This is a genomic window from Sorangium sp. So ce295 (assembly GCF_051527405.1).
GTDB classification, from domain to species: domain Bacteria; phylum Myxococcota_A; class Polyangia; order Polyangiales; family Polyangiaceae; genus Sorangium; species Sorangium cellulosum_B.
Genome location: NZ_CP150324.1, coordinates 7504339 through 7562009, shown reverse-complemented (window position 1 = coordinate 7562009; position 57671 = coordinate 7504339). Strand labels below are relative to the sequence as shown.

Genomic DNA, 57671 nt, shown 5'->3' with positions numbered 1-57671 from the left:
GGTGGTGGCCGCCGACGTCGAGGTGCGCGCGCGCCCGCTCGCCGTACGCCGCGTGGTGGCGCGCGAGCGCCTCCTCCGCGATCTCGCGCAGCCCGACGCCGCGGACGCGCGACGCCGTGCCGGTGAAGTACGCGTCGATGACGAGCTGATCGATGCCGATCGCCTCGAAGATCTGCGCGCCCTGGTAGCTGGAGAGCGCGCTGATCCCCATCTTCGACATGATCTTCAGGATGCCCTTCTTGAGCCCCTTCACGTACCGCGAGCCCGCCGCGGTCGGCGAGAGGTCGGCGCCGAGGGTCTTGTCGCGGCACATCGCCGCGATCGACTCGAACGCGAGGTACGGGTTCACCGCGCCGGCGCCGTAGCCGATGAGCAGCGCCATGTGGCCGACCTCGCGCGCCTCGCCGGTCTCGACGATGATGCCCGCGCGCGTGCGCGCCCCCTCGTTGATGAGGTGGTGGTGCACGGCGCCCACCGCGAGCAGGCTCGGGATGGGGGCGAGCGTCTCGTCGATGCCGCGGTCGCTGAGGATGAGGATGCTCGCGCCGTCGGCGATCGCGCGGCTCGCGTCCTTGCAGAGCTTCGCGAGCGCGGCGCGCAGGTTGTCCTCCGGGTCGCCGTCGACCGGGAAGTACATGGGCAGCGTGGCCGCGCGGAAGTCGGGGAAGACGTTCTTCCGCAGCTTCGACAGGTCGTCCTGCGTGAGGATCGGGTGCGGCAGCTCGAGCATCCGGCACTGGCGGGGCGTCTCCTCGAGGAGGTTGCCCTCGCCGCCGACGCAGCTCACGAGCGACATCACGATCTCCTCGCGGAGCGGGTCGATCGGCGGGTTCGTGACCTGCGCGAACAGCTGCTTGAAGTAGCGGAAGAGCAGCTGGGGCTTCTCGGAGAGCACGGCGAGCGGGATGTCGATGCCCATCGAGCCCACCGGCTCCTCGCCGAGGGTGGCCATCGGCCCGAGGATCATCCGCAGGTCCTCCTCGGTGTAGCCGAACGCCTGCTGCAGGCCCCGGAGGTCCGCGTGCGGGATGGTGTAGAGGCTCGGCACGTCCTCGAGGGCGCGCAGATCGATCTTGTTCTCGGCGACCCACGCCGCGTAGGGCTTCTGCGTCGCGACGCGGCGCTTGATCTCGTCGTCGCTGACGACGCGACCCTCGGTCGTGTCGACGAGGAACATCTTGCCCGGCTGGAGGCGCCCCTTCTGGATCACGCGCGCCGGCTCGATGTCGAGGACGCCGAACTCGCTCGCGAGCACGACGAGCCCGTCGCTCGTCACGACGTACTTCGCGGGGCGCAGCCCGTTCCGGTCGAGCGTCGCGCCGATCAGCCGTCCGTCCGTGAAGCACAGCGCCGCGGGGCCGTCCCAGGGCTCGATCAGACAGCCGTGGTACTCGTAGAACGCCTTCTTCTCGGCCGACATGTCCGGGTCGAGCGCCCAGGCCTCGGGCACGAGCATCATCATCACGTGGGGCAGCGAGCGGCCGCTCGCGAGCAGGAAGTCGACCACGTTGTCGAGCGCGGACGAGTCGGAGCCGCCCGGGCGGATGATCGGCTTGAAGTCCTCGATCGCGTTCGCGAAGACATCGCTCTTCAGCAGCGCCTCGCGCGCCGACATCCACGCGGTGTTGCCGCGCACGGTGTTGATCTCGCCGTTGTGCGCGATGACCCGGTACGGGTGCGCGCGCTCCCACGTCGGGAAGGTGTTCGTGGAGAAGCGCGAGTGCACCATCGCGAGCCGCGACACGGTGCGCTTGTCGGACAGATCGGGGTAGAACGCCGCGACCTGCTCCGCGAGCATCAGGCCCTTGTAGACGACCGTCCGCGACGAGCACGACGTGATGTAGAAGTCGTCGGCGTTGGCGGCGCGGCCGGCGCGCTTGCGGATCGCATACAGGACCTGCTCGAAGGACTGGCGAGGCGCGACCCTGCCGATGAACAGCTGGCGGATCGCGGGGCGCGAGTCGCGCGCGATCGGGCCGAGCGCCGCGTCGTCGATGGGGACGTCACGCCAGCCGAGGACGCGCTGTCCGTGGTGCACGACCGCGGCCTCGAGGATCGCCTCGCACTGGCGGCGCCGCGACGGGAGCTGGGAGAAGAACGCCGTCGCGACGGCGTAGTCGCCGGGAGCAGGCAGCGCGATGCCAAGGGCGGCCAGGGACGTGGCGTACAGCTCGTGCGGGATCTGGAGGAGGACGCCCGCGCCATCGCCGGTGCAGGGGTCGCAGCCAGCGGCGCCGCGATGGGTTAGATTTTCGAGGATCTCGAGCGCTTGGCAGACGACCTCGTGCGTCGCTTCACGGCGGAGCGTGGCGACGAATCCGAGACCGCATGCGTCGTGTTCGAAAGCCGGATCGTAAAGACCTTGTCGTTGGGGCAGAGGCATGGTGCTGACTTCACACGCGCGTAGCACAGGTGGCACAAGGATTGGAGCCCTAGTTTAATGCGGCGCGCCAGGAGCCGCGGAACCGGGCGCAAAATGGGGAAGGGGTGTCGCCTTGCCCCGGGGGCCGCCGCGCTCGGCGGCGGCGCTCGGCAGTGGACGCCCGTCGTCGGCCGTGGTCTGGGTGGGGGGCGGCCGGCTCGCCGGTCCGGCCCCTGGCGGCGCGGTATTCGGATGAAGCTCTTCGCACTCAGCGATCTCCACGTCGGGTATGCGGAGAACCGGTGGGCCATCGAGCGCATCACGCCGCGGCCGAGCGACTGGCTCATCCTCGCGGGGGATCTCGGGGAGACGGAGCAGCACCTCATCTACGTCCTCGAGACCCTGGGTCCGCGGTTCAAGCGGCTCGTGTGGGCGCCGGGCAACCACGAGCTCTATACGATGCCGAGTGAGCGCGGCGGTCCGCGCGGCCAGGCCCGGTACGAGCGGCTGGTCGAGCTGTGTCGGAGCCGCGGCGTGGTCACGCCCGAAGACCCCTACGTGCTCTGGGACGGCGAGGGCGGCCCGCACGTGCTGGCGCCGATGTTCCTGCTCTACGACTACAGCTTCCGGCCGGACGGCGTGCCGGAGCGCGACGCGGTGGCGTGGGCCATGGAGAGCGGCGTCCTCTGCAGCGACGAGGAGCTGCTCGACCCGGCCCCCTACGCGAGCCGGCCCGCGTGGTGCCGGGCCCGCCTCGCCGCGACGGAGGCCCGCCTCGGCGCGATCGAGGGGCGCCCCACGGTGCTCATCAACCACTTCCCGCTGCGCGAAGAGCTCGTGCGGCTGCGGCACATCCCGCGTTTCTCGATCTGGTGCGGGACGCGGCGCACGCACGACTGGCACACGCGGTTCCGCGCGCGGGTGGTCGTGTCAGGGCACCTCCACATCCCCCGCACCGACTGGATCGACGGTGTTCGTTTCGAGGAGGTGTCGTTCGGATATCCGCGCCAGCGGCCCGTCGAGCGCAGCGCCGACAGCTGCCTTCGGGAGATCCTGCCGGGCCCTGCAGGCGCGGCGCCGCCGAGGATGTAGATGCTCACGATCGGCCCCGGCGCCGCGCACCTCTGGTACGTCTTCTGCGACTCGGCTCGCGACGAGGCGTTGCTCGAGGCGTACCACCGGCTGATGACGCCTGACGAGGCGGCGCAGCAGGCGCGCTTCCTGTTCGCCGAGAACCGGCACGAGTACCTGCTCACCCGCGCCCTCGTGCGCACGGTCCTCTCGAAGTACGCGAACGTCGCGCCCGAGGCGTGGTCGTTCGTCCGGAACGAGTTTGGCCGCCCGCAGATCGCCGGACCTCCGGGGGTGCCGCCGATCCGGTTCAACCTGTCGAACACGCGGGGGCTGATCGCCTGCCTGGTCGCGCTGGATCGCGACGTGGGCGTCGACGTCGAGGACACCGAGCGCGCGAGCAGCGCGGTGGACATCGCCGATCGCTTCTTCTCGCCGGGCGAGGTGACGGCGCTGCGCGCGCTGCCGCCGGAGAGGCAGCGCGCGCGCTTCTTCGAGTACTGGACGCTCAAGGAATCGTACATCAAGGCGCGCGGGATGGGGCTCGCGATCCCGCTCGATCAGTTCTCGTTCCACCTGGACGATGGACCGGCGATCGGCATCTCGTTCGATCCGCGGCTCGGCGACGACCGCTCGGCCTGGCAGTTCGCGCTCTACCAGCCCTCGGCGCGGCATACGATGGCCGCCGCGATCCGCAGCGGGGGCGGACCCCCGCTGTCGATCGAGCTGCGGGAGACGGTGCCGCTGCGCGACGGCGGATGAGCGACGGCTGGGGCCGCCCGCACGCGGCGCGCGAGGTCAGTCAGGCCGCGCGATCGAGAGCTCGACGTTGCGCCACGAGGGCTCTCCGCGGCCGTCGTCGCCGAAGCCGGAGGTGACGTCCACGACGGCCCGGCGGCGCCCTTCGGCGGCGATCGGGTCGTCGTCGACGGCGTAGTCGAGGGCGGCGCCCCGGATGGCGACGAAGCCGTTGTCCTCGTCCCAGATCTCGATGACGCGGACCTGATGGGGGTAGTCGGCGAGCGCGGAGGTCTCGAGCTCCCAGTACGCGTGCCCGCCGGCCGGAGAGACCCGGGTCACCCGGTGCACGTGGGTGTGTCCGGCGAGGTGGAGCAGGACGTTGTCGTAGCCGCCGACGAGCGACTGCCACGCATCGACGTCGATCGCGCCGGGCACGGCGGGGGTGCCCGTCGCGGCGAAGGAGCCGTCCCCGAGCGAGCGCGACGCGTGGTGCGACGTGAGGATGACCCACCTGCGCTCGCGCTTCGCGCGGTCGAGCGCGGGACGGATGAACCGATCGACATCGTCCTGGAGGATCACGCCGTTCGGCCCGCCCGTCTCGGCGGCCGTATCGAGCACGATGACGCGAAGGGGGGTGTCCTTCATGTCGAACTCGTAGAACGCTTTGCCGTACGCGCGCTCGTCGGGCCCGATCCCGTGCCCGTCGCCGGTCGCCGCGACCCGATCGAGCAGCGCGGGGCCGCTCAGCAGCGCTCTCCTCGGGTCGGGGACGACCTCGCCCGTGATCACCGGCGCGCCGGGGAGGGACCAGTCGCGCGTCCCGCCGTCCGACCAGCTCCCCGTCGCGAGCTCGGCGCGCGTGTGCACCGGGAAGTTCCCCTGGTGCAGGACATCGTGGTTGCCGGTCACCCATCGCCAGGGAACGAGCAGCCCCTCGGCGAAGAACGGATCCTTGGGATCGTTGTCGGGGCCTGGCACGGGGTCGTCGTCAGCGCCCGAGTCGCACTCGACGCGCTCGGCGCCGTCGAGGATGGCCGAGAACCACGCGATCTCGTTCGTCTGCGCGCTGTCGGCGTTGTCGCCGCCGAGCAGGACGAAGTCGATCGGCGCGCTGCGATGGAGCGCGTTGATCGTGCGGACGGCGGCGTTGAGGATCCGGCACTCGTGGCCTTCCTGCGGGCGGAACGCCGACGCGAACACGCCGGGCGAGTCGAAGATCGCCAGCCGAGCGGGCGACTCGTCGTCCGCGAGCTGGGTGTCGGCGAGGTGGACGAACCTCGTCAGGAGCGTCGGCCGCTCGCCGCGCGGCGGTGGAGGGGTGTCGTCGAGCGTCGCCGGAGCGAGCGGCTGCCCCGGCCCGCCCTCGAGCTCGCCGTAGCCCTCCGCGAGCATCTGCTCGATCTCCGCCGGGACAGCGGGGTTCCTGTCCGGTGGATCGGCCACCGCGGCGCGCGGCGCCCAGGTGCGAGCGGTCGTCAGCGACGGCGCGCCGCGGAGCGCTGGCAGCGGTACCGGCGCAGGAGCGATGGACTCCTCCCCGGCACACGCCGCGAGCGCAAGGGACGCAAGGAAGAAGCACGCCGCGGGGCGACCTGGGCGCGCTCGCGCGATCCGCCGCCGACCGAGCTCCCATGTTGTGATGCCCACCGCTCGTGTCTGGCTCATCGCTTCCTTACATGACAACACCACAGCGTCTGATCAAGAAATGTTCACTCGGGCGGTAGCGCTGCCGTTGGGGGCCGGCGCCGACCGAGGAAGAGAGAGCGCAGAACGCGCGTAGTACGTCCCACATCGCGCAGCGCGGCGGCGGACGTCGGCGGAGCGTCACGTCGAGGCGCACGAGCGGGCCGAGCCATGGTAGGGCGGAGCCGCGGCCGGCGCGCCGGCGGCTGCTAGGATGCGGCGCGTCCGAGCCAGAGGCGCTCGTCCCGAGGTCATCTATGGTCATTTCGCGATTCCTGGGTTGCGCGCTCGCGGCGGCGATGCTGGTGAGCTGCAGCGATCCCGAGCCCATCATCGAATACCGCTACAGGGCCTACGAAGGCGACGCGTATCCGGACCGACTCCCTGAGATCACGATTCCGGAGGGCGGGATGGGGTTGGTGAGCGATAGCCTCTCCGATACGATCTCTCTTGTCTCGCTCGCGACCGGGGAGCGGTTCGGCGTCCACCCCGTGGGCCGCGATCCCGTGACGATCGACGGGCCTCACCATGTGGCCGTGGACGCCGAGGGCGGCGCCGTCTACGTCGCGCTGTCGTACCCTGACATCGCCGGCGCGATCGGCCCCCACGCGGTGCACGGCGGGAGCGTGGTGGCGGGCTACGTCCAGAAGCTCGCGCTCGACGATCTGCGCATCCTCGGGCAGGTGCGCGTCGAGGCCAACCCGGGTGATATCGTGATCTCGGAGGACGGCAAGCGCGTGGTCGTCTCTCATTTCGATCTGAAACGCGTGCTCGACAACCCGGGCGACGTCGAGGCGGCGCGCTCGTCCCTCGCGGTGATCGATCCCGAGGAGGTCGTGCTCTCGGGATCGCCCGATCCGGTGTTCATCCCGGTCTGCATGGCCGCCCACGGAATCGCCCTCTCGCGCCCGGACGGCGCCCGCGCCTACGTCGCTTGTTACGGCGAGGACGTGCTCGCGATCGTCGACCTGACGGACCCTTCCGCCGAGGTGAAGCGCGTGCCGGTGGGGTCTACCTCCAGCCCGTCGCCCCATGCCAACAACTACGGACCCTACGCGGCCGTCATGTCGCCCGATGGAAAGACCATCGCCGTGAGCAGCACGGAGAGCAGGGACGTGCGCTTCTTCGATGTCGCGTCGGAGACGTTCGACGATTCCCGGAAGATCCTCACGATCGGCGCGCCCTACTTCCCCGCATGGACCCCCGACGGGAGCGCCATCTATGTGCCGACCCAGGTGCCCGACACCATCGTGCGGATCGGCGTGACCCCGGACGACGACGGCGTCGTCACCCGAAATATCGCCGATGAATGCATGCGGCCGCACCTCGCGCAGCTCGACGAGGCGCACGGGCTCTTCGTCGTCTGCGAGGGCGACAGGAGCGCGACGCCCGGCAGGGTGCTCCGGCTCGATCCAGAGACGCTGGAGACGCTCAGCGACACGGAGGTGGGCCTCTATCCCGACGGGCTCGTGCGCGTCGCGCCGGAGGCGCCGTGAGGGCGCCCTGCGGTCTTGCGGCCGCGCTCGCGTGCGCGGCGCTCCTCTGTGGCTGTCCGGGTGATCCCGAGACGAAGGTCGTCGACGCGACGGCCGTCGACCACGGCGCGGCGCTCTTCCGGGACCCGTCGATCGCGGAGACGCGCTTCAATCGCTATTCCTGCTCGACGTGCCATGAAGCTGTCGCCGGCGACGCGGGCGACGCCATGCTGCCGGGCGCCCCGCTGGCCGGCGCCGTCGAGCGCCCGCATTACTGGGGCGGGCAAGAGGTCGAGCTCCTCGGCGCGATCAACCATTGTCTCTATTACTTCATGACGAAGGACCTGCCCTGGACGGCGGACGACGACGCCGCGCAGGCCATCTATGCCTACCTGGAGTCGCTGCCCAGCGATGAAGGCGCGGCCGAGGCCGTCCCCTTCACGCCGGTCTACGAGCTGAGCCAGATCCCGGCCGGCGACGCGGCCGCGGGCGGGCGCATCCACGAGCGCGCCTGCGCCTCGTGTCACGGGCGCGCCCATTCGGGGGACGGCCGGCTCGTGGCGCGGGCGCCGGCGCTGCCCGACCAGACGCTGAAGGAGCACCCGCTCGGCGAGTACACGGAGGCCGACCGGCGACTTGTCTTCATCGAGAAGGTCCGGCACGGCGGGTTCGTCGGCTACGGCGGGCAGATGCCGCCGTTCTCCCGCGAGGTCCTCTCCGATGAGGAGCTCGGCGATCTGCTCTCGTTCTACGGGCTGCCCTGGCCTCCGTGAAGCGCGCCGAGAAAGCCGCGAGGATCGCCGAGATCCTCGACCGATTGTACCCGGCCCCGCCCATTCCGCTGGCCCACGACGATCCCTATTCGCTGCTCGTCGCGGTGATGCTCAGCGCCCAGACGACGGACAAGATGGTCAACGCGGTGATGCCGGCGCTCCTCGCGCGCGCCCGGACGCCCGCGGCCATGGCGGCAGTGCCCACCGAGGAGATCGCCCAGCTCATCCGGAGGATCGGTTTCGCTCCCACCAAGGCGCGGCACCTGAAGGCGCTGAGCGAGCGGATCGCGACCGAGCACGGCGGCGTCGTCCCCTCCTCGTTCGAGGCCCTCGAGGCCCTGCCGGGGGTCGGTCACAAGACGGCCTCGGTGGTCATGGCACAGGCCTTCGGTCACCCCGCCTTCCCGGTCGATACCCACATTCACCGGCTCGCGTTCCGCTGGGGGCTGTCGTCCGGAAGGGACGTCGTCGAGACGGAGCGCGACCTGAAGCGCACGTTCCCACCCGAGCAGTGGAACAAGCTCCACCTTCAGCTCATCTACTTCGGCCGCGAGCACTGCCCGGCGCTGCGCCACGACAGGACCGGCTGCCCCATCTGCAGCTGGGCCGCCCGTCGACGCTGATCGCGGCGCCCGGCGGCCGCCGAAGACGGGGGCGGGTACAACGCCGCAGCGCGGCTGGCAGGCTATCGAGGCGGCGCGTTTCCGTCAAGCTGGGTGCAACGTCCCGGCGATCTCATGAGCGCGAGCACCGCCCGCCGCGCTGCGGCGCGAGGCGGCCGGGCGCGGTCGTGTGCGGGTGTGCGGTTCCCGGTCGCCGCGGGCCTGCGGTTCGGGTAAGGCACTTCTGTGACAAAGATTGGATTTGAGATCATCGGGACGGGCCACTACGTGCCCGGAGAACCTGTCACCAACGACGACCTCGCGCGGGTGATCACGACCTCCGACGAGTGGATCTACCAGCGCTCCGGTATCCGCCAGCGCCATTACGCGCCGGACGGCGTGGGGGTGAGCGATCTCGCGTGCGAAGCGGCGAAGCGCGCGATCGCGTCGGCGCGCATCGCACCGTCGGAGATCGATTACATCCTCTTTGCCACGATGACGCCGGACTATATTTTCCCCGGTTCCGGGGCGCTTCTCGGCGCGAAGCTGGGCATTCCGGGCGTCCCCGCGCTCGACATCCGGCAGCAGTGTGCCGCGATGCTGTTCGGCCTCCAGACGATCGACGGGCTGATCCAGACCGGGGCCGCCAAGACCATCCTGTTCGTGGGCGCGGAGGCGCACGCCGGCTTCATGCCCTGGGAGGACTGGGGAGCGCTCGACCCGAAGAATGGCCGATCGGCGACGCCGGAGGCGCGGGCGCACGCCGACCGCCACCGGAACCTCGCCGTCCTGTTCGGGGACGGGTCGGGCGCGCTCGTCCTCCGCGCGACCGATCGCGACGCGGGCCTGCGCGCCAACAAGATCTGCTCCGATGGACGCTTCGCCGAGCTCCTCTTCGTGCCGGGCGGCGGCTTCCGCTCGCGCCCGTACTGGAAGCCGACGTCGTTCGACGAGGACCTGCATATCCCCCGCATGGATGGCCGCGAGCTCTTCAAGTTCGCGGTGACCAAGCTCCCGGCGACCGCGCGGGAGCTCTGCGCCTCTCAGGGCCTCGCGATCGAGCAGATCGACGTGTTCCTGGCGCACCAGGCGAACGGCCGGATCAACGAGCACATTCGCAAGGACCTCGGCGTGCCCGTCGAGAAGCTCCCGAGCAACATCGATCGATTCGGCAACACGAGCGGCGCCACCGTGCCCATCCTCATCGACGAGGAGATGCGCGCCGGAAGGGTGAAGAAAGGGCAACTCGCCATGGTGCTCGCGCTCGGGACCGGCGTCCACTGGGGCTGCGCGCTCTGGAAGCTCTGAGCGGCTGAGCGGCGGCGCCTCGCTCGCAGGCGTCACCGTCCTCCTCGTCATCGTCATCGTCATCGAGCCGCGGCGGTCGCGGCGGTTGCGCGCGGCGTATTGCGTCCGGCGCGGAACGCTGCAGAAAATTCGTGCGATCGTGTCGCGACGGATTGCACGTGGCGTACCCCTTGTTACGTTTCCATCAACGCCCGCAGCAGACCCCGTGTTTGCAATGCGATCGACCTTGCGCGGGCGCCACCGGGAAGGGAGTCACCTCAGGGCTCGGCGGCACGGCCCCTCCCCGGCCAGCGGCGAATTGCGCACGCAGCACCTCATGCGGAGCAGGTAGCGCGCAGCAGGCACAGCGCAGCGCGGGACCTACGCGCGGGGGTGCGGTGTTCGCGAGTGCGCGTGAATGCGCGTGAATGCGCGTGAATGCGCGTGAATGTGCGTGAACGCGCGCGAATGCGTGTGCGCGTGTGTTCGGATGTCGTCTCTTGCCGCTCTTGTTCGTACGATTGTAGGCCATTCACTTCATTGGAGCATGTTTTCCTTGATGGCGAGGACGCAAACTCTTCGCATTGACTCGGACGCGCAATTATCGGATTTTGCACACTGAGGTGAGTGTGATCGGAGAACACGGAGCGTCGATCTTGAGAGACACACCGACCCAGCTTGGGCTCGGCCGGTATCGTCCCATCGCGAAGCTCGGCCGCGGCGGGATGGCAGACGTCTTCCTCGCGATGGCTCACGGGCCCGCCTCGGTGAACAAGCTGGTCGTCGTCAAGCGTCTCCGCAGCTCCGGGGACGAGGAGGATCGCCAGGTCCTCATGTTCATGGATGAGGCCAAGCTCTCGGCTCGCATGAACCACCCGAATGTCGTCCAGACCTACGAGGTCGGCAGCGATCGGGACGGCTACTTCATTCTGATGGAGTACCTGGAGGGCCAGCCGCTGAAGCGCGTCATGAAGGCGGCTGTCGAGCGGGAGTCCGGCACGGGCGGGCTCGTCCGTGGTACGTGGATCCGGATCGTGGCCGAGGTGCTGCGCGGGCTCCATTACGCGCATGAGCTCTGCGATTTCGACGGTCGGCCTCTCGGCATCGTGCATCGCGACGTCTCGCCGCACAACATCTTCATCACGTACGAGGGCGCGGTGAAGCTCGTGGATTTCGGCGTGGCCAAGGCCGTCGTCAACGCCTCCAGCACCGAGAGCGGGACCTTCAAGGGCAAGCTGACGTATATGGCGCCCGAGCAGGTCACGGCGGGCAAGACGGTGGACCGCCGGGCAGACATCTTCGCGGTCGGCGTCGTGCTCTGGGAGCTCCTCGCCGGGCGGCGGCTGTTCGAGGGCGATCAGATCACCGTGATGCACCAGCTCCTGCTGGGGAAAATACCGCGGCTCTCCACCGTCGTTCCGGGGATCCCCATCGCGCTCGATCAGATCGCCGCGAAGGCCCTTGATCGCGAGCCATCGAAGCGCTTCGCGACGGCGCAGGAGATGTGCGATGTGCTCGAGAACTACCTTCAGTGGTCGGGCGAGGACGTCCGCAGCGAGTTCCTCGGCGCCTGCATGCGGGGGATCTTCGCCGAGAGCCGGGCCTCCATACGCCAGCAGATCAAGGCGCAGATCGAGCGGGTGGCCAGCGCGTCGCTGCTGAGCGACGCCTCCAGCCAGGTGACGATGAGCGGCATCGGCGTCGCGATGGTTCCCTCGAGCTCCGGCTCGGGCAGCAGGCTCCCCTATGTCGGGGAGTCCAGCCGGTCGGGCATCGACCGGGCCTCGGGCTTCGAGCGCGTGTCGGGCGCCGAGCGGGCGTCGGGCGTCGAGCGGCCCAGGACCCCCGTGAGCGACTCGGTGAGCCTGCGAGCGACCACGTCCGGGCCCGTGTCGGCCTCGAAGCGCGGCTACCTGATCGGCGCGTCTGCCCTGACCGCGCTGGTCGCGCTGGTCGGCGGCGCGGTCCACGTCGCGAACCAGCGCGCGCCCGCCCCCGATGCTCCCGCGGTCGCTTCGCACGGCGCCGAGGCCGGGGAGACCGTCCAGAAGAAGCCCGAGGAGGGCCCCAGGGCGAGCGTGACGATCGCGAGCGATCCACCCGACGCGACCGTGAGCTGGAAGGGAAAGACGCTCGGCAAGACGCCGCTCAAGACCGAGCTGCCCGTGGGCACGCAGGTCGTTGTCGTGTCGAGATCCGACTGCTTCGATGAGACGCTCATGCTGGCGCTCTCACCCGCGGAGGCCGTGGAGCGCTCCGTCAAGCTCCGCCCCAAAGACTTCACCCACTAGAGCGGCGGTCACCCGCTTCGGATACGGGCCCACCTCGGCGTTTTCGGTGCTCAGCGCACGGGAGTGCGCTTCCGCGCCGAAAACGCCGATCTGGGCCCGTCTCCTGTGCGGGTGACCGCCGCTCTGCTGCGGCTCTGGAGGGTGCTGAGGGGGGCGGGAACCGGATGAGCCGGGGGGGGGCATCTGCCCGTCGGCGAACGGATGCACCTCCGTGACTGCGGCTAGGAGGAGGACCTCATGGCGTCATGAGCCGTGACGGATGTAGGAGATCACCTTGGTGACGCCGTCGGCGTCCATGGCCTCCTTCACAGCCTCGGTCGCCTCCTTCACGCTGGCGACGGTGCCCTGCAGCGTGACCACGCCGTCGCGCACCGTGACGTGCAGCTTCTTCACCGCGTCGTGATCGCTGTCCGCGAGCTTGCCGCCGACCGCGTTGCGGAGCGCCTCGTCGGACGGGCGCGCGCCGGTCCGCTTCGCCTCCTTCGTGGCGATGACCGAGCCGTCGCGGCCGAAGGTGACCTGATAGTCGTTGTCCTTCGCTGCCTTCGTCCACTCGTCGCGCTCCATCGCGGCGACATTTCCCTCCTGCTTCTTGGCTCCCTCAGCCTGGCCCTGTTGCGCGGGCTGCGGCGCGGCCTTGTCCTTGGGAGCGGCGGGCGGCGCCGACTGCGGGCGCGCGCCCTGGTTGTCCTTGAGCGCACCTGTCTGCTCGCCGACCCTGTTCATCTGGTCGTTGACGTCGCGGCCCGCCTGGCGCCCGCGCTCTGCAAGCTGCTCCGCCTTTTCGCCCACGCGCTCGGCCTTCTCGCGCGTCTCCTGGCCGAGCTGCTGACCCTCCCGGGCGAGCTGCTCTGCCTTGTCGCCCGCGCGCCCGGCCTGCTCTCGCGCCTCCTTGCCGAGCTGCTGACCCTCCTGGGCGAGCTGCTCTGCCTTGTCGCCCACGCGCTCGGCCTGCTCGCGCAGCTCTTTGCCGGGCTGGTTCGGGGCCGGAGGCGGTTCGCCTCTCCTGTTCGTCTGGTCCACGGGCTCGCGGACCGCTCCTTCAGCTCTCTCGCTCTCGCTCCTGCAGGCCGTGCCGGCGAACGCCAGCGCGAGGACGGTTGGGCCGCAGAACCAGCGTATTCTGCTCATCGTGCAGCGATAGCTCATGGTGCATCTCCGGGCGCACACCGAGGCAGACGTCGTGCCAGGAACTCGGTCGTTCCCGGCCGCCCGGGAACAACGGCGCCCCGCGCGTGTCGACGGGGTCATGCCGAGACCCTCCCTGGCCACCGCGCAGCGGCGGCACCGGACACCGGACGAGCGCTCCGGCCCGACGCATCGTAGTAGGCTCGAGGTCGTGAGCGCGGCGCCGCCGGAACCCGTCCTGCCTGACGCCCCGCCCGGACAGCGCTCCGCGCCCGATCTCCTCTCGCACCGGCCGGCGCTCCGGGTCGACGCGCGGGCGGTCAAGGAGTCGCTGGCGTTCGCGTTCGCGGGCGGCGCGCCGGCGGGGGCGTTCGATCGGCACGTCGAGTCGGCGTCGCTGCCCGCGTCGACGTGGGATCCAGCCCGCTTCGCGCAGCACGTCTTCCTGCGCGAGCTCATCGTCGGATGCCTCCATTTCACGAGCGAAGGCCGCACGTACATCCCGAGCCCGGCGCTGCTGGGCCGCGCCCTCTCCCGGCCGCCGAGCGATCGCGACACCGTCGAGCTCCGGCGCGCGATCTTCCGGGAGCTCACCGGGTCGGAGGCGCACCGCCGCGATCTCGAGCGCGCCTACGCGGCGCTGCGCCGCTGGGTGGGCCAGATCGAGACGATCCCCATCTCTCGCGGCGAAGGCAGCCGGCGCCGGCTGGACATCCTCGCCGCCGCCAAGGACGCGTTCGACGCGCTCGCCGGTGGGTTCGCGGGCGCCCGCTCGGGCCTGTCGCGGCTCTCGGCGTTCGGCGCGGCCGTGGGCGAGGGCGAGGCGTACCGCCGCCTCGCGGATCTGCTCGCGTACGACGAGGAGATCGCGACGCTGGATGTCCGGATCCGCGTCGGCTCCGACGGCCATGTCCGCGATCTGCGCGCCCTGTCGATCCGCGAGAACAGCGAGAACCGCTTCTACCAGTCGCCGCTCGGGCGCCTGGTCACGAAGCTCGTGATGCTGTGGAGGGGGTACCGGTTCAGCGACGACGAGCTGCTCACCCGCCACATCAACAGCGTGTTCGACGGCATCGAGGACGATCTCGTCGCGCTCGTCCAGCTGCTCGGAGATCTCGAGTTCTACCTCGCCGGCCTCGCGCTCCGCGACCGCGCCCGCGCGGCCGGGCTCTCCGTCTGTCTGCCCGAGCTCGTCTCGCCGGGCTCCTCCGACGGCGCGCACGGCGCGCGCGGCGGGAGCCCCGGGCGCGCGCTCAAGGGGCTGTTCAACCCGCTGCTCCTGGCGAGCTCGGTGAGCACGGTCCCGTGCGACATCGCGACCGATCACCACGACGCGACCGTCATCGTGACCGGGCCGAACTCGGGGGGGAAGACGCGGCTGCTCGAGGCGCTCTCGCTGGCCCAGATGATGGGGCAGGCGGGCTTCTTCGTGCCGGCCGCGGAGGCGCGCCTCTCGCCGTGCCACGGGCTCTTCGTGTCGCTGATCGAGCAGGCGCAGGCCGATCAGAGCGAGGGCCGCCTCGGGATGGAGCTGCTCCGCATCAGGTCGCTGTTCGAGGCGATGCAGGTCGGCGACATGGTGGTGCTCGACGAGCTCTGCTCGGGCACGAACCCGTCGGAAGGCGAGGAGATCTTCCAGCTCGTGATCTCGCTCCTCTCGGAGCTCCGCCCTCAGGCCTTCATCACGACGCACTTCCTCGAGCTCGCGGCGCGGCTCGAGAGGGAGCGGCCGGTCGATCGGCTCGTGTTCCTGCAGGTCGAGCTCGACGCGCAGCAGTGGCCGACATACCAGTTCGTCGACGGGGTCGCCCGGACCTCGCTCGCGCACCGGACGGCGGCGCGGCTCGGGGTCACGCGCGAGGAGCTCGTCGCGCTCGTCGAGCGCAGCAAGCGCGCGCACCGCCGCCGCGGGGCCGAGCCCGCCTGAGCGCGGCCACGCTCGCCGTGGCGGGAGAAATCTGGTTGTATGCGCCGCCATGGAGTATCGACCTCTTGGCAGGACGGGTTTCCGCGTCTCCTCGGTGAGCTTCGGGGCCTGGGCGATCGGGGGCACCTGGGGCGACGTCGACGACAAGGAGTCGCTCGCGGCGCTGCACCGGGCCGTCGATCGAGGCGTGAATTTCTTCGACACCGCGGACGTGTACGGGGACGGCCGGAGCGAGCGGCTGCTCGCGCGGCTCAGGCGCGAGCGGCGCGAGGAGATCGTCGTCGCGACGAAGGCGGGCCGGCGCCTGAGCCCGCACACGGCGGCGAGCTACGACGAGGGGAACCTCACGGCCTTCGTCGAGCGCAGCCTGAAGAACCTCGAGACGGACGCGCTCGACCTCCTCCAGCTGCACTGCCCGCCGACGGACGTCTACTATCGACCCGAGGTGTTCGACGCCCTCGATAGGCTCGTGAAGGCGGGCAAGATCCGGTTTTACGGCGCCAGCGTCGAGCGGGTGGAAGAGGCGCTCAAGGCCATCGAGTACCCCGGCGTGCAGTCGGTGCAGATCATCTACAACGTCCTCCGGCAGCGCCCGGCCGAGCTCTTCTTCCCCGAGGCGAAGCGCCGGCAGGTCGGGGTCCTGGCGCGACTGCCGCTCTCCTCGGGGCTGCTCACCGGAAAGATGAGCGCGGCGACCCGGTTCGCGGCCGACGATCACCGCAGTTTCAACCGAGAGGGCGCCGCGTTCGACAAGGGCGAGACGTTCTCGGGCGTCGACTACGATCTGGGCCTCGAGGTCGTCGACGAGCTCCGCCCGCTCGTGCCCGCCGGCGTGAGCATGGGCGCGTGGACGATGCGCTGGATCCTGATGCAGGACGCGGTGACGTGCGTGATCCCCGGCGCGAAGCGGCCCGATCAGGTGGACGAGAACGCGAGCGCGGCGGACCTGCCGCCCGTGCCGCAGGAGACGATGGCGAAGATCCGCGAGATCTACGACCGGCGGCTCCGGCCTCAGGTTCACCAGCGCTGGTAGACGCCGCCCGGGCGAGGGCCGCGAAGGCTCACAAGATGCGCGGCAACAGCCATCCTGCGAACGAGATGAGGGCCGCCGTGCCGAAGAGCGGCCCTAGCCCCCGGATCTCGAAATCGTCGATGAGCTTGTCGGTGGCGTAGAGCAGCACCGAGTTCACGACGAGGCCGAAGAAGAGATACGCCAGGCCGAGCGTGAGGACGGCGGCGGGCAGGAGCGCCACCGCGACCAGGAACTTCACGAGCCAGCCGAGCAGCAGGTTGAGGACGGTGAACACGGCGGCGACGACGAGCGCCGTCTGGGTCTTTCGGATCCGCACGCCGGGCAGGATCTTCGTTCCGACGAGGACCGCGAGGCCCGCGGCGAGTGCCTGGATGATGAGCGCCTTCATGACCACCTCCCTGGCCGGCACCGCTCGGGCGGGCCGGCGTTCGCACCTTCCTCGTGACCCAGGGAGGTGCCGGGCGCAACCTCGTCCGGCGCGTCGCGAGCGGAGCCGGCGCGCGGCCTCCGCTCAGCCTCAGCGGCGCCGCCCCGGCTCATTCCTTCGGCTTGTCGCCGCCGAGCAGCTCGCCGATGGCGGGGGCGCCGCCCGGGCCGAGGGCCTGCGTGCTCTCGATGAGGTGGATCAGGAACTGGCGGTTGTCCGTCACCGAGAGGTTCTGGAGCTCGAGCGCGCCGATGCGGTCCTCGGGGGTGAAATAGGCCTCCTCGACCTTCTCCATCGAGAGCTTGTGCGGCGCATAGGCCATGTAGTCGGCGCGCGTGTTCAGGATGTTGTAATCGTCGCCGCGGCGCAGCTCGAGCGTCACCTCGCCGGTCACGCCGGGGGCGATCCAGCGCGAGAGCGCGTCCTTCAGCATCATGGCCTCGGGGTCGTACCACTTGCCCTCGTAGAGCAGACGCCCGAGGCGCCTGCCCTGGGTGAAGTAGACGTCGAGGGTGTTCTCGTTGTGAATGGCGGACAGGAGCCGCTCGTAGACGGCGTGGAGCAGGGCCATGCCCGGGGCCTCGTAGATGCCGCGGCTCTTCGCGTCGATCACCCGGTTCTCGATCTGGTCGCTCATGCCGAGCCCGTGGCGCCCGCCGATCCGGTTGCACTCGACGAACAGCTCGAACAGGGAGCCGAAGCGCTTGCCGTTGATCGTCGTCGGGACGCCGCGCTCGAACCCGAGGGTCACCGTCTCGGCCTCGATGGCGACCTCCGGCCGGAAGGAGGCGACGCCCATGATCGGCTGGACGATCTTGATCCCGGTGTTCAGGTGCTCGAGGTCCTTCGCCTCGTGCGTCGCGCCGAGCACGTTGGCGTCGGTGCTGTACGCCTTCTCCGTCCCCATGCGGTAGGGCAGCCCGTGGCGCTCGAGGTACTCGCTCATCTCCTTGCGCCCGCCGAGCTCTCCCACGAACCTCGGGTCGAGCCAGGGCTTGTAGATCTTGAGCGAGGGGTCGACGAAGATGCCATAACGGTAGAACCGCTGGATGTCGTTGCCCTTGTGCGTGCTGCCGTCGCCGAACACGTGGACGTCGTCGTCGCGCATCGCGCGGACGATCGCGGTCGTGGTCACCGCGCGGCCGAGCGGCGTGGTGTTGAAGTACTTCTTGCCGCCCGTCGAGAGGTGAAAGGCGCCGCACTGGATGGCGAGGATGCCCTCGCGGACGAGCGCCTCGCGACAGTCCACCAGCTTGGCGGAGACCGCGCCGTGCTGCAGGGCGATCGGCGGGATGTCCCCGGGGGAGTCCTCGTCCGGCTGCGCCAGATCGGCGGTGTACGCGTGCACCTTGAGCCCGTTGCGCGAGAGCCACGCCACCGCGCAGCGCGTGTCGAGGCCGCCCGAGAACGCGATGCCGAGGTGGGTGCCCGCCGGGGGGAGTGAACGGAAGATCCTGCTCATGGCGGCGCAGCATAATCGCAACGCCCAGGCGCCTCCACCGGAAGCGCGCTGGCCTGCACGAAACGGCGCAGGCCGGGCCTCATCGGACTAGGATGGAGGACACCGTGTCACGCGAGCCCTGCTCGCAAATGAGGTGCAAATCCATGCCGAAGCTGCCGTACGCCGAGATCGCCCGGATCGAGGAGCGCCGGCTGGCGGTCGGCATCGCCGCCGTGGTCGCCTGCGCGGAGCCCATCGCGGGCGGGTGGATGGCCTTTGATGGAGAGGGCTCCTGGGGAAACTTCGCTGTCGGGCTCGGGCTCGATGGGCCTGTCTCCGGCGAGGAGCTCGATCGCCTCGTGGCGTTCTACGCGGCGCGCGGCGCGGAGCCGCAGATACAGGTCTGCCCCTTCGCGCACGGATCGCTGGTGCGCGGCCTCGCCGATCGAGGGTTCGTGCTGCGCGAGTTCGAGAACGTGCTGGCGCGCGAGCTCGCGCCGGACGAGGACCTCCGCGCGCTGGCGTCGTATGGTGGCCCCGGGGAGCTGGAGATCGTGCGCATCGATCCGGGCGACGCGGCGCAGGTCCGGGGGTTCATCGAGATCGCGACGAGCGGCTTCCGGCCCGAGGACGCGCCGATCTCGCCGGTGCTCTTCGAGATCACGCGCCGCGTGGTCGCGCACCCCGGATGCGACTCGTACCTGGCGCTCGTGAACGGCGAGCCCGCCGGCGGCGGCAGCGTGGAGATCTCCGGCGAGGGCGCCGCGCTCTTCGGCGCCTCGGTGCTCCCCCGGTTCCGCGAGCGCGGCATCCAGCAAGCGCTCATCGCCCGCCGCCTGGAGCGGGTGCGCGAGCAGGGTCGCCTGCTGGCGTGCATCAGCGCGAGCCCCGGCATCCCCACGGAGCGCAACGCGATGCGGCTCGGCTTCTTCATGGCGTACAGCAAGGGGATCTTCACGCGGCGGAGCGAGAGCCCGGAGGCGCCTGCCTGAGCCGCTCCCGGCGCCCCGGGCCTCGTCGAGGGCGGCGCACATTTCAGGTGTGCAGCGCTGTTCGTGCAGAACCGAAACAAACGCCCAGGACATCCGTGCGAATTGCCCGACCCTGACGGAAGTGCGTCATGGCACGCCTCATGCTGATATTCTGATTCAGCGCCGCTGGCGTGGCCTTTCCCCCCCGAGGCCCCGGCGGCGCTTTTTCATTTCGCCGCCAGCGCCCCGCTTTACCGCTCGACCGTCACCGCGCGGCGCCCCGTTGCAGCTCGGTCACCGCGTTCCTCACGAGCCGGAGCCCCACGTTGTCGTCCTGCGACAGGATCGACTCCGGATGGAACTGGACGGCTGCGATCGGCAGCTCCGTGTGCTCGATCGCCATCACGACCCCATCCTCGGTCTCGGCCGTGACCTTCAGCGACGCAGGGAGCGCGTCGCGCAACGCGTAGAGCGAGTGGTAGCGCCCCGCGCGGAACTCGCGGGGCAGCCCCTCGAAGAGGCGCCCGCCGAGCACACGGACCTGCGAGGCCTTGCCGTGCATCGGGTAGTCGAGGACGCCGAGCTTGCCGCCGAAGTGCTCGACCATCCCCTGCAGGCCCAGGCAGACGCCGAAGACGGGCAGCCGGCGCTGGAGCAGCGCCGCGAGCGTGCCCGAGAGATCGAAGTCGCTCGGCGTGCCAGGGCCGGGCGAGAGCACAACGAGGTCGGGAGCGTAGGCGTCGAGCTCCTCGTGAGGGAAGCCGGCGCGGAGCGTCATCACCTCGGCGCCCGTCTGCCGGAGGTAGTTGGCCAGCGTGTGCACGAAGGAGTCCTGGTGATCCACGAGGAGGACCTTGCGCGTGCCGCCAGGCACCGGCTGGATGGCCGCCGGAGGCGGCGTGGCGTCGCCGCGCGGCCTCCGGATCGCGTCGAGGAGCGCCGACGCCTTCACCTGGGTCTCGCGCTCCTCCTCGTCGGGATCGGAGTCGAAGAGCAGCGTCGCGCCGACCCGGACCTGGGCCACGCCGTCCTTGACGCGGATCGTGCGCAGCGTGAGCCCCGTGTTCATGCTGCCGTCGAAGCCGACGATGCCGACCGCCGCCCCGTACCACGCGCGCGGCGAGCGCTCGTGATCCTCGATGAACTGCATGGCCCAGGCCTTCGGCGCCCCCGTGACCGTGACCGCCCACGTGTGCGCCAGGAACGCGTCGAGCGCGTCGAAGCCGTCGCGCAGGCGGCCCTCGATGTGATCGACCGTGTGGATCAGCCGCGAGTACATCTCGATCTGCCGGCGCCCGATCACCCGGACGCTCCCCGGCACGCAGATGCGGGACTTGTCGTTGCGATCGACGTCGGTGCACATCGTGAGCTCCGACTCGTCCTTCGCGGACGCGAGCAGGCGCGCGATCTGCGCGGCGTCGGCGAGCGGGTCGCTGCCGCGCGGGATCGTGCCTGAGATAGGGCAGGTCTCGACGCGATTGCCCTCGACGCGGACGTACATCTCCGGCGAGGCGCCGATCAGATACTCGGCGTTGCCGAGGTTCATCAGGAAGCCGTAGGGCGCCGGGTTGCGCTCGCGCAGGCGGTAAAACAGCTCGGTGGGCGCGACCGGGCACGGCTCGTAGAGCGTCTGCCCCGGCACGACCTCGAAGAGATCGCCCCGCTTGAAGGACTCGCGCGCCAGCCGGACGAGCTCGGCGTACTCGCCCGGCGCGTACTCGTTCTGGGGCGCGCGGTCGGCGCCGACGTAGGCGTGCGTCGCGCCCTCGCGCGGCAGCCCTTCGGTCGAGCGATCGCCGTACTTCAGCTCGTAGCGCGTGCGCGTCGCGCGCTCGCGGCGGTGGTCGACGGCGATGATCTCGTCGGGGAGGTAGAGGACGAGATCCCGCTGATCCGCCGGGCGCTCCAGGCGGAGCCGGATGGGCTCGAACTGGAAGGCGAGATCGTACGCGAACGCGCCGTAGAGCCCGAAGAGCGGGTCGCCGGGGACCCCGAAGAGCTCGATGAGCCGGCGCAGCACCGAGAAGATGGACGGCTGCCGGCTGCGCAGCTCCTCCGGCACCCGCTCGCCCGGCGACCGGACCGCGCCGACCACCTCGTCGCCGCGCCGCTCGAGGGCCGCGACCGCGTCGAGATCACGGAGGGCCTCGTCGATGGCGGGCAGCAGCACGCGCCCGCGCTCGTTCAGCGCGGTGAACCGGAAGTCGCGGCCCCGGGAGACGAGCACGAGCGGCGGATCGACGAAGCCGATGTCCCAGCGCGTGTACCGGCCCGGGACCTCGTAGCTGGACGCCAGGACCACGCCGAGGTGGCTGTCGAGCGCCTCGACGATGGGCTGGATGGCGCCGTCGACGGCGAGGTCCTCGACCGTCCGCCGCACCGCGACGCCCCTCCGCGTAATGTTGCTCTCTCGTTTCACGACCGCGTCTCCTTCTGTGCGATGAGTATACGCGGTGCGGCATGCGCGCCGTACCGGCATCTTCGCCGCGTGCATGGTTCCGTCGGGCGCGTCATCCGCGCTGCGCGCTCGTGGCGCGTGCGTCCCGCGCGGGCGCTCGACCGGCGTCCGCGGCGCGCTCCGCGAGGTAGATCGCGCGGAGCAGGGGGAAGCTCTTGACGAGGACCTCCTCGTATTCGGCCTCCGCGCTCGACTCCGCGACCACCGCGCCGCCGCTGCCGAAGCTAAGCCCGCGGCCGTCGGCGACGAGGGTCCGTATGGCGATGTTCATGTCCATGGGGCCCTCGTACGCGAGGTACCCGATCGAGCCCGTGTACACGCCCCGCGCGCGCCGCTCCAGCGCGTCGATGATCGAGATCGTCCGGTGCTTCGGCGCGCCGGTGATGGACCCGCCGGGGAAGCACGCCTCGAGCGCGTCGAGCGCGCCCTTCCCCTCGCGCAGCGCGCCCGTGACCACCGAGGAGAGCTGGAGCAGGGTCTCGTGCTCCGTGATCCGCTGGAGCGCCTCGACGTCGATCGAGCCCATGGCGCAGACGCGGCTGAGGTCGTTGCGGACGAGGTCGGTGATCATGAGGAGCTCGGAGCGGTCCTTGTCGCTGGTCGCGAGGTCGCGGCGCAGGGCCAGGGTCTCTTCCTCGGTGGCGCCCTTCGGTCGCGTCCCCTTGATGGGCTCGCTGCGCACCCGCCGCTCCCGGTCGACCGCCAGGAACCGCTCCGGCGAGGACGAGAGCACCGCGCCCTCCGGCAGCCTGAGGAACGCCGAGAACTGCGCGGGGTTCGTGCGGCGCAGGACGCGGTAGAGGGCGAACGGATCCAGCGAGGTCCGTACGTGGAACTCGTTCGTGAGGCACACCTCGTACGTCTCGCCCTCGCGGATCTCGCGGAGGATGGCCTCGATGGCGTCGAGGTGCTCCCGGCGCGAGAGGCGCGGCGCGTGCGCGATCCGGTCGGCGAAGCTCTCCGGGACGGGCGGCAGGAGCGGCTCCGAGAGCGACGGGAGGCCGTGGAGGCGCGCCGCGATCTCGTCCAGCCATGGCGCGGAGGGCGGCGGCGCGGGCTCGTCGGCGTCGATCGCGTCGATCGCGTCGATCGCGTCGATCGCGTCGATCGCGTCGATCGCGCACGCGTATACCGTGCGCTCGACGTGGTCGAAGGCCAGGAGCCGCCGCGCGATCATCATCGCGCTGTCCGGGAGCGCGCGGCGCGGGTGGGCGGACGCGCCGAAGCCGAGGTGCTCCTTGAGCTCGTAGCCGAGGTAGCCCACGAGGCCACCGGTGAAGTGGAAGGGTAGACCGCTCGGATCGAGCGATATCGAGGCGAGCTCCCGCCGGAGCGCGACGAACGGGCTCCCCTCGGACGTGGTCGAGGTGAAGGCGTCCCCAGGGCCGCCGGCGCTCCACCGCGTCACGGCGGCGCCGCGGCTCTCGATCGCCTCGGTCGCGCTCCCCATGAACGAGAAGCGCCCGTCTCGGCCCGTCGCGCTCGAGTCGAGCCAGAAGGCGTAAGGAGCCGCGGCGAAGAGCCCGGCGAAGGCCCGCTCGGGATCGACCCACGGGAGCCGGAGGTGACGCACGCGCCCGCGTCGCCGCGCGCCCGGCGCGCAATCGCCCTGCGCGCCTGCGGAGAGGCCCGGCGCGGGCGCGATCCGGCGGAGCGCCGCGCCCCTCCGGTCGCGCGGCGTGTTCATGGCGATATTCCTGAAGTTGCTGATGATTTTCTTGCCGTGCTCGGTGCCGATCGACTCGGGGTGAAACTGCACGCCGTAGAACGGCCGGTCCTTGATCTTGAGGGCCATGATGAGCCCGTCGCCGCGCGTGCGCGCGGTCACCTGGATCTCCGCTGGCAGCTCGCTGTCGCCGACGATGAGCGAGTGGTAGCGCACCACCTGGAACGGGCTGGGCACGCCCTCGAACAGCCCTGCGCCGTCGTGCTCGATCTCGACGATCTTGCCGTGCATGACCCGCGGGGCGTGCTGGACGCGCCCGCCGAAGCGCGCCGCGAGCCCCTGGTGGCCAAGGCAGACGCCGAGGATCGGCGTCCCGGTGAGGGCCTCGATCACCTCGGCGCAGACGCCGAAATCGGCCCGTCGCTCCGGGCGGCCGGGGCCGGGCGAGAGGACGATGCTGTCGAGCTCCAGGCCCTCGATCTCGGCGAGCGAGAGGCTGTCGTTCTTGACGATGATCGGCTCCTCGCCGCTCACCTCCCAGAGGTACTGCCCGAGGATGTGGGTGTACGAGTCGTAGTTGTCGATGAGGAGTGTCTTCACGGCGAAGCTCGCCTCGGGGCTCGCGTCGATGCAGGCGAGCCGGCGCGGATCCCGGCTCGGGTGAGGCGCCCCGGCGGCGGGCGCGGCATCAGGGGCGGATGATGGCCGCGAGCATGGCCTGGAGCTTGAGCTGCGTCTCGACCAGCTCCGCCTCGGCGTTCGAGCCCGCGACGACCCCGACGCCCGCGACCATCCGCGCGCGCGCGCCGTCGACCGTGGCGCTGCGGATGCCGATGAACCAGTCGCCGTCGCCGCGGGCGTCGACCCAGCCCACGAGCCCCGCGTAGAGCCCGCGCCGGATGCCCTCGTGCGCGCCCAGCCAGGCCTCCGCCGCCTCGCGCGGCGTGCCGCACACGGCGGGCGTCGGGTGAAGCCGCGCGGCGAGCGTGAGGGCGTCCGGCGCCGCCTCCGCGAGCTGGCCGTGGATCGGGGTGCCGAGGTGCATCACGTTGCGGAGGCTCAGGATCGACGGCTCGCTGGGGACCTCGAGCGACGCGCACTCCGGCGCGAGTGCGGCGGCCACGGCGTCGACAACGAAGCGGTGCTCGCGCTGGTCCTTGGCCGAGCGCCGCAGGACCTCGGCGAACCGGCGGTCGGCGTCGACGTCGGCGGAGACCGCGTAGGTGCCTGCGAGGGGGTGCGAGGAGACGGCGCGCCCGCGGCGCGAGAGCAGGAGCTCGGGGCTCGCGCCGAGGAAGCCGTCGACATGGAAGATCGCGCACGAGGGGTAGAGCGCGGTCAGGCGGCGCAGGACCTCCTCGACGACGATGGGGCGGTTCGCCTCGACGTCGACAGCGCGCGCCAGCACGACCTTGGAGAGGGCCCCCTGCTGGATGTCGGCCACCGCGCGCGCGACGCGCCCGCACCACTCCTCGTGCGGGAGCGCGGAGCGGAGCGTGAAGCTGTCGGGCGAGCGCCGGTGGCCCTCGGCCCGCTCCAGGTGCGGCGCCGGGGCGGCGCCCTCGCCGATGGTCGTGACCCACGCGGTCCCGTCGGGGGCCGCGCCGACGATCTGGGCCGGCACGACGAGCGCGGCCGGCTCCGTCCGGTCGAACGGCAGGGCGCCGAGCGCCACCGGGCCGCAGCCCGGGCGGCCCACGGCGTCGGCGGCCTCGATCGACGCGAGCGCCTCCTTGATCCACGCCACGCCGCCCTCGATGCCGTGCGGCAGCTCCAGGCGGGCGGCGACCCCGTGCGCGACCAGCTGGGTGCCGGGGTGGAGCCAGACGCGCGCGCCGTCTCCCATGAGCGACGAGACGCCGCCGGGCAGCTTCGCGAGCGTGTCGGCGTCGAGCCGGAAGGTGCGGGCGACGAGCCGCGCCGCCTGGCGGGGGGCGTCGGCCGAGGAGGAGAACGTCAGGGGAGTCATGCACCGCCGTGCGCAGGCCGGTTCGGGCTCGTCCTGCTCGGCAGGACCAGCCTGGAGCCAGCAGGCCACGAGCCCGCGGCACCGTGCCGGATCGCGAGCGCCGGCCACGCAGCATCGGCTCTACCGCCTCCGGAAAGGCTCCGCAAGCGCAAAGCAGCCCACGTTCAGGGCGCCTGCGACGCGCGCCTACCGCTGAATTGCCGCTGAAATTGCGCTTCGAGGCGAGGTGGTGGCGTCGGCGCGCGCGCCCCCGCACCCGCGCACGTATTGCGCGCGTTGTCTCCGCGCGACGCAGGCGCATCGCGTTTCGTCTCACCTCATCTCGCCGCCAGCGCGCGTCGTGTCGGGTCTCGCCGCCAGCGCTGCTGTCTCGTCTCACCCCACCTCGCCGCCAGCGCGCGTCGCGTCTCCGCGCTTCGCGCCGCGCGCCTTCGCGACGCGCTGTGTGCGGCGCGCCGCGCGCCGTCTGCTGTGCCGCGCTGCCAGCGATCGGCGAGCAGAGCAGTGCCGAGCAGCGCGCGCTCCGTCCCGTCTGTGATCGACGGCTCATTCCTGGGCTTTTTACCCCTGGAGAGGCGGCGCGATCCCTTGCCCCCGAGCGCGCATCTGGTCGATGCTGCCGAGGGCACTCGCCCTTCGCGGCGCGGGCGTGAGCGGCGCGTCTCGATAGCTCTGCCGGCCACCGGGAATGCGAAAATTCTCCAGAACATAGCTCAGAAAGGATCCTGCGATGGACCCCACTCGGCAGCATGATCTCCGCGCATGGCGAACCGCAGCGCTGATCTTCTTCGTCCTCGGGCTGTGCGCCTGCCGCGGAGACAAGAGCCCGCCTGCCCGCGAGAACCCCCCTGGCGCCGCGGCCGCGACGGCGGCCGCGGTGTCGGAGGCGCCGGGCGAGAAGGCGATCAAGGCGCAGCCCCCCGCCGTGCCGAACGCCGCCGAGGCGAAGCGATACGCCGGCAGCAAGCTCAAGTATTACAGCGAGCCGGTGGGCGTGGGCGCCGAGCTCGACAGGGTGATGATCCAGCAGTTCCAGAAGGACACCGGCATCGAGGTGACGATCATCCCCCGTCCCAAGGACGCGACCGAGACCTACTCCGTCTACCAGCGCCTCTTCCAGGCGCAGTCCGGGGACGTCGACGTCATGATGCTGGACGTCATCTGGCCCGGCGCCTTCGCGCAGAACCTCGTCGATCTGAGCGAGAAGCTCGGCGAGGCGGCGAAGCAGCACATCGAGAGCATCGTCCAGAACAACACGGTCGACGGCAAGCTCGTGGCGATGCCGTGGTTCACCGACTTCGGGCTGCTCTACTACCGCACCGATCTTCTGGAGAAGTACGGGTATCAGAAGCCGCCGGAGACGTGGGACGAGCTGGAGCAGATGGCGAAGAAGATCCAGGACGGCGAGCGGGCGGCGAGCCCGAACTTCCTCGGCTTCGTCTGGCAGGGCAAGGCCTACGAGGGGCTGACCTGCAACGCGCTGGAGTGGATCGCCTCCCACGGCGGCGGCGCGATCATCGAGCAGGGCAAGATCACCGTGAACAACCCGGAAGCCCAGAAGGCGCTCGCGCGCGCCAGGGGCTGGGTGGGCTCGATCTCCTCCGCCGGCGTGACGAGCTACGAGGAAGAGGACGCGCGCAACGCGTTCCAGGGCGGCAACGCCGCCTTCATGCGCAACTGGCCTTATGCCTACGCGGCGGGCAACGCCGAGCGGTCGCCGATCAAGGGCAAGTTCGCGGCGGGCCCGCTGCCGCACGAGCCCGGACAGAAGAGCGCGGGCACCATCGGCGGATGGCAGCTCGCGGTGTCGAAGTTCTCGCCGAACAAGGACGCGGCGATCGAGCTCGTCCGCTACATGACGAGCCCCGAGGCGCAGCGGTTCCGCGCGACCGCGGGCTCCTTCCTCCCGACGATCCGATCGGTGCAGCAGGACGCGGAGGTGGTGAAGTCGCTGCCCTTCCTGGCGAGCGCGAAGGACATCGCGCTCGTGCCGCGCCCCTCGAACAGCACCGGCGCCCGGTACAACGAGGCGTCGATCGCCTTCTTCCAGGGGGTGAGCCAGGTCCTGCAGGGCAAGGAGCCGAAGGCGGTGCTCGGGCAGGTGGAGCAGCGGCTCACGCGCGCGCTTCGCTGACGCCGCACGCTCGCGAGAACGGATATCCCATGAGCATGCCGGCGAACCCAGCGGCCACGAGCGCGGCGGCCCCTCCAGACCACCCGTCGCTCGACGCGCGGCGACAGCGGCGCGCCTGGCTGTTCCTCCTGCCGACGCTCGCGGTCGTCGCGTTCATCGCCCTCTACCCCCTCGCCGAGACGTTCTACCTGAGCTTCACGAACGCGCGCCTCGGCACCGGGGAGCCGGCCAGGATCATCGGGGCGCAGAACTACGTCGATCTCGTGCGGGACAGCTACTTCCACGACGCGGTCCTGCTCACGGTGCTCTTCACGGTCGTCACCGTGCTCGGCGAGCTCGCCCTCGGGCTCGGCGTCGCGCTCGTCGTCAACTCCCGCTTCAAGGGCCGCTCGGCGGTGCGCGCGGCCATGCTCATCCCCTGGGCCATACCGACCGTCATCTCGGCCCAGATGTGGAAGTGGATGTACAACGACGTCTACGGCGTCTTCAACGACCTGCTCGTCAACCAGCTCGGCGTCCTGGACCGCAACATCGCCTTCGTCGCCGATCCTGCGGTGTCGTTCTGGGCCGTGGCGCTCATCGACGTCTGGAAGACGACGCCGTTCATGGCGCTCCTCCTCCTCGCCGGGCTGCAGCTCATCCCGCACGATCTGTACGAGGCCGCGCGGGTCGACGGCGCGACGGCGCTCCAGCAGTTCACCCGGATCACGCTGCCGCTCCTCAGGCCCGCGATGCTGGTCGCGCTCATCTTCCGCACGCTCGACGCGCTCCGGGTGTTCGACGTCTTCTTCGTCATGTTCGGCAACCGGCCGGACATGCAGACCATGGCGACGTACGCGCAGCAGACCCTCGTCAGCGTCTCGGACATCGGCTACGGCTCGGCGATCTCCGTCGCGCTCTTCCTCATCATCGCGGTGTTCATCATGATCTATCTCGCGGTGTTCCGCGCCGAGGAGGTGTGAGATGAGCCGCGCTTCGCGAGGCGCAGGGCGGCGGCGTTCGCTGGGACAGCGCGCCTTGCGGGCCCTGCTCTACCTGCTCGTCGCCGCGGTGCTCGTGTTCACCGTCTTCCCGTTCGTCTGGGCGTTCGTCTCCTCCATCAAGCCCGACGACGAGCTCTTCACGACCCCGGTCCGCTACTGGCCCGGCCGCGCGACGCTCGACAACTACCGCCTCGTGCTGGCGAACGGCGAGTTCCAGACGGCGCTCCTGAACAGCGTGATCGTCGCCGTCTCGGTCACCGCGGTCTCGCTCGCCGTGGGCTCGCTGGCCGCCTACGCGCTGGGGAGGTTCCGCTTCCGAGGGCGCAGCCTCGTGCTCTACGTGGTCCTGGGGATGACCATCTTTCCGCAGATCGCCGTCCTCGGCGCCCTGTTCCAGATGATCAACTTCTTCAAGCTGTACAACCAGCTCCCCGCGCTGATCCTGACATACCTCATCTTCACGCTCCCCTTCACGGTGTGGGTGCTGACGGGCTTCATGAAGGCGATCCCACGTGAGATCGAGGAGGCGGCCTACGTCGACGGCGCGACGCACTGGCAGGTGTTCACCCGGGTCATGCTGCCGCTCTCGGTCCCCGGGATGGCGACGACGGGCATCCTCGCCTTCATCGCCGCCTGGAACGAGTTCCTGTTCGCGCTCTCCTTCACCCAGACGCCGGACAAGCGCACCGTGACCTACGCGATCCAGGCGTTCTCGACGACGAGCAGCGGGCTCTACGAGATCCCCTGGGGGCAGACCATGGCGGCCTCCATCGTCGTGACCGTGCCGCTCGTGGTGCTGACGCTGGTCTTCCAGCGGCGGATCCTCGCGGGGCTCACGGCGGGCGCGGTGAAGGGCTGACGGCGCGTCGGGCGGCGCGCGCGGCGCGGGCGGCGGCTCACGCGCGCCCCCACGGGAAGCGCAGCCAGCGAGGCCCGTAGGCGGCGCCGAGGTCGCGCAGCCCCGAGAGCAGCACGCCTGCGGCCATGAGCGGCAGGATCACGCGGAGCGAGAGCGGCGCGTCCCAGCGGGAAAAGCCGGTGGGGGCGTGCGCCCAGCGCCAGATCTCGGGGACGAGGTGGGCGAGCGCGCCGCCGTAAATGATGCCCATCACGGCGTGCATCACCCGCTCTCCCGGGTAGACGCCGCCGAGCGGCCTCCGGACCGTGTCCTCGACGACGAAATCGCGGAGCGTGATCGCGATCTCCGCGAGGAGCAGCGCCGCGAGCGCCCACGCGGCGAGCCCCTCCCAGCGCACGAACGGCAAGGAGGCGAAGAGCACCGCGTACAGGAGATCGCGCGCGCCGTGGAGGACAAGCTCGGGCGCCGTGCCCGGCACGCCGCCGGGCAGGCGCGCCCGCCACTCGTGGTAATAGAGCGTGTCGAAGGCGCCGAGCGCGCCCTGCACGGCGAGGAGCACGAGCGCCGTGATCATGCGTGGGGCTCCGGCGCGCGGGGCTCCGGCGCTGACAGCGCGGTCGATTCCGGCGTGGACCCGCCGGCGCGAGCAGGCGGCGCCTCGCCGCCCGGCTCGTTCGCCACGCGCCCCTCGTACGCGACGAGCAGCCCGGCGACCGGCGCGAAGATCCGCACGTCGACGTGGACCTCGTCCTGGAGCGGCCCGGCCCGCCCCTCGATCCGCGGGGCGAGCCACCGGGGCAGCGGGAGGCCGAGGCGGCGGAGCCCGAGCGTCGACCGCACCTGCTCGAACACGAGCGCTCCGCCCTCGGCGCGGAGCCGGAACCAGCACTGGACGAGGCCGAGCCCCTCCACCAGGAGATCACCCGCGCACCACTGCGAGGAGAAGAGCGGGCGAACCCCGAAGGTGCGGAGCCACCGCTCCCCGTCGCCCGCCGGCTCGACCGCGAGCGTCACGGCCACGTCCTCGGCCGCCTCCGGCATGCGCAGCAGGCCGGCGACCAGGCGCGCCGCGAGCCCCCGGCCGCGCCGCACGCGGAAGCGGCCGCGAGCGCGCACGCCGCCCGCGTGGAGGCGCTGCACCGGCGGCGCGAGCGCGGCCCACGCGGCGCCGAGGAGGGCAGGGTAGAGAGCAGGCGCTGGAACACCCCGCGCCGCGCTCGAGCAGGACGCGGGCGCTCCCCGGGGTCGGCTGTCCGGCTCCCCGGCGGAGCCGCGCATCAGGCGTCCTCTGGGAGCATCTCCCGCGGCACCGCAGGGCTCCTCGGGGCGACGGCCGCGTCGGCGAGATCGCGGATCTTGACGATGATCGCGTCGTCCGTGTCGCTCCGGGCCTCCTCGCAGTACGACCGGATCTGCCAGAGCAGCTTGCGGGTGCGCCGCAGCTCGAAGACGAGCCACCGGGTCTCCGGCTTCGCCTCCTGGGGATGGCGCTCCAGCTCGACCTCGATCTCGCGGATGCGCTCCTCGATCTGCTCTCCGGTCGGGAGGATGCGGCCGTTTCCGTGACAGTCCTTGCACAGATAGGGGCCGGAGTCCGTGTTGATCTCGCCTTCGCCATAACAGCTCGCGCACGTCACCAGCTCGTAGGAGTTCATGCGGCGCACTCTATCCGATCCTGCGCCGTGCTCGCGACCGGCGTCGCCGTCGTTCGATCGGTCGATCGGTCGCGCCACGGGCGGCGGCGTCGTGCGCTCCGGCGTGGCAGGCGGTGACGCCACCGCCATGGAACGCGCGCCGTCGCGACCGGCGTCTCCCGCGGGCGCCGGGGGCCTGGCCGTCTGGCGGTCTCGCCCTCGCAGCGATTTCGCCCAAGGCCACAGAGCTCTGCGCGTCCTAATTCCGCTTGCGCCGTTCCTTGCGGTAATGGGAGGCATCCTGTGACCTGCCCTCATCCCTCGCGTCGGGGCGCGCTGTGCGTCCTGGCCGTGTGCGCCTTTTCCCTCGGTTGGCCGAGCGTCGTCGCGGCCGCCCCGCTCCCGCGGCTCGCGGTCCAGCGGGCGCCCGCTGCGGCCGACTGCCCGGACGCGCCGTCGCTCGCGGTCGCGGTCGAACGCGTGATGGAGAGGCGGGCTCTCGACCCGGTGAGCACCGCCGGCCCGCCCTCCGGCGCCGGCGACCCGCCGGCGAACCCGGGCGGCGCCCCTCCTGGCGACACGTCAACGAACGCGGGGAGCGCCCCTCCTGGCGACACGTCAGCGAACGGGGGCGGCGCCCTGGCGAGCTCGGGCGGGGCGACCGAGCTCGAGGTCCGCTTTCTCCACGACGGCGCCACCTACACCGCCGTCCTTCAGGCAGGTGGTCGCACCCGGCAGCTCTCGTCCGAGGTGGGGGCGTCCTGCGGCGAGCTCGTCGAGGCGGTGGCGCTGACCCTTGCCATCCTGCTCGACAGCGATCCGCCTGCGCCGGCCCCTGTCGCGCCTGCGCCCGCGCCGGCAGCGCCCGCGCCCGCTCCTGTCCCGCCCGCGGTGGCTCCTGTCGTGCCGGCGCCGCCGCGTCCTCCGCCTCGGGCGGCGCGCGGGGACGTCTCGATGGAGCTCGGCGCCGCGCAGACCGTGGGCATGCTCGATCCCTTCCGGGCGGCCGTGATCGCCGATGTCTCCCTGCGGCGCCGCGGGTGGTCGGCAGGCGTCGGCGGGGTATGGCTGCCCCCCCAGGACACCGAGCTCGCGCCGGGCGTCGTCTCCCTCGGGCTCGGCGCCGCCACGGCGCGCGGCTGCGCGACGATCGCCGGCGATCTCGACGGCCTCCGGCTCTCGGCCTGCGCGGCGGCGGTGCTGGGCGCCGTGTACGGCTCCGGCAAGGGGTTCGCCCCGGACCGGGAGTCCTCCGCGCCCTGGTTCGCCCTCGGCGGTTCGGCCGTCGCGGAAGGGACCCTCCTCGGCTCCAGCGCGCTGGGCTGGTCCGCGCGCGCGACGCTCCTCGCGCCGGTCGCGCGGGCGCGCTTCACGGTCGAGCGCCCCGCGGGCGGCGAGGACGGCGCGCCCCTGACGCAGGACGTGGCGCTCGACCCTTCCCCGGTGGGGCTGCTCGTCGGCCTGAGCGCCCGCGTGTCGATTTTTTGATGGCGAGCCACGGGACCCGCCACGGAGGCGATGGGCATGGCGAGAAGCGGCAGGACAGGATGACCTTCGGAGAGGTCTATGCGCAGCACTTCCGGTTCGTGTGGCGGTCGCTGCGACGCCTCGGCGTGCCCGAGAGCGACGTCGCGGACGCGGTCCAGGACGTGTTCCTGGTCGTCCATCGGCGGTTGTCCGAATTCGAGGGCAGGTCGAAAATTACGACTTGGCTCTACAGCATCTGCTTTCACGCCGCCCGTGACCGGCGCAAGCTCGCGCATATGAGGCGGCGCGCTCACGACGACGAGCCGCTGCTCGACTGCGCCGATGACCGGGCCGACGTTGGCGCGGAGGCGGAGCGGCGGCAGGCGATCACGCTGCTCGAGGCGATCCTCGACGAGCTGCCCCTCGAGCAGCGCGCCGTGTTCACGCTCTTCGAGCTCGACGGGATGGGCGGCGAGGAGGTCGCCGATCTGCTCGACGTCCCGCTGGGGACCGTCTACTCGCGCCTCCGCCTCGCCCGCGATGCGTTTCGCCGCGCCGTCGCGCGCCTGAAGGCGCGCGACGAGTTTCACGTGGGCGGGCCCCGGGTCATGCGGTCGCAGCCCGTGTTGAAGGCGGCCGTCGAGGCCGCGCCGGTGCCCGAGGGGCATCCCTCGGTCGTCCTTCCGCTGCCGGAGGTGGAGCGGCAACCCGTCTGGAAGCGCGCAGGAGGGGAGCGATGAGCGATCCGGTGCGCTGGCTCGACGCCGAGGCGAACGCGCTCGAGACGGAGCGCGAGCTCCTGCGCGCAGCTCCGCCGGCGGACCCGCCCGACGGGGCGCAGGAGCGCGTGTGGGCCGCGATGGCCGCGCAGATCGGCCTCGCCGGAGCCGCCGCGCTCGGAGGGGCTCAAGGCGCCGCGGGAGGGGCGCTCCCGGTGAACGCGGGCGGCGCGGCGAGCGCGGGCGAGATCGCCGCGGCCGTGTCCGCGGGCAAGGTGGCGTCCGCTGCGGCGGGCGCCGGCGCTGCCGGCACGGCGGTCACCGGCGGCGTGACGGCGGCGGCGGGCGCGGCGGGTATCCTGAAGGCGATGCTGTTCGGCGCCGCCTGCGGGGGCCTGATCGTCGCCGGCTATGTCGTCGTGGCTCCGTCGAGCGAGGCGCCGCCGGCTCGGATCGTCGAGGCCGCGGAGGCCGTCGCGGCGCCGGTATCCGCGCCGGTTTCGCCGCAGGAGGACCGCGGGCTTGCCGCGCAGGCCGAGCCGGCACCCGCCGAGCCGCCGCCGGTCGAGCCGGCACCTGCCGAACCGCCGCCGGTCGAGGCGCCGCTTCGATCCAGGCCGCTTCCGCCGGCCGAGGCGCCGCTTCGATCCAGGCCGCTTCCGCCGGCCGAGGCGCCGCTGCCGAACAGGTCACCCGCGCGGACCGGCCCCCGAGCGGCCGCGACGCCCGCGAGCCCGGGCGCGCCGCTGTTGGAGCGCGCCGCGAGCGCGCCGCCCGCGGCCAGGGCGGACGTCCTCGAAGCGGCGCCCGCGCCCGAGGCTACAGGCGCGGAGCTCGGCGCGGAGGGCGCGTCCAGCCCGGGGCTCCGGGAGAGCCGGCTGCGTGAGGAGCTGACGCTCCTCGGCGACGCGCGCGCGGCGCTCCGGCGCGGCGACGCCTCCGGCGCGCTGAGGATCGCCGAGCAGGCGCGGCACCGCTTCCCCGGCGGCGCGCTGGCGCAGGAGCGCGAGGCGCTCACCATCGAGGCGCTCTGGCAGAGCGGCGATCGCGCGGCGGCCGCGCAGCGCGCGTCGGCGTTCCTCCTCGCCTATCCGTCGAGCCCGCACGTACCCCGGCTCCGCTCCTTCACCACGCACTAGACCGAGGGGCAGAAGTCCTGCCAGGGATCTGCCTCGCGAGCCGAGAGAGAGTTCAACGCAAAGGCGCAAAGACGCAAAAAGGCACGAGGATTTGTTTTTCTTGCGCCTTTGCGCCTTTGCGCCTTTGCGCCTTTGCGTTGAATTCTCTCTCTCTCCGGACTTCTGGTGGACGGCATTTGAACGGGGCTCTCCCGCTTCGGAGACGGACCCAGCTCTACGCTGTCGGTGCTCAGCGCACTTGAGCGCGCTTCCGTGCCGAAAACGCCGATCTGGGCCCGTCTCCTGTGCGGGAGAGCGCCGCTCTGCGATCTGCGGGGGCGATCTGGGGAGGGGCGGGCAAGGAGGGCTGTCCGCATCGTTTTGAGGCCAGGTGGTTTTTTGAAATGGGAAGCGGGGCGGGCGTCCCTTCACGTTCGGTCACTGCCGGTGTTGGACGGCGCGTCACGGCACCGCGCAAGGAGGAATTATGTCTTCGAAGCTATCGAGAACACTGTCGCCCTTTCTCGTCCTGAGCGCCGTCTCGCTCGTGGCATGTCAAGTCGAGGTCTCCCTCGGCGGGCCCGGGGGGAGCTCCAGCTCGGGGATCGGCGGCAGCGATGGTCCCGGGGGCAGCGGCGGCAGCGATGGTACCGGGGTTGGCGGCGGCGACTCCAGCACGGGCGCGGGCGGCTGGGTTCCGCCGCAGTTCACGCCGGACAAGGTCGATCTCCTCTTCGTTGTCGACAACTCCGGCTCGATGGCGGACAAGCAGGAGCTGATGCGCTTCGTGCTCGCCGACTTCGTCGACGGCATGACCAACCCGTTCTGCGTGGATCCGACCGGTGCTGCTCCCCCCTTCCAGCCCTCGAGCGGGTTGAGCGCATGCCCCGCTGGCACATTGCGCGTGCGCACTCCGGTGCAGGACATGCACATCGGCGTCATCAGCAGCAGCCTCGGCGGCCACGGGTCGGGCGCCTGCCAGGCGGCCACGTCCGCTTCGAACGTCGACATGGCCCACCTCCTCGCGCGCTCCAATGAGTCGTCGAATGAGAACGACCTGCCGACGTACCAGGACAAGGGCTTCCTCGTGTGGGACCCGACCGGAAGCCACGTCCCCGCGGGAGACTCCGATCCGGCCGCGCTCGCCGAGAAGCTCAGCGACATCGTGCAAGGGGTCGGGCAAGCTGGGTGCGGCTTCGAGGCGCCCCTGGAGAGCTTCTATCGCTTCCTCGTCGATCCCGATCCGTATGCGACGATCGGCGTGTCGTCGAGCGACGACATTGCAGTGGCCGGGCTCGACATGACGCTCCTGGCGCAGCGGAAGGCCTTCCTCCGGCCGGATTCGCTCCTGCTCATCGTGATGCTCTCCGACGAGAACGACTGCTCGATCAGGGAGGAAGGCAAGAACTACCTCGTTGCCGAGACGGGACAGAACTTCAGGTTGTGGCGGCCGCGGACCGAGTGCGCCACCGACCCGAACAGTCCGTGCTGCACGTCCTGCGCACAGCAGCAGGACGGTTGCCCCGTCGATCCGGCCTGCACCGCCCCCGATGGCACCGTCGCGAGGCTCACCGCGGCGGAAGACCCGGTGAACAGCCGGTGCTGGGACCAGAAGCGCCGCTTCGGGATCGACTTCCTCTACCCGATCGAGCGGTACACCCGGGCGCTCACGGAGCGCACCGTGGTGTCGCGGAGCGGAGACATCGTGCCGAACCCGATCTTCTCGGATCTGGACCCGAGCGACGACAACACCCGGACCCGAGGGCCGCAGCACATCGTGTTCACCGGCATCGTCGGCGTGCCGTGGCAGGACCTCGCGCGCCAGAACGCGCTCGGCCAGCCCGATCTCCTGGCCGGCCTGAACCAGTTCGGCCAGCCGGTCGGCGGGCTCAAGAATGCCGCCGAGCTCGCCGATCCGCCGTCCGGCACGACCCTCAGCAGCACCTGGGAAGCACTCCTCGGCGATCCGGCGAACCACATCCCGGCCGCGGATCCGCTCATGATCGAGTCGATGGCGCCCCGCTCGGGCGTGAACCCGATCATCGGTGCCGCGACCGTCCACCCGAGCAGCGTGGGCTGGAACCCGATCAATGGCCGCGAGTACACGGTTCCGCCGGGGAGCACGGGAGATCTCCAGTACGCCTGCATCTTCCCCCTCGCCGAGGAGCGCGTTTGCGACGGTGCGGCCCAGTCGTGCGATTGCAGGCCGATCGCCGGCGTGCCGAGCGACAACCCGCTGTGCAAGCCGGAAGGCACGAACGACCCGGCGGACCCCGGGGCGCGGTCCAGCGTGCAGGACCACGCCAAGGCCTATCCCGGCCTCCGCGAGCTGCAGCTGATCCGGAGCCTCGGGGAGCGCGGGGTCGCCGGCTCGATCTGCCCGAAGCAGCTGGTCGACACCTCGTCGCCTGACTACGGCTATCGGCCGATCATGAACGCCGTGCTCGACCGGCTCTCCACCGCGCTCTGACGCGCCGGCGCCCCCATCGACGTGGCCCGCCCAGGGGCGGCGCGCGGAATGCATGTGCCGCCCCTGGGCTCGCGGAGGAAGCGACTTCCGCGCGCTCCCGCGGATCCTCCCGTCAAGCCATTGGCACAACCGCGACTCAGCAAGACACCGCGATCGCGGTACCCGCGCCGAGGTCCGCGCGCTCCGCCCGAATTGCGTCCGCTTCCCGTGGCACCGAAGCTGCTTCATGGTGGGGTTCGGACAAACGCAACGCGGAGGTTCTGATGCGCCACAAAGGCATGGCTCTCTTGCTGATCGTGATCGGGCTCGTGGGCTGCGACAGGGGCGGCGGCGGCGACACCGGGGAGCCGCCGGATCCGCCCGGATCAGAGACGTGCGGCGGGTTCCTCGGGACCCCTTGTCCCGACGGGCTCGCCTGCGTCGACGATCCCAGCGACGACTGCGACCCCGAGCACGGCGGCGCGGACTGTCCCGGCGTGTGCGTCGACGACCCGCCGACGACGATGTGCGGGGGATTCGCGGGTTTCCCGTGCCCCGACGGGCTCGAGTGCGTCGACGATCCGAGCGACGACTGCGACCCGGAGCGCGGCGGGGCGGATTGCGGCGGCATCTGCGTGGAACCGACGCCCAAGCCGCCGTTTTGCGGGGGGTTCGCGGGGTTCGAGTGCCCCGAGGGGCTCGAGTGCATCGACGATCCGAGCGACGACTGCGACCCGAAGCACGGCGGGGCGGACTGCGGCGGCATCTGCGTGGTGCCCGAGCCGCGGCCGCCCGCGTGCGGCGGCATCACGGCCCGCCCGTGCCCCGAGGGGCTCACCTGCATCGACGATCCGGGCGACGACTGCAGCCCGCCGATCGGCGCCGACTGCGGCGGCATCTGCGTCGCGCGCTGAGCCGGCGCGCAGCGGGTGCCGAAGGGGATGCGCCGCCCTGACGAACGGGCGCGCCCGCCGCGCGACGGCGCTCAGTAGCGGTGCTTCCAGAGCAGGTCGAGGCTCGTCGCCGGGTTCGCGCCGGTGGCCATCGCCGCCCGCACGGACCAGTCACGGCGGAAGCGCCACTCGAGGCTCACCTCGGTGCGCGCCTGCGCGCCGGTGTTGCCGCCCCCGGACCCTGGCCCCTGTCCTTGCCCCGTCGGACCTTCCTCGTAGCTCGCGCTCGCGGTCACCTGCTGCCCGAGCTGGTAGCCCACGGTCGTCTTCAGCCCGCCTTCTTCGGTCGTGCCGAGCTTCGTCTCGAAGTTCCGGAGCGGACCGATGCTCTGGAGGATCATGTTGATCTGCGCGGACGCAAGCTGGTTCCCCACGCCGGCCGCGACCCCGCTGGCGGCGCCGCCGCCGCCAGACCCGGGCGCCTCGGTGGACGTGCCGCCCGCCAGCGTCCCTTCCGCGTACTCCCTGCCGAGCACGAGCTCGGCGATCACCTCGTTCTCCGGGCGCGGCGGCTCCGAACGGAAGGTGATCTTGTCCTCGGTGATCGGGTTGAGCTGCCCCACATAGTCGATGTAGATGCGCGTCCCCTCCGGCGTGTCGTGGTACGCCTTCACGTTCAGGAACGGATTCGACGGATCCCCCTGCAGCGCGACCACGCCAGGCTCGATCTCGAACTCCTTGCCGAGCACCTCGAGCCTGCCCGACACGATGTTCACGTTGCCCCGGATCTCGGTCTCCCCCGCGACCTTGATGCGGAGGGGGTGCGCCCGATCCCCCGACAGCGAGGCCTGCACCATGTCGCCCTCGACGCCGATCCTGCCCAGGTGGACCTCCATGGCGATCGGCGTGCCGCCCGCGCTCTCCTTCGCCTGCTCCGGCGGCTCGGCCGGCGCTCGCCGCGCCTCGTAGTCCTCCCGGCTGAGCGGGGCCGACGTCGTGATGTCCGCGTTCTCGCCGAGCGGCTGCACGCTCCGCCCGATCGTGGGCGGCAGCGTCAGATCGAGCGCGGGCACGTCGACACGGACGGCGATCTCCTCGTCCCGCTTCTCCGCCGCGAGCGCCACCCTGCCGCGCACCTCGCCCATCGGGACGCCCTCCAGCGCGATCGGGAGGGCCCGGCCTCTCGGGATCGAGAGCTCGGCGCGGGCGTTCCTGAAGGCGAACCCTTCCATCTGGAGCGTCGCCTTCCCGCGGACCTGGCCGCTGCCTGCGTCGGCGCGGAGGTCGTCGATGCGGAGCTCGCCGGAGGGGCTCGCGGTGACGCGGAACGAGGCGTTCTCGAACGGCTGGCCGATCGTGGCCACGTGGACGAGCCCGCCCTCGAGGCGCATCTCGCCGGAGAAGCCGGCCTGCGCGCCGAGCCCGAGCCGCACCTCGCCGTCGAGCGTGCCGTCGAGCCGGTTCACCGAGCCCTGCACGAACGGCTCGAGCGCCGCCAGGCGGAAGCGCTCGACCGCGAGCGACACCGAGGCGTTCCGATCGTCGGTGAGCGTCGGGATCGCGTTCGCCTCCCACACCATGGGCGCCTCGGCCTTGGCCTCGAGCCGGCCGCCGTCGCGCCCCTCGAGCCGCACGCTGGCCACGGCCGCGGTGCGCCCCGCGCCGCCCGGCGGCGCGATGTCGAGCGACGCCTCGGCGGTCTCGTACCGCGCGTCAGGGCCGAGCGTGAGGCCGGGGAGCTGAAGGTGCGCCCTGACCTCGGGCGCGGCCTCGAACAGCCCGCGCACGGAGATCTCGCCGCGCGCCTCGCCGCCGATCTGCATGTCGGCGAGGACGGGGACCTCCGCGAGCGGCAGATCCGCGATCTTCGCCTCGAGGCTGCCGTTGCTGAAGCGCCGAGCGGAAGGGGCCCCGCCGAGGAGGGCGGCGGCGTCCGCGCCCAGCTTCGCCTTCGCCGTCATGTACGTGAGCGGGCCGCGGAACGCGTACGCGTCGAGCGCGGCGTCGCGCCCGTCATAGACGAGCAGCGTGTCGACCCGGAGCTTGCCGAGGAGCGAGGGGCCCGCGGTGCCGCTCACGTTCGCCGCCGTCGCGCGGGCCACGAGCCGGGGCTCGGCGAGCTTCCCCGCGAAGTACACGTCGAGCCCCGCGGAGCCGGAGAGCACCGGCGTCCGCTTCCCGAAGGCGGCCAGCTCGGTGAGATCGTTGAGCCGGCGGCGCGGCACGCGGAGGTGCGCGGCGATCGAAGTACGCGGCAGCGCCGCGGCCGGATCGGCGAGGAGCGCCGGCAGATCGGCGTCGAGCGCGGCCGAGAGCTCCGCCACGAGCTGGCGATCGAACACCGACAGCGTGACGTGGGCGTCGCCGGTCTTCGCGTCGAGATCCCCCGCGAGCCGCGCGTCGAGCTTCCTCGACACCCACGCCGGCGCGCCCGTCTGCGCGTCGATCGGCCCGGCCGCGCGCAGGCCCTCCGTCCGGACAAGGAGGCTCCGCACCGACGGGAGCCGCTCTCCCGCCTCGCGCGCCACCGCGAGGCGCGCGGTGAGCCGGCCCGAGAGCTCGCTCAGCGCGAGCTGGACCGGCGACGCCTGCGCCAGGCACCCGAGCTGCCACGCGTCGGCGTCCATGCGGGCCGAGCCGGTGACGATCTGCCAGGTGCGCGCCGAGAGGAGCGGCCCGCGCAGCCTCGCCGCGCTCCCGTCGACCAGCACGCGCGCGATGGCGCCGTGGCACACCGGCGGGGGGGGCGCCTTTTGCTGCGACGCCGTGTCGAAGGCGGTGGTCAACGTCTGCTCGGGCGTCGCGCCCCGGCGCTGGGCCTCCCGCGCCTGCGCGGGCGGCGGCTCGGGCGGCGCGAGCAGCCGGACAAGGCCGTCCGCCTTCAGCGCCTCCCCGTCGAGGCGCGCCGTCACGTTCATCGAGAGCCGCGGCGCCACGCCCGGGACCGAGCCGTCCTCGAGCTCGATCTGGACGCGCCCCGCGCGGCGCGCCCCCCGGCCGTGCACCGACACGTCGAGGTTGGCGAGGCCTCCTATCCCGAGCGGCGCGCCGGTGATGTCGGCGACGCGCGCGAGGTCGATCGCGGTGCCCCGGAGGTCTCCTTCGATCTCGTCCCCGGCGAGCGAGAGGCTCCCCTCGAGCTCCCCCACGCCGTCGCCGCGCAGCGCGAGCCCGCGGAGGGCGATCCCGCGGTCCCACGCGACGCGGGCGGCTTGCGCGGTCACCTCGTCGTCCCCGCGCGCCACCTCGACGCGGAGCTGCCGCGCCTCGCTCCGCGGCAGATCGAGGTGGGCGGAGGCCGTGATCCGGCGCTCCGCGCTGGCCAGCGACACGCGGACGTGCGGCGCCGTGACGGGCCCCGCGGCGCTCGCCGCCACGCTGCGGAACGCGTACTGCTGGGCGCGGAGGTCGGCTCCGCGGAACACGCCGTCGATCGTGAGCTTGTCGAGCGGCCCCCTGGCCTTGGCCCGGACCTCGCCGCGCCCGAGCTGCAGATCGGACCCGACGCGGAGCCCGGCGACGCGCACGGTCGCCTTGGCGTCGAGCGCGTCGTCCCTGAGCGCTCCCTCGACGTGGAGCGCGGCGCTGCCGTGGATGCCGCGCGGGACGTGCTGCACCGCGCCGAGCGACGGGATCTCGCTCTGCGCCTCGAACTCGAGCACCCCGTCCTTCGAGCGGGCGACGCTGGCCTCGATGGGCGCGCCGGGCTCGTGGATCGTCGCCGCGGCCCGCAGCGCGCCGCGCTCGAGCGTCGCGCGCGCCTCCGTCGCCGGCACGCGCTGCCCTGCGACGACGAACGGCTCCGTCCTGGCCTCGGCGACGATGCGCGGCCCGCCCTCCTCGTCGAGGTGGATCTCCCCTCGGGCCTCCGCGCTCACCCGCGCGGCGGGCGCCGCCCCGACGAAGGCGCGCGGGTCGAGCTCCGAGATCCGCACCTCGGCCGTGATGCGCTTCGGATCGAGCGCGTCGAGCCGGGCGCTGGCGGTGACCTCGCCGGTCACGGCGTCGCCCGCGACGAGCGGATCGAGGACCGCGACGCGCGCCGTGACGGTCAGGTCCGAGAGCGCTCCGTCGGCCGTGACCAGCACCGAGAGCGGCCGGGCGAGCGGCGCGCTCGGATCGATCGCGAGGGCTGCCTCGGGCGTCACGCGCGCGGACGAGACCCGCGCCGTGAGGCGCTCGTCCTTCAGGGTCCCCTCGGCCGTGAGCGGGATCGCGCCGACGCTCCCTTCGAGCTTCGCGGTGAGCTCCATCGGCGCGTCCGTCGGCGCGTTGACGCTCCCGGAGATGCTGGTCGCCTCGACCGGGACCGGCAGCAGGCGCCGCTCCGTGATGCGCACGCGCTCGAGCGCGTACCGGCTCCGGTCCGCGACGACGACGCCGCCGGCCAGGTCCTCGATCGTGGCGTCGATGGGGCTCCCTGGCGCGACGGTGCCGTGGACCGCCGCGCGATCGAGCACGACGCGCGACAGCTCGAGGCGAAGCGGCCGCGCAGGCTCGGCGGGCGGCTCCGAAGGCGGCGTCGGCGTGAACGCCTCGGCCAGGGTGAGCGCGCCTTGCTCGTCCTGCTCGAGCAGCACGTCCGCGTCCGCGACCCGGACGAGCGGGATCGTGACGGCGAGGTCGCCGTCGCCGAGGAGGAGCTCCGTCGCGATCGAGAGCGCGTTGAAGTCCGCGTGGACGCCGCTGACGCGCAGGAGCTCGGTTCCGTTCGGGTGGCTCACCGTCACCCTGGAGATGTCGGCGGTGAAGAGGCCGAGGCGGTCGATGTGCTCGATCTCGATCCGTCCCTCGAGGCTGGACCTCAGGGTGTCATTGACGAGCTGCCTTGTCAGGTTGCGGGTCGACGGGGCGTTCAGGTGAACGACCGCGCCGACCGCAGTCGCAGCGACGAAGACACCGCCCAGGCCGATCACGCTGGCCGACACGGCGGCCGCGCGGGCCAGCGCCCGGCGAAAGCGGCCTTGCCGGCGCGGGACGCCGGTGCCGGGCGCGGGAGGGACGGCGGGAGTCTCTGGCATATCGCCTAGGGACCGCTCCGGGCGCGCGGAAAATCGTGGCCGGGGACCTCGTGAGGCGGCGGCGCCGGAATCTCCTGCGTGTGCGCGGGCGCAGGCACCTCGGGCTGGTGCCTCGTCCCCGGATCTCCTCCGGGCTGCGCCGTCCCCGGGAGCTGGATCTCACGGTCCGGAGACGTGCGGCCGGGCGAGCCAGGCGAGCCGGGGGTCGCTGGCGTCGCCGGCGTTTCGTCGGGGGGGCTCGCCGCCGGCTGCGGCGCGCCGGGCTTCCAGGGATCACCGTTCGGCGCGATGTTCGGCGTGCTGTTCAACGTGCTGTTCAACGTACCGTTCCTCTCACCGTTCCGCGGTTGCGACGCGTTCTTCATGGCCTCCACCCTGTCTCCGGATCATGCCGGCATGCGACGCCCGAGCGCGAGCGAGATCACGGCGAGCACCAGGAACGCGACGAACAGGATCTTCGCGATCGACGCGGCGCTGGCGGCGATCCCGCCGAAGCCGAAGATTGCGGCGATGATCGCGATGATGAAGAAGGTGACAGTCCAGCCGAGCATGATGTCCTCCAAGGGGGTCAGGGGTCGATCCGTTGTTTTGTGGAGACGACCTCAACGTGGTTCCTGATGGCGGCTGTTCGCCGCTGTTCCCTGCTGTTCCTCGGCTGTTGCAGTCCCCGTGCCGGCCGGCGGCAGAGGCTGTCGGCCGGCGCGTTCTCGGCGGCGCGAGGGGGCTAGCGCCGAGATCGGCCCAGCCGCTTCCGTCCGGGCACGCGTGCTGCGCTTCACGTCTGGGGCAAGATGCCTCGATCGTGACAGGGTGACCTGCGCGTGGGCGGAGCGCGGAACAGGGGCGTCGGGCGAGCGCGCGCCCCTGCGCCGCGCTGCTCCGTGCCGACGGCGCCTGCACGGAGGCTCCACGCGGACGCCCTGCAACTTCCCGGAACGGGCGACTCTGGACGGGCTATAAGGACCCGGCCATGCCGAAATCGAAGGTCGCTGTGATCCGCACGTCGCCTGCGACGGTGCTCTCGGACTACCACCGGCTGATGAACCTGGCCGGTTACCAGGACGTGGTCGCCAAGGACGCCGACACGGCGCTCAAGGTGAACATCTCCTGGCACTTCTTCTACCCGAGCTCATCCACGACGCCCTGGCAGCTCGAGGGGGTCATCCGGGCGATGACGCAGGACGGGTACTCGAAGGACCTGATCCACGCCTGCCACAACCGCACGGTCGTCATCGACGCCCACCTCGGAGAGCGCGAGAACAAGCAGATCGACGTCGTGCAGGCGCACGGCCTGCGCAACGTCCACCTCTACGAAGGGGAGGAGTGGATCCCGATCGGGGACGCGGTCGGCGATCTGCGGAAGAAGTTCCTCTGTCTGAACGAGGTGTACCCGAAGGGGTTCTCGATCCCGAAGCGCTTCATCGGGGAGAACATCATCCACCTGCCGACGGTGAAGACGCATATCTTCACGACGACGACGGGCGCGATGAAGAACGCGTTCGGCGGCCTCCTGAACGAGCACCGGCACTGGACGCACCCGGTGATCCACGAGACGCTCGTGGATCTCCTGATGATCCAGAAGAAGATCCACCGCGGGGTCTTCGCGGTGATGGACGGGACGTTCGCGGGCGACGGCCCGGGGCCGCGCTGCATGGTGCCGCACGTGAAGAACGTGCTGCTCGCGTCCTCGGACCAGGTGGCGATCGACGCCGTGGCGGCGAAGCTGATGGGGTTCGACCCGCTGCGCGATCTCAAGTTCGTGCGGCTGGCGCACGACCTCGGCCTCGGGACGGGCGACGTGCGCGACATCGAGCTCGTGGGCGACGTGGACGCGGCGAACGAGCAGTGGAACTTCGATGGACCGTTCAAGGAGATGACGTTCGCCTCGCGCAACCAGCACCGCATCTACTGGGGTCCCCTGAAGAAGCCGATCGAGTGGTCGCTCAAGACGTGGCTCGCCCCTTGGGCCTACGTGGCGTCGGTCACGTATCACGACATGTTCTGGTACCCGCGCTACGCGAAGGAGAAGATGGCCCCCGTGCTGGAGAGCCCGTGGGGGCGCCTCTTCGCGAACTGGGGCAAGGTGCAGCCCGACGCGGCGGGGCAGGGCTACCCGGAGGTCGGCGAGGCGAGCCACGAGCTCGTCCGGAGCGGGGTGAAGCACTTCCTGGAGGGCATGCGCCTCGTGGGGATGGCGGTCGCGGAGTCGCCGGAGATCATGGTCCGCAAGCGGGCGCGCGCGCAGGCGGCCGGCGGAGGCGGGGCGGCGGCTGTGTAGTCCCGGAGCGGCGGCTCCGCTTCAGGCCGAAGCCGAGCGGAGCCGCTTAACCGCCCGTGAGCCGAGCGAAGACCTTCAGGTAGAGCTCGTCGACGGCCAGGTCGCAGCCGATCGACGCGATCTGGAGCCGCTCGCCCGGTCCGAGCACGCGGAGCAGCCAGGTTCCGTCCGGCTGGCGACGGAAGTGCTCGACCTCCACTTGCTTCTGGGACAGCAGGACGTAATCGGCGATCGATGGAATGCCCCGATACAGGGCGAATTTGCCGCCGCGATCGTAGCTCTCCGAGGGGTCGGAGAGCACCTCGAAGACGGCTGTTGGATTGAGCACGGTGTCGCGGTGTTCGTCCTCGAACAGCGGCTGGCCGCAGACGACCGAGGCGTCCGGATAGACGTAGCGGCCGGTCGTCACGTTCTTGATCCGCAGGTCGGACGCGTGCGCCTCGCAGGGACGCGCTCGCAGCGCGCCGCGGAGCTCACCCACCACGTTGGCGGCGATGAGGCTGTGCTCGCGCGTGCCGCCTGACATCGCGAACACCTCGCCGTCAGCGTACTCGTGCTTCACCTCGGAGGAGCGCTCGAGCGCGAGGTACTCCTCTGGCGACAGCTTCGCCTGGGGCGCCTTCTGGCCCATGCCGGATTCTACCACGCCCTCCCGAGGGCAGGCCGGCGGCGGGAGCGGAGCGGCGGCGGTATGGTTCGGGGTGGGCGGCTTCAGGAGCGCCGCCCGCGACCCGCCACGCCGGTCAGCCGACGCCGCCGCCCATGGCTGTGCCGTCCGAACGATAACACGCGCAATAATAACCGAGCTGCCCCGGTACCCCCGTCTCCGTGTAGTTCGCCGTCAGGTAGTACGTCATCGCCCAGCCCCATTGGCCGAGCGAGTACGAGTAGCCGTAGGACCAGCTCCCGCTCGTCGAGTGCACGTAGAACTTCGAGACGCCGTAGAGCGGACCGGTGTACATCGTGCCGATCGTCGCTCCGCCAGGCTGGTTGCGGAGCGTCAGGGACTGGGCGCAGGCGGCGTTCACCGCGCCGTTCGTCACCGCCTGCTCGGCGACGGCGGTCTGCTCGTCGACCTCCGCGTCGTCCCCCAGCTCCGACGAGGAGTCCACGTCGACGACGCACCCCGCCAGCGCGAACACCGAACCAAGGATTGCGAATGCGTTGAAACTTTTCATGCGTTGATGCCTTTGAACTTCACCGCGTGACGACCCGCACGCGGCTTCCCCAAGAAAGCGCGCCGAAGGCGCATGTCCTATCGACTCCCGGAGCCTCCTCCTGTGCTTCGCTGACTCTAGGGCTCGGGGGCGACGGACCTCCAACGACGGAACTTAACCGATCGTGAAGGCTTGTGGGAAGCCTGTTTGATTCATCGTTGATTCATCGATTCATCGCATGTGCGACGATAGGTCGCTTTCACCTCACGTCGGACGACATTGCCGTCGCGGCGCGCGGCCAGGCAAGCAGCAACAGTGCATCGTCAGCTGATCCATGCCTCGATGCGCAACGGCGAGCCATCGCGTGATGCGTCGATCGCCGTTCCTGTTCGGGCCGAGGCTCAGCGTGCCGCGCTGCTCGCGTGCGACGGCCGTCGCCCCGACGTCACGGCCGGCGCGGCGCCCGCGACGAACCTGACGCGCACCGGCCTCGGCCGGAGCGGCGGCAGCGACCGGGCGAGCCGCTCGTAGGCGTCGCGCCCCACGCGCCGCTCCTCGTGGACGAGCGTCGCCCAGATCTCCGCCTCGCGCGCCTCCGCGTGCTCGGCGGCGCGCGGATCGAAGCGCAGCCCGCGCTCGATGGTGCTGGCTCCGGGGATGCTGTCGTCGGGGCGGCGCGCCGCGCGATCGCGGAAGACGCCGGGGCCGAAGCGGTCGTACTGGAGGATCGTGTGCGCGGTCGACACGGCGCCGGCCCACGGATAGCTGCGCAACGTCCAGCCGCGCGACAGGTCGGAGAGCCGCGCGTCGACGTCGGCGCGCTCGGCGTCGGTCTTCCACGGCTCCCGCGGGACGAAGAACAGGCCGAGCCCGAGCTCGTCGCCCTCGAGGGCGAACACCTCGTCGATCCCGAAGCGCTCCGGGGTCTGCGCGACGAGCGAGCCGTGCGTCAGCCCGAACTCGCCGACGATGTAGACAGCGAGCGCCTCCCGCCGCGCGCGCAGGAAGTCGAGCGTCTCGACGGCCTCGGCGTGCGTCTCGGTGGGGAAGTCCGTGAAGCACATCGCCTCGGCGGCCACGCCCGCGGACGCGAGGTGGTCGATGACGTCGGAGACGACCTCGACGGGCGCGCCCTTGTCGATGAGGCCGAGGACGCGCGGCGACCCCGACTCGACGCCGAGCGCGCACGCGACGGCGCCCGCGCGGCGCAGCACGTCCGCGCGCTCCCTGGTCAGGTACTTCTCCGGCTTGAGATCGGTGGCCCATCGCACGTCGAGGCCGGCGTCGAGGATCGCCTGCGCCATCTTCACGAGCGTCTTCGGCGCGACCGAGTCCTGCGACAGATAGAAGTGGCGTGTGCCGTGCCGCGCGCCGAGGGCCGCGAGGTGCGCCACGATGCTCTCGACGGCGCGCTCGCGGTAGGCCGCCGTGCCGACCTCCGCGAGCCCGTAATGGCAGAAGGTGCATTTGCCCCAGTAGCAGCCCCGCGTCGGGTCGTACGGGAGCACGAGCGCCGGCGCGAGGTACGCATCGAGGGGGAGCCCATCGAAGTCGGGCGCGGGGAGCGCCTTCAGGTCCTCCATGCCGTGACCGGGCGTCCAGCGCGCGCCCATCAGGCGATCGCGCGCGACGACGTTCGGCACGTCCCGGAGCGGCCGGCCCTCGTCGAGCGCGCGCGCGAGCCCGAGGAGGGTGTGCTCGCCCTCGAACAGGCACGCCGAGTCGAACGGGCCGAGCGCGCGCGCGAGCCGCTCTCCCGACAGCCGGAGGAGCAGCTGCGTGACGCCGGGACCGCCGCACGTGACGTGCGCGCCGGGCAGCGCCTCCTTGATCTTGTGCGCGAACGCGTATGCCGGCTGGAGCTGGCCCGGGAAGCACACGGAGAGGCCCACGATGTCGGCGCGCGCGTCGCGGAGCCGGGGCACGAGCGTCTGCTGCACCCAGGCGTCGAAGGGGTCGTGCTCCGGCCGGCTCGACCGGGCGATCTCGTCCATCGACGTGAGGCCGAACGGCGTGCGGTACGCCGTGAAGTCGAGCTTGAGCGGGTGGTGCGTGGCGGACACGACGCCGAGCGCCGCGTCGAGCGTCGCGACCGCGCGGGCGTAGGCGTCCGTATCGTAGAAGGCGTCAGGGGAGCGGAGCGTGGCCTTGGCGAGATCCACCGCCTCCGGGACGGCGTGCGCGTCGCCGCGCGCGCGGGCGAGGGCGAGGTACTCGAGCTGATCGGCGTGCGGGAGCGAGGCGCGGCGGTCGAGCTCGCCGAGGCGCGCCTCCAGGCGGTCGCGGAGGTCGGCCATGCGCTGCGCCGTGAGGAGCGCGTCGAAGGCCTCGACGTTTGCGTCGATGGGCAGGACCTCCACGCCGTTCGTACGGAGGAAGCCGGTCAGCATCGGCACCGCGAGGTACGGGGCCGTGGGATCGCAGGTCGGCGGGTAAACGAGCGCGATGCGCATCGGGGCGGCGGTCTAGCACACCCGGGGCGGAGCGTGGGGTCGCCTGGCCGCGATCCCCGGGAAGGCGGAGGGCGCCTGCTGCGACGCGCCGTTCGAGTGCCTGAGCGACACATGCATCGCGGGTGCGTGCCGACTCGACGCCGACGAGGACGGCATTCCCGACGGGGACGACGACTGCCCCCTCGTTGCCAATCCCGATCAAGCGGACGCAGACGCCGATGGCTGCTGACCTATCTCGACCCGGGCAACATCGAGTCGAGTCCGTGTGTCGCGCTGGACGACAGGGCTCTTCTGGAGCCTCGAACGACCTCAGCCGAACCCGCTAGATGCCGGTATGGCCGTGAGGCATGATGTCCCGGCTTCGATGATCCCACCGACGCGGCACGTTGCGAGCACCCCCCTCGGCCCTTCCGCCGCCGCGACGGTCGTCTGGCGCCTTCGCGGCCAGATCCATGTCACGGTCGTCGTGAAGGCCACGTTCGCGCTCGTCCCCGAGGGGCGCATGTCGCCCGTCGCCCCGGACCCGATCGCGGCGGATGAGCAGCCGGATCCTTCCGGCCAGCGGCTCCAGATCGCGAGCGATCTCGCGCCGTACCTCGATCCGTGCGGCGTCGTGGTGACCGGCCATGCAGAGCTGCCGCCGGGCTTCTCGTCGCCGCACGCCATGGTCCGGCTCACGGTCGTGCAGGACGGCCAGGTCCGCATCGACAAGCAAGCTCAGCTCGACGGCTCCGCGCGCGTCGGGCCAGCCCGCTCCCACGTCCGTATCGACGGCCTGGGGCCGCTTCCCCGCACGTCGCCGCTGCGCAGCCGGCTGCTCGGCGCGGTCGACGCGCGTCGCGTTCACGGCTCGCTGCTCGACATCCCCGAGGGGCTCGACTGGAGCTACTTCCAGGCGGCGCCCATGGATCAACGCATCCCGGCGCTGCGCGGCGACGAGTGGATCGTGCTCGGAGGCATGATCGCGCAGCGGCCGAAGCTCCGGACGCAGCTTCCCGAGGCGCGCGGCGTCGCGCGGCTGTACCGCCAGAAGCTTGCCGCGCCGCGCGCCGGGGAGCCGATCTTGCTCCGCGCCGACACGGTGCACGTCGACGTGGATCGGCGGCGCTGCTCGGTGGTGTGGCGCGGCCATGCGCCACTCGAGGAGGCGGAGATCCAGTCGCTGCGCGTGCTCGCGGGCGTGGAGCTCCCGGCGCAGCCGATCGCATGGGCCGATCCGTTCGCCGCCGGCAGCGCGCCCGCTGCGCGCGCCGCGCCCTCTGGATCGGCCTCACAGAAAAACGCCAAGGCCATCACGCTGGACGGCACCAACCAGCTCAGCCCCGAGGACGCGGCCAGGGTGGTCGCGGCTGCGGCGACGCCGTTCAGCGCAACGCGAGGGCCTTCGGCGCCTGCGGGCTCGGCGACCCCGGCGACGTCGCAGCCGGCCGTCGCCCCGCGGGCTGCAGCCTCCGCGCCGGCGCGGCCCGGCGGCGTCCGCGATCTGCTCGGGGAGACGGACGCGCTCGATCCCGAGGACGCGGCCAGGCTGGTGGCCGCCGGGGCGATGCCGTTCAGCGCAGCGCGAGGGCCATTGGAGCCTGCGCGCGCAGCGACGCCGGCGACGTCGCAGCCGGCCGTCGCCCCGCGGGCTGCAGCCTCCGCGCCGGCGCGGCCCGGCGGCGTCCGCGATCTGCTCGGGGAGACGGACGCGCTCGATCCCGAGGACGCGGCCAGGCTGGTGGCCGCCGGGGCGATGCCGTTCAGCGCAGCGCGAGGGCCTTCGGAGCCTGCGCGCTCGGCGACGTCGGCGACGTCGCAGCCGGCCGTCGCCCCGCGCGTTGCCGCGGCCCCTCCCGCGCGGCCCGGTGGCGTCCGCGATCTGCTCGGGGAGACGACCTCGCTCGAGCCCGAGGACGCGGCGAGGGTGATCGCCTCCGCCGCGACGCCGTTCGACACACGCCGAGCTCCGGTCGCCGCGCCTGCCGCGCCTCCGCGCCAGGCAGCGTCATCCAGCGCGCCTCCAGCGCCCCCTTCGCTTCTCTCGCCAGCGCCTCTCGTCACCGCGCAGGTCCATGCGGCGCCGCCCATCGTGCATCCGCAGCGCCTCGGCGATGCGGGCGCTTTGCCGGAGGCGCTCGGCGCTCAGTTCCTCGCCGCGATGGCCGAGGCAGGGCTGCTTCACGGCTAGCACCCCCCGGGGACTGCCGAGGCCGCGCCGCTCCGGCGCGCGCCCGTCGGCCGTGCCGACGCCGCGTTCGGTTGTCCCGACGCGCCTCACAGGCATCGAGCTCAACCGTCCATTGCGGTCGAGCGGTCGCAGCATGTAGGATGACTCCGGGTGAATGCTGCCCGCGGTCTGTCCGCGCACGCGCTCTGAACAGGGGAGAGTCCATGCACTCGTTTCAGGTCGACGGACTGGAGCAGGAGCTCCGGGTGACGCGGTTCGAGGGGCGCGAGGGCATCTCCGAGCTCTTCCACTTCGATGTGCTCGTCGCTTGCGCGGACAGGGACATCGCGTTCGCTGACGTCGTGGGCAAGACGGCGCTGCTCACCTGGCAGGTCGGCGAGCTGCCGCGGCACCTTCACGGTGTCGTCGCGAGCTTCGAGCAAGGTGAGGAGGGCAAGCGGGTCACGGCCTATCACGCCACGATCGTGCCCGATGTCTCCCGCCTCAAGCACCGCAGGAACAGCCGAATCTTCCAGGCGCTCTCCACCCCGGAGATCATCGAGAAGGTCCTGCGCGCGGCCGGGATCGCGAGCAAGGGCTATCGCTTCGTGCTGAGCGGCGCCTATCGCCCGCGGGAGTACTGCGTGCAGTACCGGGAGAGCGACTTCGCCTTCGTGTCGCGCCTGCTCGAGGAGGAGGGCATCTGTTATTACTTCGAGCACGACGAGGGCGGCCACGTGCTCGTGTTCTCTGACGGTGCGTCGGGACACGGGCCGATCCCGGGGGAGAGCACCGTCGTGTTCCGGCCGCCGCTCGGCGCCCTCCACCAGAGCGAGCACGTCTCCCGCTTCCGTTATGCCGAGCGGGTGCGCTCCGGGAAGGTGACGCTGCGCGACTACAACTTCAAGAAGCCCGGCCTGTCGCTCGAGAGCAACGCCCAGGCCGAGGCGGACGACGATCTCGAGGTCTACGACTATCCTGGGGATTACGACGCGCCCGGCGCGGGATCGAGCATCGCCAAGATCCGGCTCGAGCAGCTCCAGACCTCACGCAAGACCGGCAGCGGCGAGAGCGTCTGCCCGCGCTTCGTTCCTGGCCAGACCTTCACGCTCGCGGAGCACGCGCGCGACGATTTCAACCGCGAGTATCTGCTGGTGTCCGTGCGCCACGAGGGTCACGAGCCCGTGGTGGACGCTGTCCCCGAGGGCGACGCCGCGGCCTACCGGAACGAGTTCCAGGTCGTGCCGTCCGACGTCCCCTTCCGTCCGCAGTCGGTGACGCCTTGGCCGACGATCAAGGGGATCCAGACCGCGATCGTTGTCGGCCCTGCTGGCGAGGAGGTCTATACGGACGAGCACGGCCGCATCAAGGTCCAGTTCCACTGGGATCGGGAGGGCAAGAAGGACGCGCAGAGCTCGTGCTGGATCCGCGTGAGCCAGATCTGGGCGGGCTCTGCGTGGGGCGCGGTGTTCCTGCCGCGGATCGGCCACGAGGTGGTCGTCGACTTCCTGGAGGGCGATCCGGACCGGCCGCTCGTGGTGGGGAGCGTCTATCATGGCACCAACGTGCCGCCGTACGCGCTCCCTGCGGAGAAGACGAAGAGCACCATCAAGTCGAACAGCTCGAAGGGCGGCGGGGGGTCCAACGAGCTCCGGTTCGAGGACAAGAAGGGCTCGGAGGAGATCTTCCTGCACGGTCAGAAGGACTGGAACATCGCGATCGAGCACGACAAGAAGCAGTGGATCGGGAACGACGAGGCGCTCGAGGTGGACCACGACCGGAGCAAGGTGGTGGGGAACGACCAGAGCGAGCAGATCGGCGGCAACAAGAGCATCGACGTCGCGAAGAACCACACGGAGAGCATCGGCGAGGACGAGAGCCTCTCGGTCGGGGGCAGCCGTTCGGTGAGCGTGGAGGGGGATCACACCGAGTCGGTCGGGGGGAGCCAGTCGATCGACGTGGGCGAGAGCCAGAGCGCGTCGATCGGCAAGAACAAGAGCGAGACGGTGGGCGGTTCGAGCTCGGAGAGCGTCTCCAAGGGCAAGTCGACGAGCGTGGACGAGGGCTACACCGTGACGGTGGGCAAGGACATGACGGTGACGATCGGGAAGAGCGCAAAGGAGGAGGTGAAGGAGAAGAAGACGATGATCATCGGGGAGAAGCTCTCGATCCAGTGCGGGGACGCCACGATCACGGTCGAGAAGAACGGGAACGTGACGGTGCAGGGGAAGAAGATCACGGTGAAGGGCGAGGGGCCGATCCGGGTCGAGGGGAAGAAGCTCGACGTGAAGAGCGAGGGGGCGGTGAACGTCGAGGCGTCCGGGAACGTGAAGATCAAGGGGAGCAACGTGGGGGTGAACTGAGGCGGAGCGGGGGCTCGCGGGCGCTTCGGGGATGAGGGGGAGCGGAGGAGCTGGGTGATGAGAGACGACGGGCGGGCACCGGCGGCGGAGCCGAGCGGCGAGGCGATCCTGATCGAGGGGGAAGGGGAGGCTGCTGCCGCCGGCGGGGAGGTGGCGGACGAGGGCGGGGGAGAAGCGGGAGCGATCGAGGGCGCGGAGGGGCTCCTCGAGCTGGTGGTCGCGGCGCACGAGGAGCGCGTCCGGGCCGAGGCGGAGAAGGCCGGACCGATCGAGGGCGTCGTTGTCGGGCGGATCGTGGGGTTCGCGCAGAGCGGCGAGCCGCTCGTCGAGGCGGCGGTCCTGGGAGAGGGGGCGCGCGGGGGGATTGCTGCGCGGGCGATGACGGCGCTCGGGCCGGAGGACGAGGGGCGGGAGGTGGCGCTCCTGTTCGAGGGCGGGCGGCGTGACAGGCCGGTGGTGATGGGGCGGATGCACGTGGCGGGGGAGAGCGCGAGCGCGGCGGTGCGCGACGGGGCGACGGCGACCGCGGACGGCGAGCGGCTGGTGTTCACCGCGGAGAAGGAGATCGTGCTCCAGTGCGGGAAGGCCAGCATCACGCTGACGCGCGCCGGGAAGATCTTGATTCGAGGCGCCTATCTGCTGACCCGGTCGTCCGGCGTGAACCGGATCCAGGGCGGATCGGTGCAGATCAATTGATCTCGACGATCGAGGCCGAGATCTTCGAGCAGCACGCCCAGGAGGCGGCGTTCCTGTGGTCGTACCGGGACGCTGCGGCGGTGGATCCGCTCTACGATTTGCAGAGCCTCGGTGAGCTGGACGAGCGGCTGGAGGCGCATGTCGACGGGCTGCGGCTGGCGGGTGATGCGGGGTGGGAGATCTGCAAGGGCGCCATCGACGACGAGGAGCCGGGGAGCTTGTTTGCGCCCATGGTGCTCGCGGTGGAGCGGCGGGATCTGAGGGGCATCGCCGGGGTGCTCGACGTGGGCGGGGGCGTGCCGGCGCTGTCGCGGGCGATCGTGTCGGCGCTGGGGTGGGTGAGCTTCGACAACGTGCGGGGGATCCTGCCGGGGCTGCTCTCGCACCGGGTTGGGCCGGAGCTGCACCGCATCGGGATCGCGGGGTGCGCGGTTCACCGGCAGGACCCGGGCGCGCCCCTGGGGTACGCGGTGATATCGAGCGACCTGCGCCTGAAGGCGCGGGCGCTGCGCGCCGTGGGGGAGCTCGGGCGGGGGGACCTGCTGGACGAGGTGCGCGGAGCGCTGGGCAGCGACGACGAGGCGTGCCGGTTTGCGGCGGCGTGGTCGGCGGCGTTGCTCGGCGATGCGGCGGCGCTGAGGGTGCTCGAAGCCATCGCGGACCGTGGAGGGCCGTTCGCCGAGCGGGCGTGCGCGATGGCGATGCGGAAGATGGACCCGGGGATGGCGTCCAGCCGGCTGCGCGCGATCGCCGGGACGATGCGGGGGGTGCGCGTGGCGCTCGCGGGGGCGGCGGCGCTCGGGGATCCGGCGCTGATGCCGTGGATCATCGAGTGCATGGGGACGCCGGAGCTCGCGCGGGCGGCGGGCGGGGCGTTCACGATGATCACCGGGGTGGACCTCGAGGAGGCGAAGCTCCGGGGGGCGCGGCCGGCTGGGTTTCAGGGCGGACCGAGCGACGATCCGGAGGACGAGGACGTGGCGATGGATCCGGACGAGAGCTTGCCTTGGCCGGACCGGGAGAAGATCGCGACGTGGTGGGCGAGTCGGGGGAAGGAGCTGAAGCGGGGGACGCGGCACCTGCTGGGGAGGCCCATGGCGGTGGAGTGGATTGGGGAGGTGCTACAGAGGGGGAGCCAGCCGGCGCGGGCTGCGGCGGCGGTGGAGCTTTCGTTGCGGCGGGCGCAGCGTGGGGTGGTTGAGGTGAGGGCGCCAGGGGGGGCATGGGAGCGGGGGCTCGCGGGAAGCTGACATTGCGCGACCCGTGAAACTCGGCGATCCTGAGCGCCGTCAGACGGATGCTGCAGCTCCAGAACGAGACACCTTTCGCAGCGACGATCGGGCTCTTCCCGGACACGGACGGCGTCGAGACCCTCTACGTCGTGGTCCGAGCGACCTTCGCGCTCGTCGGCTCGGCGACGCAGATCGCGGAGAAGCAGCGTCCCATCCGGCCCGTCGACGAGTACAGCGGCGACCCGGCGCGCTCCAGCCTGGCGCACGCTGGCGAGATGCACCTGCTCAAGCCCTCGACCGACGTGGTGCTCCTCGGCGACGCCTGGGCTCCGAAGGCGCGACCGGCCTCCGAATGCGACGTGATGCTCCAGGTCGGCGCGGTGCGGAAGATCGTTCGTGTCTTCGGCGATCGCGAGTGGAAGGGAGGCCTCGGGGGAAAGGCCTCTTCTCCGATGCCGTTCACGCGGATGCCGCTCGTCTACGAACGAGCGTTCGGCGGCGTCATCGAGCTGGATCCCGAGACGAAGCGGGCCACGATCGAGCCGCGGAATCCAACAGGCGTCGGCTTCGCGCGCCGCGGGAAGGAGGGCGAGCCGTCAGCCCGGCAGCTCCCCAACATCGAGGATCCGGCCTACCTCATCACCCACCCTTCCGACACGCCCCCTCCAGCGGGATTCGGTTACATCGCCCCCTCGTGGGAGCCGCGCCGCTCATGCGTTGGCACGTATGACGAGGCCTGGCGGAAGACGCGAGCGCCGTATTTGCCCAAGGATTTCAATCCTCGGTTCTTCAACGTCGCGCACCCGGACCTGGTCTGCCGGCGTTACCTGGAAGGGGGAGAGCCGGTGGAGATCGTCAATGCCTCGCCGACGGGCGTCCTGCGTTTTCGCCTGCCGCGGTGTCAGCTCGGCGCTGAGGTCCGGATCGCCGGGAGGATCGAGCGCCCTGCGCTCCACCTCGACACCGTCATCCTCGAGCCGAACGACTGCATGATCGGGCTCCTCTGGCGGGGTGCGGTCCGCTGCGACAAGCACGCCTTGAAGGTCAATCTCGTGCGTATCGGGCTGAATTCGCTCGATCTCGGGGTGAGGTCAGGATGACCGCGCAGCGCCCAGTGGAGATCCTCGGTATCGGCATGACGACCGCCGTAGGGCTGACGGCGCCTACGACGGCCGCGGCGGTCAGGGCCGGCGTATCGCTCAGCAGGGAGACCTCGGTGCTCGATCGGCGCTTCAAGCCGATCGTCATGACCACCGTGCCGGAAGCCGATCTGCCGGGGCTCAGCCCCGCGCTCCACGCGACGCTTGGACTCACGGCGCGCCAGATGCGCATGCTGCGCCTCGGCGGTCCAGCGCTGCGGGAGAGCGTGGCGGGCGTGGATCGGGTCGATCGCATCCCCGTGCTCCTGGCGGTCCCCGAGCCGTACCCGGGCCGACCGGCGGTCGTGGGCCCCGGCTTTCTCCAGCAACTCGCTGTGCAGGCCGAGGTCCCGTTCCATCTCGAGCGGAGCCGGATCTTCCCGCAGGGGCGAGCCGCCGGCTTCGCTGCGCTGCACGAGGCCATCGAGCGCCTCGCCTCCGGGAGCGACGTGTACGTCATCGTGGGCGGGATAGACAGCCACCTCGATCTGCATCTACTCGCCGCCCTTGACCTGGAGGGGCGCCTCCGCGCCGAGCGCGTGTTCGACGGGTTCATCCCGGGCGAGGGCGCTGCGTTCCTGCTCCTCTCCTCGGCGGGCAAGGCTGAACACCTCGGGCGCTCGCCGAGCGCTCGCATCGACGGCGCGGCGTCCGCCGAGGAGCCTGGGCACCGGTACAGCGAGGAGTTTTATCGAGGTGACGGGCTAGACCTCGCGTTTCGTCGCCTCTTCGCCTCGACGGCTGGCGCCGTCCAGACGGTGTATGCGGGGCTCAACGGCGAGAGCTTCAACGCCAAGGAGTGGGGCGTCGCGTACATTCGTCACCGGGAGCGGTTCGCCGAGGGGGCCACGATCGAGCATCCGGTGGACTGCCTGGGGGACACGGGCGCGGCGCTCGGCCCGATGCTGGTGGGGCTCGCGGCCGTGGGCATCAACAGAGGATATCGACGAGCACCGTGCCTTGTGTGGTGCTCGTCGGACTGCGGGGGTCGGGGCGCTGCGATGGTCTCGGGCGCACAGGGAAGAGAGGTGAGGTGAGGGATGGCACAGACGGTGTTCGCGAACGGGCGCGGCGTGGTCCACCAGAACAGTGGCGGGCTCAGCACGGTCTTCCCGGACGTCTGCAAGACGCCGTCCCCGGGAGGGCCGGTGCCGATACCCTACCCGAATATCGGGAAGGCGTCCGACACGTCGAAGGGACCCAAGAAGGTGAAGTGCGACGGTCAGATGCCGATGGTGAAGGGCGCTCAGTACAGCATGACCAGCGGCGACGAGGCGGGCACGGCGGGAGGGGGCGTCGTGAGCAGCTCCACGAAGGGCGCGGCGGAGTTCATGATGTACTCCTTTGACGTGAAGTTCGAGGGAAAGAACGTCTGCAGGCTCGGCGACCCACTGTTTCACAACAAGAAGAACATCATGGGGTGACGTATGACCCAGCTCGGTGAGTCGGTCAGCGTGGAGGAGATCGACCAGGATGAGTTCAAGTGCCCCTTCGAGCACACGAAGCCGGGGAAGGTCGACAACGCGCTGGGGAGCGACTCGGCCAGCCTGGGCTCACGCCTCACTGAAGGCTACAGCACGCAGCTGTGGGCGGACGAGGGGTCCGGGATCGTTCCGAAGACG

At 71.3% G+C, this 57671-nt stretch carries 44 protein-coding genes (2 of these 44 only partly in view); 27 read left to right on the top strand and 17 right to left on the bottom strand.

The window, feature by feature from the left end:
- A protein-coding gene (gene gltB, locus WMF11_RS28695; protein ID WP_437541553.1) for a glutamate synthase large subunit crosses the window boundary here: on the bottom strand, positions 1-2383 show its 5' portion. Its footprint begins 2225 nt before the window's first position; the window shows 2383 of its 4608 coding nt (coding positions 1-2383); its start codon is at positions 2381-2383; its stop codon lies off the left edge, out of view.
- A gap of 231 nt (positions 2384-2614) precedes the next feature.
- On the opposite strand from gltB, the gene WMF11_RS28690 reads away from it, so the two are divergent.
- Positions 2615-3454 carry a metallophosphoesterase family protein gene (locus WMF11_RS28690; protein WP_437972958.1) on the top strand — a complete coding sequence of 280 codons (840 nt, stop codon included), beginning with the start codon at positions 2615-2617 and terminating at the stop codon, positions 3452-3454.
- Positions 3455-4195 (top strand): 4'-phosphopantetheinyl transferase family protein, encoded by a 741-nt coding sequence (locus WMF11_RS28685; protein WP_437902444.1) that lies wholly within the window; start codon positions 3455-3457, stop codon positions 4193-4195. It begins immediately after the preceding gene.
- A 36-nt stretch (positions 4196-4231) separates the two neighbouring features.
- Here the strand turns inward: WMF11_RS28685 and WMF11_RS28680 are convergent, their stop codons facing one another.
- A complete protein-coding gene (locus WMF11_RS28680) occupies positions 4232-5839 on the bottom strand; it encodes a metallophosphoesterase (protein ID WP_437972957.1) in 1608 nt (535 codons plus the stop codon).
- 275 nt (positions 5840-6114) lie between these two features.
- On the opposite strand from WMF11_RS28680, the gene WMF11_RS28675 reads away from it, so the two are divergent.
- The 5 genes from WMF11_RS28675 to WMF11_RS28655 all read left to right on the top strand — a co-directional run bounded on the left by WMF11_RS28675 (position 6115) and on the right by WMF11_RS28655 (position 12285).
- Positions 6115-7353 (top strand): YncE family protein, encoded by a 1239-nt coding sequence (locus WMF11_RS28675; protein ID WP_437902442.1) that lies wholly within the window; start codon positions 6115-6117, stop codon positions 7351-7353.
- Positions 7350-8105, top strand: a complete 756-nt coding sequence (locus WMF11_RS28670) for a c-type cytochrome (protein ID WP_437541543.1) — start codon at positions 7350-7352, stop codon at positions 8103-8105. The genes WMF11_RS28675 and WMF11_RS28670 overlap by 4 nt, the downstream gene beginning before the upstream one ends.
- On the top strand, positions 8102-8728 hold the full coding sequence (locus WMF11_RS28665) for an endonuclease III domain-containing protein (RefSeq protein ID WP_437972956.1): 627 nt from the start codon (positions 8102-8104) through the stop codon (positions 8726-8728). The genes WMF11_RS28670 and WMF11_RS28665 overlap by 4 nt, the downstream gene beginning before the upstream one ends.
- A gap of 225 nt (positions 8729-8953) precedes the next feature.
- Positions 8954-10015 carry a 3-oxoacyl-ACP synthase III family protein gene (locus WMF11_RS28660; protein ID WP_437541539.1) on the top strand — a complete coding sequence of 354 codons (1062 nt, stop codon included), beginning with the start codon at positions 8954-8956 and terminating at the stop codon, positions 10013-10015.
- 608 nt (positions 10016-10623) lie between these two features.
- Positions 10624-12285, top strand: a complete 1662-nt coding sequence (locus WMF11_RS28655) for a protein kinase domain-containing protein (protein ID WP_437972955.1) — start codon at positions 10624-10626, stop codon at positions 12283-12285.
- Positions 12286-12528: 243 nt separating this feature from the next.
- On the opposite strand, the gene WMF11_RS28650 is transcribed toward WMF11_RS28655, so the two are convergent.
- Positions 12529-13416 (bottom strand): BON domain-containing protein, encoded by an 888-nt coding sequence (locus tag WMF11_RS28650; RefSeq protein WP_437972954.1) that lies wholly within the window; start codon positions 13414-13416, stop codon positions 12529-12531.
- Between the two features lie 118 nt (positions 13417-13534).
- On the opposite strand from WMF11_RS28650, the gene WMF11_RS28645 reads away from it, so the two are divergent.
- Together WMF11_RS28645 and WMF11_RS28640 are read left to right on the top strand one after the other, a co-directional pair.
- Positions 13535-15340: a MutS-related protein gene (locus WMF11_RS28645; RefSeq protein WP_437972953.1), complete on the top strand. Its 1806-nt coding sequence runs from the start codon at positions 13535-13537 to the stop codon at positions 15338-15340.
- A gap of 49 nt (positions 15341-15389) precedes the next feature.
- On the top strand, positions 15390-16373 hold the full coding sequence (locus WMF11_RS28640) for an aldo/keto reductase (RefSeq protein WP_437972952.1): 984 nt from the start codon (positions 15390-15392) through the stop codon (positions 16371-16373).
- 28 nt (positions 16374-16401) lie between these two features.
- Here the strand turns inward: WMF11_RS28640 and WMF11_RS28635 are convergent, their stop codons facing one another.
- Both WMF11_RS28635 and argG read right to left on the bottom strand, forming a co-directional pair.
- Positions 16402-16761, bottom strand: coding sequence for a phage holin family protein (locus tag WMF11_RS28635; protein ID WP_437520919.1), 360 nt, complete (start codon positions 16759-16761; stop codon positions 16402-16404).
- A gap of 148 nt (positions 16762-16909) precedes the next feature.
- The gene (argG, locus tag WMF11_RS28630; RefSeq protein ID WP_437274770.1) at positions 16910-18262 is read right to left on the bottom strand and encodes an argininosuccinate synthase; all 1353 of its coding nucleotides are present in this window, start codon (positions 18260-18262) and stop codon (positions 16910-16912) included.
- A 143-nt stretch (positions 18263-18405) separates the two neighbouring features.
- On the opposite strand from argG, the gene WMF11_RS28625 reads away from it, so the two are divergent.
- Positions 18406-19233 carry a GNAT family N-acetyltransferase gene (locus WMF11_RS28625; protein WP_437972951.1) on the top strand — a complete coding sequence of 276 codons (828 nt, stop codon included), beginning with the start codon at positions 18406-18408 and terminating at the stop codon, positions 19231-19233.
- A gap of 244 nt (positions 19234-19477) precedes the next feature.
- On the opposite strand, the gene WMF11_RS28620 is transcribed toward WMF11_RS28625, so the two are convergent.
- From WMF11_RS28620 to WMF11_RS28610, 3 genes are all read right to left on the bottom strand, one after another.
- Positions 19478-21691: an anthranilate synthase component I gene (locus tag WMF11_RS28620; RefSeq protein WP_437979354.1), complete on the bottom strand. Its 2214-nt coding sequence runs from the start codon at positions 21689-21691 to the stop codon at positions 19478-19480.
- A gap of 31 nt (positions 21692-21722) precedes the next feature.
- A complete protein-coding gene (locus tag WMF11_RS28615; RefSeq protein ID WP_437972950.1) occupies positions 21723-23936 on the bottom strand; it encodes a chorismate-binding protein in 2214 nt (737 codons plus the stop codon).
- Between the two features lie 88 nt (positions 23937-24024).
- Positions 24025-25305, bottom strand: coding sequence for an isochorismate synthase (locus WMF11_RS28610; protein ID WP_437972949.1), 1281 nt, complete (start codon positions 25303-25305; stop codon positions 24025-24027).
- Between the two features lie 730 nt (positions 25306-26035).
- Between WMF11_RS28610 and WMF11_RS28605 the strand changes: the two genes are divergently transcribed.
- The 3 genes from WMF11_RS28605 to WMF11_RS28595 are packed head-to-tail and all read left to right on the top strand — an operon-like array spanning position 26036 to position 29281.
- Entirely contained in the window at positions 26036-27439 is a 1404-nt protein-coding gene (locus WMF11_RS28605; RefSeq protein ID WP_437972948.1) for an ABC transporter substrate-binding protein, read from the top strand.
- A gap of 29 nt (positions 27440-27468) precedes the next feature.
- Positions 27469-28401: a carbohydrate ABC transporter permease gene (locus WMF11_RS28600; protein ID WP_437972947.1), complete on the top strand. Its 933-nt coding sequence runs from the start codon at positions 27469-27471 to the stop codon at positions 28399-28401.
- Between the two features lies 1 nt (position 28402).
- On the top strand, positions 28403-29281 hold the full coding sequence (locus WMF11_RS28595; protein WP_437902432.1) for a carbohydrate ABC transporter permease: 879 nt from the start codon (positions 28403-28405) through the stop codon (positions 29279-29281).
- A gap of 37 nt (positions 29282-29318) precedes the next feature.
- On the opposite strand, the gene WMF11_RS28590 is transcribed toward WMF11_RS28595, so the two are convergent.
- The 3 genes from WMF11_RS28590 to WMF11_RS28580 are packed head-to-tail and all read right to left on the bottom strand — an operon-like array spanning position 29319 to position 30936.
- Positions 29319-29855: a hypothetical protein gene (locus tag WMF11_RS28590; RefSeq protein ID WP_437541518.1), complete on the bottom strand. Its 537-nt coding sequence runs from the start codon at positions 29853-29855 to the stop codon at positions 29319-29321.
- Positions 29852-30559 carry a DUF4166 domain-containing protein gene (locus WMF11_RS28585; protein WP_437972946.1) on the bottom strand — a complete coding sequence of 236 codons (708 nt, stop codon included), beginning with the start codon at positions 30557-30559 and terminating at the stop codon, positions 29852-29854. The genes WMF11_RS28590 and WMF11_RS28585 overlap by 4 nt, the downstream gene beginning before the upstream one ends.
- Positions 30559-30936: a hypothetical protein gene (locus WMF11_RS28580; protein ID WP_437739461.1), complete on the bottom strand. Its 378-nt coding sequence runs from the start codon at positions 30934-30936 to the stop codon at positions 30559-30561. The genes WMF11_RS28585 and WMF11_RS28580 overlap by 1 nt, the downstream gene beginning before the upstream one ends.
- Positions 30937-31218: 282 nt before the next feature.
- On the opposite strand from WMF11_RS28580, the gene WMF11_RS28575 reads away from it, so the two are divergent.
- From WMF11_RS28575 to WMF11_RS28555, 5 genes are all read left to right on the top strand, one after another.
- Positions 31219-32403 carry a hypothetical protein gene (locus tag WMF11_RS28575; protein ID WP_437972945.1) on the top strand — a complete coding sequence of 395 codons (1185 nt, stop codon included), beginning with the start codon at positions 31219-31221 and terminating at the stop codon, positions 32401-32403.
- Positions 32404-32462: 59 nt separating this feature from the next.
- Positions 32463-33122, top strand: a complete 660-nt coding sequence (locus WMF11_RS28570; protein WP_437541511.1) for an RNA polymerase sigma factor — start codon at positions 32463-32465, stop codon at positions 33120-33122.
- Complete coding sequence (locus WMF11_RS28565) at positions 33119-34240, top strand: hypothetical protein (RefSeq protein ID WP_437972944.1); 1122 nt, start codon at positions 33119-33121, stop codon at positions 34238-34240. The genes WMF11_RS28570 and WMF11_RS28565 overlap by 4 nt, the downstream gene beginning before the upstream one ends.
- Positions 34241-34706: 466 nt before the next feature.
- Positions 34707-36689 carry a hypothetical protein gene (locus WMF11_RS28560; RefSeq protein ID WP_437972943.1) on the top strand — a complete coding sequence of 661 codons (1983 nt, stop codon included), beginning with the start codon at positions 34707-34709 and terminating at the stop codon, positions 36687-36689.
- A 263-nt stretch (positions 36690-36952) separates the two neighbouring features.
- Positions 36953-37582 (top strand): hypothetical protein, encoded by a 630-nt coding sequence (locus tag WMF11_RS28555; RefSeq protein WP_437972942.1) that lies wholly within the window; start codon positions 36953-36955, stop codon positions 37580-37582.
- Between the two features lie 71 nt (positions 37583-37653).
- Here the strand turns inward: WMF11_RS28555 and WMF11_RS28550 are convergent, their stop codons facing one another.
- From WMF11_RS28550 to WMF11_RS28540, 3 genes are all read right to left on the bottom strand, one after another.
- The gene (locus WMF11_RS28550; RefSeq protein WP_437972941.1) at positions 37654-42582 is read right to left on the bottom strand and encodes a translocation/assembly module TamB domain-containing protein; all 4929 of its coding nucleotides are present in this window, start codon (positions 42580-42582) and stop codon (positions 37654-37656) included.
- Positions 42583-42587: 5 nt separating this feature from the next.
- Complete coding sequence (locus WMF11_RS28545) at positions 42588-42902, bottom strand: hypothetical protein (RefSeq protein ID WP_437972940.1); 315 nt, start codon at positions 42900-42902, stop codon at positions 42588-42590.
- A gap of 66 nt (positions 42903-42968) precedes the next feature.
- A complete protein-coding gene (locus tag WMF11_RS28540) occupies positions 42969-43133 on the bottom strand; it encodes a DUF1328 family protein (RefSeq protein WP_012237660.1) in 165 nt (54 codons plus the stop codon).
- 419 nt (positions 43134-43552) lie between these two features.
- Between WMF11_RS28540 and WMF11_RS28535 the strand changes: the two genes are divergently transcribed.
- A complete protein-coding gene (locus WMF11_RS28535) occupies positions 43553-44860 on the top strand; it encodes a DUF362 domain-containing protein (protein ID WP_437520870.1) in 1308 nt (435 codons plus the stop codon).
- Positions 44861-44906: 46 nt separating this feature from the next.
- On the opposite strand, the gene WMF11_RS28530 is transcribed toward WMF11_RS28535, so the two are convergent.
- From WMF11_RS28530 to WMF11_RS28520, 3 genes are all read right to left on the bottom strand, one after another.
- Positions 44907-45491, bottom strand: coding sequence for a Uma2 family endonuclease (locus WMF11_RS28530; protein ID WP_437972939.1), 585 nt, complete (start codon positions 45489-45491; stop codon positions 44907-44909).
- A 112-nt stretch (positions 45492-45603) separates the two neighbouring features.
- Complete coding sequence (locus WMF11_RS28525; RefSeq protein ID WP_437972938.1) at positions 45604-46038, bottom strand: hypothetical protein; 435 nt, start codon at positions 46036-46038, stop codon at positions 45604-45606.
- Between the two features lie 380 nt (positions 46039-46418).
- A complete protein-coding gene (locus WMF11_RS28520) occupies positions 46419-48470 on the bottom strand; it encodes a B12-binding domain-containing radical SAM protein (protein WP_437972937.1) in 2052 nt (683 codons plus the stop codon).
- Positions 48471-48834: 364 nt separating this feature from the next.
- On the opposite strand from WMF11_RS28520, the gene WMF11_RS28515 reads away from it, so the two are divergent.
- From WMF11_RS28515 to WMF11_RS28480, 8 genes are all read left to right on the top strand, one after another.
- The gene (locus WMF11_RS28515; protein ID WP_437972936.1) at positions 48835-50640 is read left to right on the top strand and encodes a DUF2169 domain-containing protein; all 1806 of its coding nucleotides are present in this window, start codon (positions 48835-48837) and stop codon (positions 50638-50640) included.
- A gap of 203 nt (positions 50641-50843) precedes the next feature.
- Positions 50844-52982 carry a type VI secretion system Vgr family protein gene (locus tag WMF11_RS28510; RefSeq protein ID WP_437972935.1) on the top strand — a complete coding sequence of 713 codons (2139 nt, stop codon included), beginning with the start codon at positions 50844-50846 and terminating at the stop codon, positions 52980-52982.
- Between the two features lie 213 nt (positions 52983-53195).
- Entirely contained in the window at positions 53196-53678 is a 483-nt protein-coding gene (locus tag WMF11_RS28505; RefSeq protein ID WP_437979353.1) for a DUF6484 domain-containing protein, read from the top strand.
- Entirely contained in the window at positions 53675-54928 is a 1254-nt protein-coding gene (locus tag WMF11_RS28500; protein WP_437972934.1) for a TIGR02270 family protein, read from the top strand. Before WMF11_RS28505 ends, WMF11_RS28500 begins: the two co-directional genes overlap by 4 nt.
- 47 nt (positions 54929-54975) lie before the next feature.
- Positions 54976-56010 carry a DUF2169 family type VI secretion system accessory protein gene (locus WMF11_RS28495; protein ID WP_437902419.1) on the top strand — a complete coding sequence of 345 codons (1035 nt, stop codon included), beginning with the start codon at positions 54976-54978 and terminating at the stop codon, positions 56008-56010.
- Complete coding sequence (locus WMF11_RS28490; protein ID WP_437972933.1) at positions 56007-57086, top strand: beta-ketoacyl synthase N-terminal-like domain-containing protein; 1080 nt, start codon at positions 56007-56009, stop codon at positions 57084-57086. The genes WMF11_RS28495 and WMF11_RS28490 overlap by 4 nt, the downstream gene beginning before the upstream one ends.
- A 3-nt stretch (positions 57087-57089) precedes the next feature.
- Positions 57090-57473 carry a DUF4150 domain-containing protein gene (locus WMF11_RS28485; protein ID WP_437902417.1) on the top strand — a complete coding sequence of 128 codons (384 nt, stop codon included), beginning with the start codon at positions 57090-57092 and terminating at the stop codon, positions 57471-57473.
- Positions 57474-57476: 3 nt separating this feature from the next.
- Positions 57477-57671, top strand: the 5' portion of a protein-coding gene (locus WMF11_RS28480; protein ID WP_437902416.1) for a hypothetical protein. Its footprint extends 702 nt past the window's final position; 195 of the gene's 897 nt are visible here — the first part of the coding sequence; it begins with the start codon at positions 57477-57479; the stop codon falls past the right edge of the window.

Bases quoted from the DNA above. Each gene is read 5' to 3' on its own strand.
- WMF11_RS28485 (WP_437902417.1), top strand. From the start codon at position 57,090: ATGGCACAGACGGTGTTCGCGAACGGGCGCGGCGTGGTCCACCAGAAC.
- WMF11_RS28605 (WP_437972948.1), top strand. From the start codon at position 26,036: ATGGACCCCACTCGGCAGCATGATCTCCGCGCATGGCGAACCGCAGCG.
- WMF11_RS28570 (WP_437541511.1), top strand. From the start codon at position 32,463: ATGACCTTCGGAGAGGTCTATGCGCAGCACTTCCGGTTCGTGTGGCGG.
- WMF11_RS28650 (WP_437972954.1), bottom strand. From the start codon at position 13,416: ATGAGCAGAATACGCTGGTTCTGCGGCCCAACCGTCCTCGCGCTGGCG.
- WMF11_RS28525 (WP_437972938.1), bottom strand. From the start codon at position 46,038: ATGAAAAGTTTCAACGCATTCGCAATCCTTGGTTCGGTGTTCGCGCTG.
- WMF11_RS28580 (WP_437739461.1), bottom strand. From the start codon at position 30,936: ATGAACTCCTACGAGCTGGTGACGTGCGCGAGCTGTTATGGCGAAGGC.
- WMF11_RS28675 (WP_437902442.1), top strand. From the start codon at position 6,115: ATGGTCATTTCGCGATTCCTGGGTTGCGCGCTCGCGGCGGCGATGCTG.
- WMF11_RS28600 (WP_437972947.1), top strand. From the start codon at position 27,469: ATGAGCATGCCGGCGAACCCAGCGGCCACGAGCGCGGCGGCCCCTCCA.
- WMF11_RS28550 (WP_437972941.1), bottom strand. From the start codon at position 42,582: ATGCCAGAGACTCCCGCCGTCCCTCCCGCGCCCGGCACCGGCGTCCCG.
- WMF11_RS28560 (WP_437972943.1), top strand. From the start codon at position 34,707: ATGTCTTCGAAGCTATCGAGAACACTGTCGCCCTTTCTCGTCCTGAGC.
- WMF11_RS28680 (WP_437972957.1), bottom strand. From the start codon at position 5,839: ATGAGCCAGACACGAGCGGTGGGCATCACAACATGGGAGCTCGGTCGG.
- WMF11_RS28565 (WP_437972944.1), top strand. From the start codon at position 33,119: ATGAGCGATCCGGTGCGCTGGCTCGACGCCGAGGCGAACGCGCTCGAG.
- WMF11_RS28690 (WP_437972958.1), top strand. From the start codon at position 2,615: ATGAAGCTCTTCGCACTCAGCGATCTCCACGTCGGGTATGCGGAGAAC.
- WMF11_RS28590 (WP_437541518.1), bottom strand. From the start codon at position 29,855: ATGATCACGGCGCTCGTGCTCCTCGCCGTGCAGGGCGCGCTCGGCGCC.
- WMF11_RS28645 (WP_437972953.1), top strand. From the start codon at position 13,535: ATGCCGAGACCCTCCCTGGCCACCGCGCAGCGGCGGCACCGGACACCG.
- WMF11_RS28535 (WP_437520870.1), top strand. From the start codon at position 43,553: ATGCCGAAATCGAAGGTCGCTGTGATCCGCACGTCGCCTGCGACGGTG.
- WMF11_RS28510 (WP_437972935.1), top strand. From the start codon at position 50,844: ATGCACTCGTTTCAGGTCGACGGACTGGAGCAGGAGCTCCGGGTGACG.
- argG (WP_437274770.1), bottom strand. From the start codon at position 18,262: ATGAGCAGGATCTTCCGTTCACTCCCCCCGGCGGGCACCCACCTCGGC.
- WMF11_RS28490 (WP_437972933.1), top strand. From the start codon at position 56,007: ATGACCGCGCAGCGCCCAGTGGAGATCCTCGGTATCGGCATGACGACC.
- WMF11_RS28520 (WP_437972937.1), bottom strand. From the start codon at position 48,470: ATGCGCATCGCGCTCGTTTACCCGCCGACCTGCGATCCCACGGCCCCG.
- WMF11_RS28610 (WP_437972949.1), bottom strand. From the start codon at position 25,305: ATGACTCCCCTGACGTTCTCCTCCTCGGCCGACGCCCCCCGCCAGGCG.
- WMF11_RS28530 (WP_437972939.1), bottom strand. From the start codon at position 45,491: ATGGGCCAGAAGGCGCCCCAGGCGAAGCTGTCGCCAGAGGAGTACCTC.
- WMF11_RS28555 (WP_437972942.1), top strand. From the start codon at position 36,953: ATGCGCCACAAAGGCATGGCTCTCTTGCTGATCGTGATCGGGCTCGTG.
- WMF11_RS28515 (WP_437972936.1), top strand. From the start codon at position 48,835: ATGATCCCACCGACGCGGCACGTTGCGAGCACCCCCCTCGGCCCTTCC.
- WMF11_RS28495 (WP_437902419.1), top strand. From the start codon at position 54,976: ATGCTGCAGCTCCAGAACGAGACACCTTTCGCAGCGACGATCGGGCTC.
- WMF11_RS28585 (WP_437972946.1), bottom strand. From the start codon at position 30,559: ATGCGCGGCTCCGCCGGGGAGCCGGACAGCCGACCCCGGGGAGCGCCC.
- WMF11_RS28540 (WP_012237660.1), bottom strand. From the start codon at position 43,133: ATGCTCGGCTGGACTGTCACCTTCTTCATCATCGCGATCATCGCCGCA.
- WMF11_RS28625 (WP_437972951.1), top strand. From the start codon at position 18,406: ATGCCGAAGCTGCCGTACGCCGAGATCGCCCGGATCGAGGAGCGCCGG.
- WMF11_RS28640 (WP_437972952.1), top strand. From the start codon at position 15,390: ATGGAGTATCGACCTCTTGGCAGGACGGGTTTCCGCGTCTCCTCGGTG.
- WMF11_RS28635 (WP_437520919.1), bottom strand. From the start codon at position 16,761: ATGAAGGCGCTCATCATCCAGGCACTCGCCGCGGGCCTCGCGGTCCTC.
- WMF11_RS28595 (WP_437902432.1), top strand. From the start codon at position 28,403: ATGAGCCGCGCTTCGCGAGGCGCAGGGCGGCGGCGTTCGCTGGGACAG.
- WMF11_RS28685 (WP_437902444.1), top strand. From the start codon at position 3,455: ATGCTCACGATCGGCCCCGGCGCCGCGCACCTCTGGTACGTCTTCTGC.
- WMF11_RS28620 (WP_437979354.1), bottom strand. From the start codon at position 21,691: ATGCCGGTACGGCGCGCATGCCGCACCGCGTATACTCATCGCACAGAA.